This window comes from Paenibacillus sp. FSL F4-0125 (assembly GCF_038008565.1).
Taxonomy (GTDB): Bacteria; Bacillota; Bacilli; order Paenibacillales; family Paenibacillaceae; genus Paenibacillus_AQ.
In genome coordinates, this window is record NZ_JBBOZJ010000001.1 from 3,114,263 (window position 1) to 3,171,933 (window position 57,671).

At 40.6% G+C, this 57,671-nt stretch carries 60 protein-coding genes (2 of these 60 running past the window's edge); 50 read left to right on the forward strand and 10 right to left on the reverse strand.

Annotated features, from left to right (window positions below):
* The 4 genes in view from NST74_RS13630 to NST74_RS13645 are tightly spaced (at most 36 nt apart) and all read left to right on the forward strand, a layout consistent with a single transcriptional unit that may run on beyond the window.
* Positions 1 to 109 carry the 3' portion of a serine hydrolase domain-containing protein gene (locus NST74_RS13630; RefSeq protein ID WP_341112541.1) on the forward strand. It extends 935 nt beyond the left edge of the window, so the window shows 109 of its 1,044 coding nt (coding positions 936-1,044); the start codon falls outside the window, past its left edge; the stop codon is at positions 107 to 109.
* Positions 110 to 128: 19 nt separating this feature from the next.
* Complete coding sequence (locus NST74_RS13635; protein WP_341112542.1) at positions 129 to 866, forward strand: DUF5071 domain-containing protein; 738 nt, start codon at positions 129 to 131, stop codon at positions 864 to 866.
* A gap of 36 nt (positions 867 to 902) precedes the next feature.
* Positions 903 to 1,796, forward strand: coding sequence for a PhzF family phenazine biosynthesis isomerase (locus tag NST74_RS13640; protein ID WP_341112543.1), 894 nt, complete (start codon positions 903 to 905; stop codon positions 1,794 to 1,796).
* Positions 1,787 to 2,221 carry an NUDIX hydrolase gene (locus NST74_RS13645; protein ID WP_341112545.1) on the forward strand — a complete coding sequence of 145 codons (435 nt, stop codon included), beginning with the start codon at positions 1,787 to 1,789 and terminating at the stop codon, positions 2,219 to 2,221. The genes NST74_RS13640 and NST74_RS13645 overlap by 10 nt, the downstream gene beginning before the upstream one ends.
* A gap of 65 nt (positions 2,222 to 2,286) precedes the next feature.
* Here NST74_RS13645 and NST74_RS13650 read toward each other — a convergent pair whose 3' ends face one another.
* Both NST74_RS13650 and NST74_RS13655 read right to left on the reverse strand, forming a co-directional pair.
* Positions 2,287 to 3,522, reverse strand: coding sequence for an MFS transporter (locus NST74_RS13650; RefSeq protein WP_341112546.1), 1,236 nt, complete (start codon positions 3,520 to 3,522; stop codon positions 2,287 to 2,289).
* 156 nt (positions 3,523 to 3,678) lie between these two features.
* Positions 3,679 to 4,152 (reverse strand): MarR family transcriptional regulator, encoded by a 474-nt coding sequence (locus tag NST74_RS13655; RefSeq protein WP_341112547.1) that lies wholly within the window; start codon positions 4,150 to 4,152, stop codon positions 3,679 to 3,681.
* A gap of 367 nt (positions 4,153 to 4,519) precedes the next feature.
* Between NST74_RS13655 and NST74_RS13660 the strand changes: the two genes are divergently transcribed.
* From NST74_RS13660 to NST74_RS13680, 5 genes are all read left to right on the forward strand, one after another.
* Positions 4,520 to 5,488 carry an ABC transporter permease gene (locus NST74_RS13660; RefSeq protein WP_341112548.1) on the forward strand — a complete coding sequence of 323 codons (969 nt, stop codon included), beginning with the start codon at positions 4,520 to 4,522 and terminating at the stop codon, positions 5,486 to 5,488.
* 29 nt (positions 5,489 to 5,517) lie between these two features.
* Positions 5,518 to 6,414, forward strand: coding sequence for a carbohydrate ABC transporter permease (locus tag NST74_RS13665; RefSeq protein WP_042127373.1), 897 nt, complete (start codon positions 5,518 to 5,520; stop codon positions 6,412 to 6,414).
* A gap of 64 nt (positions 6,415 to 6,478) precedes the next feature.
* The gene (locus NST74_RS13670; protein WP_341112549.1) at positions 6,479 to 8,164 is read left to right on the forward strand and encodes an extracellular solute-binding protein; all 1,686 of its coding nucleotides are present in this window, start codon (positions 6,479 to 6,481) and stop codon (positions 8,162 to 8,164) included.
* 178 nt (positions 8,165 to 8,342) lie between these two features.
* Positions 8,343 to 9,929 carry a response regulator gene (locus NST74_RS13675; protein WP_341112551.1) on the forward strand — a complete coding sequence of 529 codons (1,587 nt, stop codon included), beginning with the start codon at positions 8,343 to 8,345 and terminating at the stop codon, positions 9,927 to 9,929.
* 64 nt (positions 9,930 to 9,993) lie between these two features.
* Positions 9,994 to 11,694 (forward strand): sensor histidine kinase, encoded by a 1,701-nt coding sequence (locus NST74_RS13680; protein ID WP_052414804.1) that lies wholly within the window; start codon positions 9,994 to 9,996, stop codon positions 11,692 to 11,694.
* 85 nt (positions 11,695 to 11,779) lie between these two features.
* On the opposite strand, the gene NST74_RS13685 is transcribed toward NST74_RS13680, so the two are convergent.
* Positions 11,780 to 11,986: a DUF1657 domain-containing protein gene (locus NST74_RS13685; RefSeq protein ID WP_036678243.1), complete on the reverse strand. Its 207-nt coding sequence runs from the start codon at positions 11,984 to 11,986 to the stop codon at positions 11,780 to 11,782.
* 208 nt (positions 11,987 to 12,194) lie between these two features.
* Here NST74_RS13685 and NST74_RS13690 point away from each other — a divergent pair, with 208 nt between their 5' ends.
* From NST74_RS13690 to NST74_RS13740, 11 genes are all read left to right on the forward strand, one after another.
* Positions 12,195 to 13,055: a DUF421 domain-containing protein gene (locus NST74_RS13690; protein ID WP_341112552.1), complete on the forward strand. Its 861-nt coding sequence runs from the start codon at positions 12,195 to 12,197 to the stop codon at positions 13,053 to 13,055.
* A gap of 160 nt (positions 13,056 to 13,215) precedes the next feature.
* Entirely contained in the window at positions 13,216 to 14,658 is a 1,443-nt protein-coding gene (locus NST74_RS13695; protein WP_341112553.1) for a spore germination protein, read from the forward strand.
* Positions 14,655 to 15,809 (forward strand): Ger(x)C family spore germination protein, encoded by a 1,155-nt coding sequence (locus NST74_RS13700; protein ID WP_341112555.1) that lies wholly within the window; start codon positions 14,655 to 14,657, stop codon positions 15,807 to 15,809. Before NST74_RS13695 ends, NST74_RS13700 begins: the two co-directional genes overlap by 4 nt.
* Before the next feature lie 29 nt (positions 15,810 to 15,838).
* A complete protein-coding gene (locus NST74_RS13705) occupies positions 15,839 to 16,927 on the forward strand; it encodes a GerAB/ArcD/ProY family transporter (protein ID WP_341112557.1) in 1,089 nt (362 codons plus the stop codon).
* 137 nt (positions 16,928 to 17,064) lie between these two features.
* Entirely contained in the window at positions 17,065 to 18,042 is a 978-nt protein-coding gene (locus NST74_RS13710) for an AAA family ATPase (RefSeq protein WP_341115889.1), read from the forward strand.
* A gap of 3 nt (positions 18,043 to 18,045) precedes the next feature.
* Entirely contained in the window at positions 18,046 to 19,134 is a 1,089-nt protein-coding gene (locus NST74_RS13715; RefSeq protein WP_341112559.1) for a DUF58 domain-containing protein, read from the forward strand.
* Entirely contained in the window at positions 19,131 to 20,465 is a 1,335-nt protein-coding gene (locus tag NST74_RS13720; RefSeq protein ID WP_341112561.1) for a hypothetical protein, read from the forward strand. Before NST74_RS13715 ends, NST74_RS13720 begins: the two co-directional genes overlap by 4 nt.
* Positions 20,466 to 20,601: 136 nt before the next feature.
* Positions 20,602 to 23,187 carry a hypothetical protein gene (locus tag NST74_RS13725; RefSeq protein ID WP_341112564.1) on the forward strand — a complete coding sequence of 862 codons (2,586 nt, stop codon included), beginning with the start codon at positions 20,602 to 20,604 and terminating at the stop codon, positions 23,185 to 23,187.
* Between the two features lie 39 nt (positions 23,188 to 23,226).
* Entirely contained in the window at positions 23,227 to 23,946 is a 720-nt protein-coding gene (locus NST74_RS13730; protein WP_042127391.1) for an ABC transporter ATP-binding protein, read from the forward strand.
* Positions 23,936 to 25,315, forward strand: coding sequence for an ABC transporter permease (locus NST74_RS13735; protein WP_341112568.1), 1,380 nt, complete (start codon positions 23,936 to 23,938; stop codon positions 25,313 to 25,315). Before NST74_RS13730 ends, NST74_RS13735 begins: the two co-directional genes overlap by 11 nt.
* A gap of 30 nt (positions 25,316 to 25,345) precedes the next feature.
* Positions 25,346 to 26,434 (forward strand): efflux RND transporter periplasmic adaptor subunit, encoded by a 1,089-nt coding sequence (locus NST74_RS13740; RefSeq protein ID WP_042127397.1) that lies wholly within the window; start codon positions 25,346 to 25,348, stop codon positions 26,432 to 26,434.
* A 20-nt stretch (positions 26,435 to 26,454) separates the two neighbouring features.
* On the opposite strand, the gene nagZ is transcribed toward NST74_RS13740, so the two are convergent.
* A complete protein-coding gene (nagZ, locus tag NST74_RS13745; RefSeq protein ID WP_341112571.1) occupies positions 26,455 to 27,525 on the reverse strand; it encodes a beta-N-acetylhexosaminidase in 1,071 nt (356 codons plus the stop codon).
* Positions 27,526 to 27,574: 49 nt separating this feature from the next.
* On the opposite strand from nagZ, the gene NST74_RS13750 reads away from it, so the two are divergent.
* A complete protein-coding gene (locus tag NST74_RS13750) occupies positions 27,575 to 27,775 on the forward strand; it encodes a hypothetical protein (RefSeq protein WP_341112572.1) in 201 nt (66 codons plus the stop codon).
* Positions 27,776 to 27,880: 105 nt separating this feature from the next.
* Entirely contained in the window at positions 27,881 to 28,384 is a 504-nt protein-coding gene (locus NST74_RS13755) for a ferritin (RefSeq protein WP_042127399.1), read from the forward strand.
* Between the two features lie 43 nt (positions 28,385 to 28,427).
* On the opposite strand, the gene NST74_RS13760 is transcribed toward NST74_RS13755, so the two are convergent.
* Positions 28,428 to 29,762 (reverse strand): PQQ-binding-like beta-propeller repeat protein, encoded by a 1,335-nt coding sequence (locus NST74_RS13760; RefSeq protein WP_341112573.1) that lies wholly within the window; start codon positions 29,760 to 29,762, stop codon positions 28,428 to 28,430.
* Between the two features lie 315 nt (positions 29,763 to 30,077).
* Between NST74_RS13760 and NST74_RS13765 the strand changes: the two genes are divergently transcribed.
* The 5 genes from NST74_RS13765 (at position 30,078) to NST74_RS13785 (ending at position 34,339) form a co-directional block, all read left to right on the forward strand.
* Positions 30,078 to 30,947: a cation diffusion facilitator family transporter gene (locus tag NST74_RS13765; RefSeq protein ID WP_341112574.1), complete on the forward strand. Its 870-nt coding sequence runs from the start codon at positions 30,078 to 30,080 to the stop codon at positions 30,945 to 30,947.
* 141 nt (positions 30,948 to 31,088) lie between these two features.
* Positions 31,089 to 31,499: a bacteriohemerythrin gene (locus NST74_RS13770; RefSeq protein ID WP_341112575.1), complete on the forward strand. Its 411-nt coding sequence runs from the start codon at positions 31,089 to 31,091 to the stop codon at positions 31,497 to 31,499.
* A 187-nt stretch (positions 31,500 to 31,686) separates the two neighbouring features.
* The gene (locus NST74_RS13775) at positions 31,687 to 32,880 is read left to right on the forward strand and encodes a metallophosphoesterase (protein ID WP_341112576.1); all 1,194 of its coding nucleotides are present in this window, start codon (positions 31,687 to 31,689) and stop codon (positions 32,878 to 32,880) included.
* A gap of 148 nt (positions 32,881 to 33,028) precedes the next feature.
* Complete coding sequence (locus tag NST74_RS13780) at positions 33,029 to 33,478, forward strand: MarR family winged helix-turn-helix transcriptional regulator (protein WP_341112577.1); 450 nt, start codon at positions 33,029 to 33,031, stop codon at positions 33,476 to 33,478.
* Between the two features lie 48 nt (positions 33,479 to 33,526).
* Positions 33,527 to 34,339 (forward strand): SDR family oxidoreductase, encoded by an 813-nt coding sequence (locus tag NST74_RS13785; protein ID WP_341112578.1) that lies wholly within the window; start codon positions 33,527 to 33,529, stop codon positions 34,337 to 34,339.
* A 22-nt stretch (positions 34,340 to 34,361) separates the two neighbouring features.
* Here NST74_RS13785 and NST74_RS13790 read toward each other — a convergent pair whose 3' ends face one another.
* Positions 34,362 to 34,835, reverse strand: a complete 474-nt coding sequence (locus NST74_RS13790; protein WP_341112580.1) for a ferritin-like domain-containing protein — start codon at positions 34,833 to 34,835, stop codon at positions 34,362 to 34,364.
* Positions 34,836 to 34,980: 145 nt separating this feature from the next.
* Here NST74_RS13790 and NST74_RS13795 point away from each other — a divergent pair, with 145 nt between their 5' ends.
* The 4 genes from NST74_RS13795 (at position 34,981) to NST74_RS13810 (ending at position 38,911) form a co-directional block, all read left to right on the forward strand.
* Positions 34,981 to 35,658 (forward strand): response regulator transcription factor, encoded by a 678-nt coding sequence (locus NST74_RS13795; RefSeq protein WP_341112581.1) that lies wholly within the window; start codon positions 34,981 to 34,983, stop codon positions 35,656 to 35,658.
* Entirely contained in the window at positions 35,655 to 37,031 is a 1,377-nt protein-coding gene (locus tag NST74_RS13800) for a sensor histidine kinase (protein ID WP_341112582.1), read from the forward strand. The genes NST74_RS13795 and NST74_RS13800 overlap by 4 nt, the downstream gene beginning before the upstream one ends.
* A 69-nt stretch (positions 37,032 to 37,100) precedes the next feature.
* Entirely contained in the window at positions 37,101 to 38,219 is a 1,119-nt protein-coding gene (locus tag NST74_RS13805) for an ABC transporter permease (RefSeq protein WP_341112584.1), read from the forward strand.
* Positions 38,216 to 38,911, forward strand: a complete 696-nt coding sequence (locus NST74_RS13810) for an ABC transporter ATP-binding protein (RefSeq protein WP_042127416.1) — start codon at positions 38,216 to 38,218, stop codon at positions 38,909 to 38,911. Before NST74_RS13805 ends, NST74_RS13810 begins: the two co-directional genes overlap by 4 nt.
* A 64-nt stretch (positions 38,912 to 38,975) precedes the next feature.
* Here the strand turns inward: NST74_RS13810 and NST74_RS13815 are convergent, their stop codons facing one another.
* From NST74_RS13815 to NST74_RS13830, 4 genes are all read right to left on the reverse strand, one after another.
* Positions 38,976 to 40,136: an asparaginase gene (locus NST74_RS13815; protein WP_341112586.1), complete on the reverse strand. Its 1,161-nt coding sequence runs from the start codon at positions 40,134 to 40,136 to the stop codon at positions 38,976 to 38,978.
* A gap of 353 nt (positions 40,137 to 40,489) precedes the next feature.
* The gene (locus NST74_RS13820; protein ID WP_445668190.1) at positions 40,490 to 41,380 is read right to left on the reverse strand and encodes a LysR family transcriptional regulator; all 891 of its coding nucleotides are present in this window, start codon (positions 41,378 to 41,380) and stop codon (positions 40,490 to 40,492) included.
* 29 nt (positions 41,381 to 41,409) lie between these two features.
* Complete coding sequence (locus NST74_RS13825) at positions 41,410 to 41,841, reverse strand: GNAT family N-acetyltransferase (protein ID WP_341112588.1); 432 nt, start codon at positions 41,839 to 41,841, stop codon at positions 41,410 to 41,412.
* 77 nt (positions 41,842 to 41,918) lie between these two features.
* Positions 41,919 to 42,755, reverse strand: coding sequence for a helix-turn-helix domain-containing protein (locus NST74_RS13830; RefSeq protein ID WP_341112590.1), 837 nt, complete (start codon positions 42,753 to 42,755; stop codon positions 41,919 to 41,921).
* 155 nt (positions 42,756 to 42,910) lie between these two features.
* On the opposite strand from NST74_RS13830, the gene NST74_RS13835 reads away from it, so the two are divergent.
* The 19 genes from NST74_RS13835 to NST74_RS13925 all read left to right on the forward strand — a co-directional run.
* Positions 42,911 to 44,074 carry a Gfo/Idh/MocA family protein gene (locus NST74_RS13835; protein ID WP_341112592.1) on the forward strand — a complete coding sequence of 388 codons (1,164 nt, stop codon included), beginning with the start codon at positions 42,911 to 42,913 and terminating at the stop codon, positions 44,072 to 44,074.
* Positions 44,075 to 44,098: 24 nt separating this feature from the next.
* Complete coding sequence (locus NST74_RS13840; RefSeq protein ID WP_341112594.1) at positions 44,099 to 44,860, forward strand: sugar phosphate isomerase/epimerase family protein; 762 nt, start codon at positions 44,099 to 44,101, stop codon at positions 44,858 to 44,860.
* 30 nt (positions 44,861 to 44,890) lie between these two features.
* The gene (locus NST74_RS13845; RefSeq protein ID WP_341112596.1) at positions 44,891 to 45,979 is read left to right on the forward strand and encodes a Gfo/Idh/MocA family protein; all 1,089 of its coding nucleotides are present in this window, start codon (positions 44,891 to 44,893) and stop codon (positions 45,977 to 45,979) included.
* 31 nt (positions 45,980 to 46,010) lie between these two features.
* Complete coding sequence (locus NST74_RS13850; protein ID WP_341112597.1) at positions 46,011 to 47,012, forward strand: Gfo/Idh/MocA family protein; 1,002 nt, start codon at positions 46,011 to 46,013, stop codon at positions 47,010 to 47,012.
* A 205-nt stretch (positions 47,013 to 47,217) separates the two neighbouring features.
* Complete coding sequence (locus NST74_RS13855; protein ID WP_341112599.1) at positions 47,218 to 47,478, forward strand: hypothetical protein; 261 nt, start codon at positions 47,218 to 47,220, stop codon at positions 47,476 to 47,478.
* Positions 47,479 to 47,724: 246 nt separating this feature from the next.
* On the forward strand, positions 47,725 to 49,221 hold the full coding sequence (locus NST74_RS13860; RefSeq protein ID WP_341112601.1) for a malate:quinone oxidoreductase: 1,497 nt from the start codon (positions 47,725 to 47,727) through the stop codon (positions 49,219 to 49,221).
* 119 nt (positions 49,222 to 49,340) lie between these two features.
* Positions 49,341 to 49,808, forward strand: a complete 468-nt coding sequence (locus tag NST74_RS13865) for a DUF2691 family protein (protein ID WP_341112603.1) — start codon at positions 49,341 to 49,343, stop codon at positions 49,806 to 49,808.
* A gap of 174 nt (positions 49,809 to 49,982) precedes the next feature.
* The gene (locus NST74_RS13870) at positions 49,983 to 50,639 is read left to right on the forward strand and encodes a CatB-related O-acetyltransferase (RefSeq protein WP_341112605.1); all 657 of its coding nucleotides are present in this window, start codon (positions 49,983 to 49,985) and stop codon (positions 50,637 to 50,639) included.
* Positions 50,640 to 50,794: 155 nt separating this feature from the next.
* Positions 50,795 to 51,031, forward strand: a complete 237-nt coding sequence (locus tag NST74_RS13875; protein WP_341112606.1) for a DUF3977 family protein — start codon at positions 50,795 to 50,797, stop codon at positions 51,029 to 51,031.
* Positions 51,032 to 51,071: 40 nt separating this feature from the next.
* Positions 51,072 to 51,734, forward strand: coding sequence for a uridine kinase family protein (locus NST74_RS13880; protein ID WP_341115890.1), 663 nt, complete (start codon positions 51,072 to 51,074; stop codon positions 51,732 to 51,734).
* Positions 51,735 to 52,042: 308 nt separating this feature from the next.
* Positions 52,043 to 52,453, forward strand: coding sequence for a GntR family transcriptional regulator (locus NST74_RS13885; RefSeq protein ID WP_341112607.1), 411 nt, complete (start codon positions 52,043 to 52,045; stop codon positions 52,451 to 52,453).
* Positions 52,450 to 53,136 carry an ATP-binding cassette domain-containing protein gene (locus tag NST74_RS13890; RefSeq protein ID WP_042127447.1) on the forward strand — a complete coding sequence of 229 codons (687 nt, stop codon included), beginning with the start codon at positions 52,450 to 52,452 and terminating at the stop codon, positions 53,134 to 53,136. The genes NST74_RS13885 and NST74_RS13890 overlap by 4 nt, the downstream gene beginning before the upstream one ends.
* The gene (locus tag NST74_RS13895; RefSeq protein WP_341112610.1) at positions 53,133 to 53,978 is read left to right on the forward strand and encodes a hypothetical protein; all 846 of its coding nucleotides are present in this window, start codon (positions 53,133 to 53,135) and stop codon (positions 53,976 to 53,978) included. Before NST74_RS13890 ends, NST74_RS13895 begins: the two co-directional genes overlap by 4 nt.
* A gap of 24 nt (positions 53,979 to 54,002) precedes the next feature.
* On the forward strand, positions 54,003 to 55,202 hold the full coding sequence (locus NST74_RS13900) for a hypothetical protein (protein ID WP_341112611.1): 1,200 nt from the start codon (positions 54,003 to 54,005) through the stop codon (positions 55,200 to 55,202).
* Between the two features lie 227 nt (positions 55,203 to 55,429).
* Positions 55,430 to 55,912, forward strand: a complete 483-nt coding sequence (locus NST74_RS13905) for a DUF2975 domain-containing protein (protein WP_341112612.1) — start codon at positions 55,430 to 55,432, stop codon at positions 55,910 to 55,912.
* 10 nt (positions 55,913 to 55,922) lie between these two features.
* Positions 55,923 to 56,138: a helix-turn-helix domain-containing protein gene (locus NST74_RS13910; protein ID WP_042127458.1), complete on the forward strand. Its 216-nt coding sequence runs from the start codon at positions 55,923 to 55,925 to the stop codon at positions 56,136 to 56,138.
* Between the two features lie 201 nt (positions 56,139 to 56,339).
* Positions 56,340 to 56,813: a DUF2975 domain-containing protein gene (locus NST74_RS13915; RefSeq protein WP_341112614.1), complete on the forward strand. Its 474-nt coding sequence runs from the start codon at positions 56,340 to 56,342 to the stop codon at positions 56,811 to 56,813.
* Positions 56,814 to 56,823: 10 nt separating this feature from the next.
* Positions 56,824 to 57,030, forward strand: a complete 207-nt coding sequence (locus NST74_RS13920; protein ID WP_341112615.1) for a helix-turn-helix domain-containing protein — start codon at positions 56,824 to 56,826, stop codon at positions 57,028 to 57,030.
* Positions 57,031 to 57,056: 26 nt separating this feature from the next.
* Positions 57,057 to 57,671, forward strand: partial view of a DUF817 domain-containing protein gene (locus NST74_RS13925; protein ID WP_341112618.1) — the 5' portion only. The gene runs 159 nt beyond the window's last position; only the first 615 of its 774 coding nucleotides appear in the window; it begins with the start codon at positions 57,057 to 57,059; the stop codon falls past the right edge of the window.

The following is a 57,671-nucleotide window of genomic DNA, read 5'->3' on the forward strand; positions in this document are numbered from 1 at the left end:
TTTTTATTATCCGATTAAAGATTTATTTATGGTGGGAGATTTGAACCAGATGGGTAATGCTGCACTACCTATAAGGCTATCGATGAAGCTTGCTATGACAACGAAATGATGATGAAAAGGCGGATACAATGGAAAGTATATCAAGTTTAATCAAAAAGTTATCATGGGGCACACCCGAAGAGGAAAAAGAAGATGCAATTAAGAAGCTACAATATATAGAGGAAGAGAATCTTCATTTGTTACTGCAGCCTATTTCAAAAGACTATTGGGATGGAGCGGCTGAAACAGTCGTGCGTTTGGGATATCCACGTGTGAAGAGTGTACTGACAGGTTTACTTGAATGGTTACAAGATACAAATTGGCCAGGTGCGGGGCAAATATCAGTTTTTTTACGTGAAGTAGGGGATCCGTTGATTCCATATGTTAAAAAAGTACTAAATCACCACAGCGATGATCAAGAATGGGTGTACAATATATTTGAAGAATTAATAAATCATTGGAATACGAAACAAGTGCTACAGATTCAAGAAGAATTAATTAAAATTTCACAGGAAAAAGCTAGTGATCTTACGGCATTAAGAATCCTATTAACTCATAATGTGTACTCAAAACAAGGAGTCTGTGAAATCATCCAGCGTAAAAAAGATGCCCTTGTATTTGAACTCAAGGAACTTCATGATACGCATCCTGAAATTGATTGTGAAGCACTTAATAAAGGATTCAGTGAAACAATCTTCAAACAACCAAATTTATCTAAAGAGTATCATGAAGACAATATGAACCGGTTTATTATATGTAATGCTATTTCAAACCTCGAAAATAATTTAAGTGAAATAGAGATTTTTACAGCAAAGTGTCTCACTTAATCAGTCTATATGTATTTAAAAAAAGGAGACTTACCAGTGAACAATGTCAAAGTCCTTCATTATGATGCTTTTTCGCCCTATCCGAACAAAGGAAATCCTGCGGGAGTAGTGTTAGATGCGGCTCATTTAAGTGAAAGTGACATGCAATCTATTGCTCACAAGGTCGGCTTTAACGAAACAGTTTTTGTAGTTTCATCAGATGTAGCTGATTTAAGGCTTAAGTATTTTACGCCAGGCCATGAGATCGATCTTTGTGGACATGCTACAATGGCATCTTTATTTGCTTTGAAAACAAAGGGGATTCTTGGAGAGGTTAGCTCGGTAAATATTGAAACAAATGTAGGAGTGCTACCCATTCGATTTAGCTTCGATAATAACAACCAATTAATGATAAAAATGAAGCAAGATCATCCGAAGTTTATTGAATTTAACGGTGATAGAGCCGAGCTTGTGCACGCCATAGGTTTAACCCTTGATGAGGTAGAAGAGGATCTGCCTATTGTGTATGGTTGTACAGGTGCTTGGACGCTATTAGTCCCTGTTAAGAATAAAGAAAGTTTTAATAAAATGAAACCGATAAACCGGTTGTTTCCAGATATTTTAACGCAGCTTCCAAAAGCATCGGTACACCCATTCGCAATTCTAAATGACAATCCGCACGTACTCATGCACGCTAGACATTTCTCATCGCCTTATTCGGGAACCGTTGAAGATCCAGTAACAGGTACAGCGTCAGGTGTGATGGGGGCCTATTATTTGAATTATATTGATACGCATCTGGATTCGATTCTATTTAATGTAGAACAAGGGCATGAGATTGGTAGAGCTGGAAAAGTGAGTGTTGACGTATATCGAAATGAATCCGGTGAAATGGATGTATTTATTTCTGGAACCGCAGTGTTTGTTAAGGAGTTTGACATATGGAGCTGATAAAACATACTCATCTTGGAGTATATGGTGTCTTAGTTATTAACCATAGAGTATTACTAATTAAGAAAGCAAGAGGCCCTCATACGGGGAAGTGGGACTTTCCGGGTGGATCTATTGAGTTTGGAGAGGAACCGTATGAGACTCTTAAGAGGGAGTTTTGGGAAGAGACAGGAATTACAAGTTTAAAAGGGGAACTTCAAGATTCTATTTCCTATACTTTAATTTATCCATACAGTGATACTCAGCTAGAAGAATTACACCATATAGGGATCATATATGAAGTGGAATTACTAGATTTGAATTATGAACTAAAGACTGATGGGGATGAACAAGACTCTCTAGGCGCCCAGTGGATAGACATTGAACAATTAAACACCCTAGAATTAACACCTTTCGTTAAAAAAATACTGTTGGGTTCTTATTAATAATAGGGTTTCAGAACTTGTCACTAAGTTCTGAAACCCTATTATTTGTTCTTAAGACCACCTGCTTACATATTTACAAGTGTCCCCTTATTCAATATTGATATAGCTGCTGCAATAAGGATCATACCCATAAAAGCGGGTGCGGCGTGACCAAGTGACACATAGATTTGTCCTCCAATGATAGGCCCAATCATTCTAGCTAAAGCCTGGATAGATTGGCTACCTCCCTGAATCCTTCCTTGTTCACTAGAATCGACAGACTTGGAGAGCATCCCATTGAAGGAAGGCCCAAAAATCGAATCACCAAAACCGAATATAAACATTCCAGCAATAAAAAGAGGATAGAATGAGAACAAAGCGGATGCTGCAATAAGACTGTAGCCTATAATCTCCGAAAACATTCCAAGAGTTGCTATCTGTTTATCACTAAGTTTCTTCAAAAGCTTTGGCATTATGAAACCTTGTGAAATGATGTCTTGAAGGCCCATTATTGAAAACATAAGTCCGATTAGTGCAGGCTTCCAACTGAAAGTATCCATAGTGAATTGTGAAAAAACTGCCTGCAAAGATCCGTTAGGTATCCAAAGGAAGAACGCTGAGACAAGTAGCCTATTTAAGTTTTTCATAGAAAGTAAGTTCGCAAGCTGTGAAAATGGATTCAGTCTTACAAAGGTAATCTCTTTCAGTCTATTCTTCTTATCAAGGCTCTCAGGCATAAAAAAGAATCCATAAACAACGTTCAATAAAGTTATTATTGCTCCAAAATACAAGGGTACAGAATAACCAAACTTAGCCAGTAATCCGCCTATAGTTGGGCCGATGACGGTGCCTACACCTACAACCGCACTCACCCATCCGAAGTATTTGGTTCTCTGTTCTGAAGGAATAATGTCTGCAAAATATGCGAAGATCGTGCTTATACTCCCGCCTGTTATACCTTCGATTATGCGTCCAGCAAAAAGTACCCATAGAGCACCTCCAATACCAAAAACGAAATACCCGATTGCGGAACCCAAGAGGCAAACTAAGAGCAATGGACGACGACCATATTTGTCGCTCAAAGCTCCAAGTATGGGGGCTGCAAAAAACACGCAGACTGCATAAACAGAGGTCAGCAGCGTAACAATTATAGCTTGTTCTCCCGGATTGCTTGTATAAGGCTGCACTAAGAATGGGACGACAGGCATTATGATACTGAAGCCGATTCCGCAAAGAAACACAGAAATAAGACCGAATATTAAAGCGTGTTTATCTATGGATTGTTCTGTGTTCTGTTTATTGTGTGATCTAAATAAGGACATATAAAATTGCTCCTCAAATGTTATAATTTTGATTCCTAGGAAACATGTTTATCTTAATGAAATTATGTTTCCTTGTCAACAAAATAATAACAATAAAAATGCAGCTCGTTCTCAATAGAGCCCGGCTGCCTGTAATTTCATATTCATTATTTATATTTATTCCGACTTAATATCTATCCCCATTTTCTTTATTTCTTTATCCAAATGCCTATTATACTTCTCGACGAAACTAAGCATACTTTCAAATTGTTCCTCGGTTATTTGCTCAAATACAGCTTTATCCCGCTCTTGAAACTCTTTGTGCAGATCCTCATGGATTTTATAAATTACTTTTCCTTGCTCAGTAAGCCTAAAATAGATTTCTTTCTTGTTATCCGACTTCTGGTAGCTTTCGATAAGGCCTTTTTCTATGAGCTTCTTAGTTAATTTACTGATGGCGCCGCGAGTCATATAAAAGGACTCCGCAAGTTTTGTCACGTTGGAATCTACATTTTTTTCAATGTATTCAATACAATGTACTTCGGAAGATGTATACCCCTTAAGACTTTCTTCCATCTTATCTTTATTAAGCCAAACGATTTTATTATATAGGTCCCTGACACCCATTAGGATCTGTTCTTCCTTGTTCATGACCTATCCTCCTACCCGTAAGTGCATTAGCAATATTATATTAAATTTTTGTTTCTGTTTCAACAATATTAAAGATGAGTAAACATTCTACTGATTGCAGGATTCAACGAATAATTCGATTGCTAAACGATGAAAAGCGCTGGTGATTTCCAATAAAAGTAATATTGGACGAGCCATTACAAGACAGTGTCAAAGTATCAATAATAGTTGTTTTGTCATATACCTTTGAAAGCGCTTAGATATTAAGATTGGTTCATAAGGTCGCAGATCAACGGAAGGAGAGTAGAGGAGAACCAAGGCTGCAAAAAGAGAGAAGGCCATGCAAGCTGATTTAATTATAAGAATCTAGGTTTAGGAGGACTTACATATGGCGAACGCAAGCGTCGCACCAGACAAGACATCAAGACCGAATCTGGGCAAGCATCGGACCAGCGGGATAAGACGCTTTTTTAAGCAAATAGATCTACAGCTTATGGTATTGCCAGCACTCGTTCTAGTTTTTATTTTTGCTTATATCCCCATGTACGGTATTCTAATCGCTTTTCAAGATTACAAGTTAGGTAATAGTTTTATTAGCAGTGATTGGGTTGGATTAAAGCATTTTATGTACTTCTTTAGTGCTCCTGAATTTGAAGTAGTTATGAAAAATACAATCATAATCAGCTTACTGAAGTTCTGTTTTGGATTTCCTGCACCGATTATTTTGGCGTTAATGCTGAACGAAGTTCGTAAAATGTTCTTTAAACGGGTTATTCAGACCGTTACATACTTGCCTCACTTTTTATCTTGGGTGGTTATCGGCTCAATGGTTACCTCGATGCTATCCGTAGATAATGGCAGTATAAATATGCTGCTTGAGAAATTGAGATTTATTGATGAACCGATTAACTTCCTATCTATGACCGAGTATTTCTGGGGCATTTTAGTTACAACCAATGTATGGAAGGAAATTGGTTTTGCCTCGATCGTTTACTTAGCTGCCATTGCTGGTATTGATCCGCACTTATACGAAGCTGCTTCGATGGATGGTGCGAGTCGCTTTAAACAGATATATTTGATTACGTTGCCTTCCATAATGCCAGTTGTGATCATCTTTATGATTCTGGCTATCGGTAATCTGGTGAATGCAGGATTTGAAGATATTTTGATCCTTGCTTCCAATCCGGCTCTACGAGAAGTATCAGATTCAGTTGATGTATATGTTGTACGTGTCGGTATAGATAACTTCAGGTACTCCTATGCGACTGCTATCGGATTGTTCAAGGCCGTTATCAGTGTGACATTACTTACCTTTGCAAATTTCATTGCCAGAAGAGCAGGAAACAGCTTGTGGTAATGAATTACTCAATATAGGGGGACTGAACTATGAAACGTACTAACATAGGAGACCGATTATTCATTGGATTCATATATGTATTCTTGACCTTACTGGCATTTTCCGCGTTTTATCCATTTTGGAATTCACTTGTGATTTCTTTTAACGAGGGAATGGATACTTCCAAAGGCGGAATTACTTTCTGGGTCCGCGAGTTCACGCTAGAGAATTATAAGATCGTATTTGAAGATTCTCGTTTAATGGGTGGATTCGTCATTGCTACATTAAGAACGGTAATTGGTACTGTAACAGCGATATTGGCGACTTCGATATTTGCTTATGGGATGTCAAAGCGTGAACTTATGGGTCGAAAATATTACATGATTATGTGTATCATTACTATGTATTTCGGTGGGGGACTCATTCCGTCATACATGCTAATCAGAAGTTTAGGCCTCTTCAACTCATTTTGGGTGTTTATTATTCCTGCACTTGTCAGCGTATGGAATATGATCATATTTCGGACCTTCTTTCAGGGTCTACCGCAAGGCTTAGAGGAGTCAGCAAAAATTGATGGCTGCGGATACTGGGGAACTTTTCTCCGAATCGTACTTCCCTTGTCAGGACCTGTCATCGCAACATTATCGTTGTTCACAGCAGTTAATCACTGGAATGAGTGGTTCGTAGCGAGTATTTACATTACGAAGGAAGAGCTAATGCCGATTCAGACCATCTTGAGACAGATATTGTTCTCTAATATTGCTTCAGAACAGCTGTCTAATGTAGATGCAAGTTCCATTGCTCATATTAACTCAGCCAAGAAAATAACGTCGAAGTCATTAACGATGGCTACGATCATGGTTGCAACCATTCCGATTGTATGTGTGTATCCATTCCTACAAAGATTCTTCGTTAAAGGGGTCTTAGTCGGATCATTGAAAGAGTAGAATGAGATGGGGTTTAGAGCGTATTGCTTTGAACATAGATTACAAATTGAAAGGGGAAAATACATTGAAGACTAAGAGAAAGATGCTTCTCGGAACGTTGTCTACCTTGCTACTATCGACTGTGGTGGCGGGTTGTGGTGGCAACAATTCAAGCGCTCCAGCTGCAACTGCTGAACCAGTGAAAGAAGGAGGAACAGCGGTTAACACAGCAACTGAAGCTCCAGCGGCTGATTTGTATGAGTTAGGGAAAGAACCGCTTGAAGTATCCTTCTACGGAAACTACGGCTGGTATCAAATGCCGAAATGGGGCAAGGATGCCGCTTCTAAATGGATTTTAGATAATTTGAAAATCAATGTCACTGGTATTAGCTCCGGTGGTAATAATGCTCAAAAACTGCAAACAATGATCGTGGGTAACGAGCTGCCGGATATTGTGTGGACTGAGAAAGGTGCTGACGTAGAACGTCTTCGTCAAGCAGATATGCTAGTTCCTTTGGATGAATACATTGATAAATATCCAAACTTTAAAAAATACTTAACAGCTGGACATTTGGAATTGCTTCGTTCTCCTGATGGAAAAATCTATCAGCTGCCGAATTATTATACAACACAGCCAAACGGAAATGCCGGTTATGCGATCAATAAGAAAATTTACAAAGAACTCGGTTCTCCTAAGCTAGAGACTACGGATGATTTGTATGCTTACTTAAATGCTGTTAAAGCGAAGTTCCCAGATGTTATTCCGTTTGAGACTGGCTTAGCGAAAGATGGTAACGGTATTGACCAGTTGTTCTCCTCGTTTAAAGAGAATAACCTTTCCTATACTAGAATATACGCTGTACCTGATGGCGACAAAATGGCTTCCATTTACAAAGATGAAGGGTTCCGTGAGTCCGTTGTCTTTGGTGCTAAATTAATGCGTGAGAAGCTTATGACACAGGATGCGAATACCCAAACAGAAGACCAAATTAGAGAGAAAGCGATGAATGGCAAGTTCGCAGTGATTGCGACATTCGATCCGATGAAGTTGCTCGCTACTGCTGATGAAGAAATGAAGAAGAAAAATCCGGAAGATGGTTACATGTTTATTAAACCAATCTACAAACCGGGCTTGGATCAAAGTAAGATTACTCCGGGAACTTACAATCAGCTAGGCTGGAACGTTGCTACAATTACTAAAAACGCTAAAAATCCAGAAGCTGTATTCGCTATGCTTGACTGGATGACAGGTCCAGAAGGTTCTATGGTTCTGAACTGGGGTCCTCCAGGACCAGACGCTTACTGGGATGGCTTTGAAGCAGATGGACTTACTCCTAAATTTAATAAAGATAAATATCTAAATGAGCCAGAAGCATTATCTGAAATTAGCGGTAAGGCTGGTGACTTGGTTTGGGTAGGAAACACAGTTTTCTTAGATAATACGAAGAAAATGATGTTGCAAACCCTTCCAGCTGATAAAATCGACTTTAGTAACCGTTGGCAGATGGAAGTAACGTGGGCTTCACAAGGTGACTTTACGGAGTTCCTAAATTGGGATCCGGCTCCCGACAGTGAAGAAGGTATTATCAGACAAAGTGTCAGAGATATCTGGTTAACTGCTAGAGCAAAATCAATGTATGCGAAGACTGATGCAGAAGCATTAGCCATTCTTGATAAAGCGCACGATGATTCCATGAAGGTTGGTTATGAGAAATTCCTTGATTATGTTACAAAAGTATGGACTGAAAACAAGAAAGCTTTAGGAAAATAATCATTAGGAATGCGAAGGTTTGCTACTAGGCAAGCCTTCGTTTTTACGTTCGATTCTGATGACTCCGTGTTTATGAGCTGATAGACAAATTAATGAATGGTATACTGGAAAAGAGTAATGGTAGAATTTACAGGATTTTCAGGGTTAGATTTAAGGCATTTCAAAGGGGGACTTGTTGATGTACAACGTATTATTAGTAGATGATGAGATGCTTGATTTAGAAGGTATGAGACAATTCATTCCTTGGGATGAGCTTGGTATGGAAGTTGTGGAGGCAGCAAATAACGCGTTTACCGCATGCGATATTTTAGATCAGCATGTGATTGATATTATCGTTAGTGATGTGAATATGCCGAATATGTCGGGTCTAGAGCTGGCCCGGATTGCCATAGAGAAGAAAAAGGATATACGCGTGATATTTGTAAGCGGTTACCAAGATTTTAGCTATGTGAAGCAAGCATTGTCACTAAAGGCGTATAGCTACGTCCTTAAGCCAATGGATGACAACGAACTCATTGCTGCACTTCAGAAAGTAAGGCAAGATTTAGACGATGAACGAAAACGTCGTGACGTCGAAGAAGCCTATCAGCATATGATTCCAATGGCCAAAAATGATTTGTTGATACGCTTGTTTGAAGGAGAATGGGAAGGGGATGAGAAGAGCCATGCTGGAATGTTGTCACTTGTAAAGTCATACGGTCTGGATCAGCTGAATTGGCCTGTTCGTGTAGCTGTCTTGGAGCTGGACTATTTCAACTGGCTTCAAGGACAGGATAATCTATCTAAACATCAAATGGCCAAGGACTTCCTTTATGAAGTAAATAGAATAGGTCAGAAGCATGGTATGCCACATTGCTACAAGGTATCGTCTTACCGGATTGCATTATTGATTAACGAACAGGAAATGGGAAATTTCACTGAGGATATTTTCGCCTCGATTCGTGCGAAGTTTCCAGTCACAATGACTGTGGGTGTTGGGAAACCAACATTTTCTATGGAACAGGTCCACATCTCCTATCGACAAGCTATGGAGGCTGTGGACGGAAAAATGTTCATTGGTAAAGGCAAACTTATTATGTATGAAACGGTTAGCAGCGAACCTGGGATGATTGACGCTCGTATGTTAGATACCCGCATGGATACGCTGTTTAAAGCAATGAAAGAGTATGAGTTAGTTCTTATTTATGATGAGATTGACAAACTGTTCCGTTCTGTAAGTAGTTTGAGATCCAAATTCACTATTCATAATCTGGCCATGTTTATCATATGGAAGCTGGATCAGCAATTAAAGGATGTTAACGAGGATTTATTTGAAATATTAGGGATGGAGATACATAGCTTAGATGTTCTACACCAATTCGATACGATCAGTGATATTCGCTCCTGGCTCGTACTTAAAACATTTGAAATCTCAGAGTATCTCCGTAGCAAATCTGATTCTGTGAACCATAAACTTATTAGAGAGATTATCCAAATGATGCAGGACAGAATGAGCGATAACTTTACGCTTAAAGATATTGCGCAGCAGTTCTCTTTCTCGCCTAACTATTTGGGCTATCTATTCAAAGAGGAAACTGGGAAAACGTTTAGTGAAGTACTCACACAGCTTCGAATGGATCAAGCCGGCAAGCTTTTAAAAGATCCAACATGTAAAATCTATGAAATCGCTAGCAAAGTAGGCTATCGTTATCTCCCATATTTCAGTAGACAGTTCAAAGAGGCTTATGGTATGACACCTATGGAGTATCGTAAGCGCGACAAGTGATGGGGGATGGTGTTCAGTGAAAAAGCGAAGTAGACATAAGTATGTGCCGATTGGCTATAAGTTAATGCTGACGTATATGTTTTTTATTATTATTCCTATTTCCCTAATCGGGTTCGTCTCGCACTCCATGTATAATGATTCATTGCGCGAGCATATCAATACGAATATTAAAGGAACGTTATTACAGATTCGTGACAACATTGATTATAAAATGGACGAGGTCACTCGAATATCGACACAATTATACAGTGATTTTGATTTCTATCGAAATCTTCGGAGTTATGAGGAAGGCTGGGAAAATTACGACCGGATGTCTAAGAAGGTATTGCCGAAGCTTGACGTAGCTATTCAATCTACAGGTGTGAAGATTGGGATGTCGCTATTCTTAAAAAATGAATCGATCCCTGAGATCTATTCGAATTCACTTGAGGGCTATCTTGATAATAGCAGCTTTTATCATCTCTACCACATGAAACGGATTGAAGGGAAATCCTGGTATTATGATTTTCCAGCTGAAAAATACGCTGAAACTATGAAATGGTGGCAGATCGAGAGCGATGTAGAGAATAATCGCATCTCGTTGCTCCGTAGACTAATTGATACATACGAACCTCTTAAGCCTAAAGAGATTGGATTCCTACGGATTAATGTAAGGATTCCAGATCTATTTGACAGTGTCAATTATACGAAGATTGGAAAAGGAAGTAATTTAATTATAAAGAACGAGTTTGGAAGAACAATGTATCAATCGGGTGAATTACCGGAGAACTATACCAATGAAGCCGAGCTGAATAAGGATTACCTGACGATTAAAGAAACCATTATGGTTGCTAACCAAGCCTGGCAATTAATCGCTCTTGTTCCGATTGCAATCCTAGAAAAGGATGCAATGAAGGTACGTTTGTTTATTATTTTAATGTGTCTCATATGTTGTGTGGTCTTTAGCTTCGTGGGCATATTTATCTCCCGTTATTTTTCAATTCGGATTAATAAGTTTGTATATGTGCTTAATGCCTATCGGGAAGGAGATCTTCACAAACGTATTAAATATCGAGGGAAGGATGAATTCTCTCAGATAGCAACCGCGTTAAATGATATGGGTGAAAATATTGATATGTTGATTAAAGAGGTATATCTGACGCAGCTCCAGAAGAAGGAAGCGGAGCTTGAGATTCTGCAATCGCAAATCAATCCCCATTTCTTGTATAATACTTTATCATCTATTGTTCAGTTAGCTAAATTTGGTCAAAATGAGAAGCTACAGAAGATGGTACTGGAATTAGCGAAGTTTTACCGCCTAACGCTTAATGAAGGTCGTACGATGATTCCGGTTCCAACGGAAATTGAGCAGGCGAATGCCTATTTAGAAATTCAGAAAATAAAATATGGTGACCGCTTAGAGGTCATGTTTGATTTTGATACAGAGATTTGGCCTTATGAGACCATTAAACTGATTCTACAACCCTTTATAGAGAACGTGCTCAAGCATGCTTGGTGTGGCGATCACATTCATATACGAATTGTTGGTCGGAAGGAAGGCGATCATATCCTGTTCCGCATCATTGACGATGGGATAGGCATCAGACAGGAACGTATCGATCAGATTTTTGATTCGAAGGGGCACACGAACACAGGTTACGGGGTCCGTAATGTGGATCAACGCATTAAACTGCAATATGGACCAGAGTATGGCGTGACAATTTTTAGTCGTGTTGGAATTGGCACTTCAGTTCAGATTCGGATTCCTGCCAAAAAAAGAAAGTAAGCGGTATTGCAGTTATGATATAGAGAAGGGGTCATTAAGCTAGTTATTGCTAGCTTAATGACCCCTTTGATTGTTCAAGTGAAAGTTAGAAACCTTTGTATTGAGGTTCTTCTGACTCTAATTCGGTTACCCGATTTTCAACCTGTGTAACGATTTGTTGCGTTTGCTCAGCTGCATTTGTGAATAAAGTTTTTGCACTTTCGTTTTGTGTTTCAAGTGCAAATTGCTCCAAGCTCGCTTGAGCGCCTTTTAAAGAAGATAAACATGTTTTAACTTGTGAGGCTACTGTCATTAGGTTTCTCTCCTCTGTTTTAAGTTTCTAGCATGACGTTTCCTATTGTCTTCAACCGTTACTTTAGTTATGCAGGAAAAAAATAGAAGCTTTACACGTTAACCGATTTCCATAAATAAGTAGTCTAATTTAGGATTGAATGGACCTTTTTTGACAAATAATGAGTGTTACTAAACAAGTGTTGATTTAAAAAAGGAGGGAAATTGTGATGCCGGAGTGGTTGGAGGTTGTAGTACGAACACTCTTTGCTGTGGTTGTGCTTTTCTTTTTAACTAAATTACTGGGGAAGAGACAAGTATCGCAGCTTTCGTTCTTCGAGTATATTACGGGGATAACCGTCGGCAGCTTAGCCGCCTATATTTCTTTGGATACGGATAAGTATTGGCATTTAGGACTCATTGCACTGATTGTATGGGTCGCTTGCTCTTTAGGAATTGAATGGCTTCAGATGAAGAGTAAAAAAGCAAGAGACTTCATTGACTTTAAGTCCACCGTTCTTATAAAGGACGGGAAAATACTCGAAGATCATATGAAAAAGGAACGTTTAACAACGGATGAATTATTGGAAGAGCTACGAAAAAAGGATGTATTCAATATATCTGAAGTGGAATTTGCGATTATGGAGTCTGATGGAGCGATTAATGTTCTGCTTAAGAAGGAGTATCTCCCTCTATCGGCGAAAGACCTGGGTGTGAAGGTTGCCCCACAAAAAGAGTCACAAGCCGTCATTATGGATGGAAAGGTATTAGATAAACCGTTAGATACCTTAAATCTGACACGCAGCTGGCTTGATGGAGCGCTAGAGAAAATGGGGCTAACCGTCGAGAATGTATTTCTCGCTCAAGTTGATTCTTATGGAGAGCTGACAGTTGATTTGTATGCCGACAACTTTAAAGTTCCACAGCCACAAGATAAACCACAATTATATGCTTTGCTAAAGAAATGTGAAGCAGATCTGGAAATGTTTAGTTTGTCGACAGACAATGAAAAAGCTAAAAAAATGTACGAACAATGCTCAGAGCAATTGCAAGCATCTTTGAAAGTGCTAAAGCCTTTAATCCAAAGTTGATGTGCTAACAAACCTCATACCTAAAAGCAAGAAAGAACCGGTTTTTCGCATCGGTTCTTTTTTTCGTATCCAGCTAAATGGAGTAAGAAGTATAAACCTCGTAAACCATTGGCAAACTAAGCCAGATTCGCTAAGTCACAACCCAGGGGGTATACAGCCTATGTCAGGAATTTTAGAAACCATTAAAGATCAACTGGAGGGATGCAGTGATGCAGTGTATCAGTCCATTTCTGTTCATGGGCATACCTGTCTTTTGATTTTTTTACCCTCCATTATCGATTCCAAGACACTTCATGATAGTATTGCTTTGCCGCTGAAAACAGAAGCAGAAGCGAAGCTGGAATGGCCGGATTTTTTAGAACGGTTAGATCAAGGTGTTGTTTTTCCTATCCCATATCTCAAGGCATTTGATTTACAGAAGATCGTAGATCTGATCGTTGCTGGAAAAGTAGTGCTTTGTATAGAGGATCTCCCTTATGTTTATTATTTTGAAATTACTCAATATCAAAAAAGATCAGTGACCGAATCACAAAATGAACTTGTTGTTATTGGTCCTCAAGAGGCATTCATTGAAGATATAGAAACGAATCTCTCTATGCTTCGACATAAAATTAAACATCCGGATCTAAAAACCGTTCATTATTCGATTGGGAAATATACAAAAACTGATGTGTATGTGGTCTATATTGAAGGACTTTGCAAAAAAGAAATTCTAGCTGAGATTAAACAAAAACTAGGCGAAATAGATATTGACGGGATACTAGGTATTAGTTATATATCAGAATACTTAAGAAATGGTAACCTCACACCATTCCCGGTATTTCAATATACAGAACGGCCTGATTCGGTGGCAGCATCTTTAATGGAAGGCCGGATTGGAATCATACAAGATGGCACACCTACGGCAATGCTTGCTCCGACATCATTTTTTACTATGCTGCAATCCTCTGAAGATTATTATCAAAGCTTTTATGCAGCAAGCTGGATTCGTTTAGTTCGATTTCTATTCTCAATCATTTCCATGATTCTTCCATCCCTTTATGTAGCAATTACAACCTTTCACCCGCAGATCATTCCACCAAACCTGTTAATTACGATTGCTTCAGCTAGAGAGAACATTCCTTTCTCAGCTCTTACTGAAGCGTTAATTATGGAGCTTACCTTTGAAGCGCTTAGAGAAGCTGGGACTAGAATTCCAAAGCCTGTAGGGCAGACGGTATCCATTATTGGAGGTATCGTTATTGGTCAGGCAGCGGTCCAAGCAGGAATTGTATCTGCTCCAATGGTTATTGTTGTTTCTATTACCGGAATCGCCACCTATATCATTCCTCATTATGAGCTGGGTCTGACTTTCCGGCTTCTTCGATTCCCGTTACTTGTTATGGGTGGAACAATGGGACTGCTCGGGGTATATATTACAGCTTTTTTGATTTATGGACATTTAGCTAATTTAAGGCCGTTAGGTGCTCCATATTTGCAACCCGTTGCCCCTCTTGTGTTACGAGACTGGAAGGATACATTAGCGCGCTTCCCCTCGAACTTTATGACGAAGCGCAGTAACCTCTTTACAGATAGAAATAAAAGGAGACAGAAAGAGAAATGAGAATCCTGAAGCTAGGAGTTATTGTAATCTTGCTCCTAAATATAACAGGTTGTTGGTCGTCGAAGGTAGAACTGGATGAACTAACTTTTGTATACGGAATGTTTATCGATGAGGGCAAAGAGCCAGGTACTGTTGAAGTTACGATTAACTCACCCTTGCCCAATCGTCTTAACGCAGCGGGACAGCCTTCAAGTGGCGGTGGAGGAGACGGTAATACTTATTCTACCGTTTCTAAGACAGCAGGGTCGATTGCAGATGCCATGCTGTTAATTCAAAAAGACTTAACACGTCAACTAAGTCTTTCTCAATTGAAAGTTATTGTCTTAGGGAAAACCTATGCTGAACAAGGAATCAGCGAATTATTCCTATGGATTGAAAGAGAGCCAAGTCTGCCTTTAGGTGCGTATGTTATGGCTAGCCCCACAAGTGCAAAAGAGATGAATACTTTAACACCTATTTACGAGCAATTGCCTTCGGATGTACTAAGGAACTTTGGATCAGAGAGGTATTTGTTTTCAACTACGATTAAAGATTGCCTGTTTGCAGAGGCATCAGGTGTAGGATTTGCAATAAACAATCTTTCATTTGGTAAAAAAGAAGAAACGTCGAAAGAGGGAAAGCCGGAGTACTGGGCCGGAATTCAAGGGGCAATGCTGTTTCATAGAGATAAAATGAAAGGAACACTTAAGCTTAAAGAGGGAAGGGCATTAGCTTGGGCGGCAGGCAGTCTTAAGCTGGCAGTTTACACCGTCGAATGGGATGAGGGGAAAAGTGCCGCAAGTGTTGTATTTGTAAGCACAAAAGCATCAAAGAAGCTAAAACATACAGATAATGGACCTGTGTTCACTGTGAATTTAAAAGGGAAAGCTAGTGTGATTTATTTAAGGGACCCAAAAAATAGGGATGCAGAGGAACTCGGTCAAATTATCATTGCGAAGCTTAAAGAAAAAGTCTCTGATAATCTTGCCGAAGCCATTCGTAATACTCAAAAATCAGGTGCTGATGTTTTGCAACTCGGCTTGTTATTGGAATGGAACGATCCAAAGCAATGGAAGCAGATTAGTAAGAGGTGGGAGAATTATTATGCCCATGAGGCTGATATTAAGGTGAAGACAGATTTTAGTATTGTAGATTTTGGAACGGCAAAATAGCAAAATAAAGAAATTTAGAGGGAGAAGTTATGCAAACATCAAAATGGCAGCTGTTCCGTTTTTTTATTATCTTCTTCAGCTCCCAAACCACTATATTTTTGATTCCGACTCTAATTGCTACTTCATCCTATCAAGGCTGGATTGCATTATTAGTGGGGTCTTTATTAGGGTTGATATTATTGTGGTTTACTTTCCACGTCGGTATGCTGCGACCTAATCAAGCATGGGTAAGCTTTGGAAAAGATATCTTAGGTAAATGGCCGCACAAGTTCATGCTTCTTTTGCTCTTAAGCTGGTGTGTTTACTATGCATCCTATGATATTGAGAACTTTGTACTGTTCTTTGGTTCAAATTATTTGAGAGGAACTCCGCCTCTGTTTATTCAGTGTGTCATTGGGTTAGTGATTATGTATACGGCCAGTTTAGGCTTTAAAACGATAGCTTATATGGCAGATGGACTTTTTCTTATTTTTTTCATAACAATGATCATTTTATTTAATTTATTTCTCCCGAATGCGGACTTCAATATGCTGCCAGCCTTTATTCATTATCACGATCCCGGGATTGCCTTGAAGGACTCTATTGTAGTCATGTCATGGTTTGGAGAATGGATCGTCCTCTTGTTTGTTGTGCCCGATCTGAAGCTTGAAGCGAAGATGCTGAAAAGATTAGTACTTACGGGGATATGTGTCTTAGTAACTGTCTTAATTGGTTGGGCGTTGACGATGATGAGTTTTGGTCCACATTTGGGTAAGGAACTGCAATATCCTTTCCTTGAATTGGTGCGTAGCGCCAAACAAGATAATCTGCTAGGTAATTCAGATCCGCTCTTAATTGGAATATGGTCGTCTTCTATGTTCATTCACAGCTCATTTCTTATCTACGTAGCCTCCAGATGTGTATCCAGCTTGCTGAATACCAAAGCTAAAAAGATATATATTCCCTTATTAACAACAGCTTCAATTACGATAGCTTTTTTGTATTCACGACACATAGGCAGTTATTATAAACACTATAATAGCTATGCTATTGTTATCATTTGGCTAATCGTTGAAAGCATCCCGGTCTATTACGCCATCACTGCTTTCTTTCGATTTCGGAAAAAAACTGCGAAGTGAATGAAATTTGGAAGGGATATCTAGGTTCTGTCTTTTAATGGACAGGGCCTTTTCTTCTGAATTATATATTGGATACACTTTCTGTTATGATGAAAGGACTAATTACATTAATTTCCCAGATTGGACGGTGTATTTACATGAATCTTCAAGAAGTCACTGAACTCATCAAATCTATTAGAACCAATCTAGCTAAAGTCATTGTAGGAAAAGAGGATGGAGTAGACCTGTTACTGACTGCATTGCTTGCGAATGGCCATGTTCTGCTCGAGGATGTTCCGGGTACAGGTAAAACTTTATTAGCAAAAGTCCTTGCTAAATCTCTGGATTGTTCATTTAAGCGTATTCAGTTTACGCCAGACTTGCTGCCTTCTGATTTAAGCGGGATTAATTTCTACAATCAAAAGACAGGTGAATTTCAGTTTAGACCTGGTCCGGTTTTTGCGAATATTTTGTTGGCTGATGAAATAAATCGTGCAACCCCGAGAACACAATCCAGTCTGCTGGAATGTATGGAGGAACGGCAAATTACGATCGATGGTGTGACTCATAGTCTAGAAGCCCCGTTTCTGGTAATTGCTACTCAGAATCCGATCGACAACCAAGGGACCTTTCCGTTACCTGAAGCTCAATTAGATAGATTTTTGATGCGGATTACTACGGGCTATCCGTCCTTTGACGAAGGAATTCATATTTTACAGCGCTTCCGTGAGAATAACCCGCTGGAAGAGACTTTTTCAGTGGCTACCGCTCAAGATATTCAAGCAGCACAGCGTTTAACCGCTTCCATTAGAATAAGCGATGATTTACTGGCTTATATTGTTCGAATTACAGAAGCTACACGGAAATCTACGGCAGTTAAACTAGGTGCGAGTCCCCGTGCTAGTGGGGCTTTGCTTAAATCGGCTCAAGGATATGCCCTTATTCAAGGGAGATCTTACGTAACGCCGGATGATATTAAGGCCGTAGCCGTTCCGGTACTTGCCCATCGTCTACTTCTTCATCGTGGATTGGGTTCAAAAGAAGGACAGGCAGCGGATATTGTGCTACAAGTGCTTCGTGAGGTAGAGGTGCCGACTGAACTCGTTACGTCCATTAGAGGCGGAAAGGTGGAGTGAGCTATGGCTTTGCCTTGGTTCATTTTCATTACTGTAGTTCTATTGTTCCTTCTTGCCGTTATCTATGAACGAAATGGTCTGAAAGCGCTTAGCTATACTCGTTATTTTTCAACAAAAGTTGCTTATGAAGGGGATCGCCTTGAGATGATCGAGGAGATCGTTAATGCAAAGCTTTTGCCATTACCATGGCTTCGGCTGGAATCTAGTATTTCCAGAGGTTTGGAATTTAGTAGTCAGGATAATCTCGGCATTAGCACGGGGGAAATCTATCAGAATCATATCAGCTTGTTCTATCTGAAATCATACCGTCATATTAAACGGCGTCATCAAGTAACTTGCGAGCGACGGGGGATATACCGTTTAGAGACGGTCACAATGACCACCGGAGATCCCTTTGGTTTAATTCGGAAAAACAAAACGTATCCACTTGAATTAGAGTTATTGGTCTATCCTAATCTGCTGAGCTTAGATGATCTACCACTGCCGATACATAGCTGGCTGGGTGAACTTCCGGTGAAAAGGTGGATCGTAGAAGATCCTTTCCTGACTGCAGGTATTCGCGAGTATAGCTCAGGAGATTCTATGGGACTTATAAACTGGAAGGCTACAGCACGCACAGGTACTATGCAGGTGCATAAGAAAGACTACACCGCAGATTCCAGACTCGTCATTTGCTTGAATATAGAGGACAGTCATTCCATGTGGAGAGCAGTAACGGATGTTGAACGTATAGAGCAAGGGATAAGGTATGCAGCCACTATCGCCGAATACGCCATGCGCCATGGAATTGAGACGGGGTTTATCTGTAACGGTAGACTGGACAACAGGGGCGAAAGAGATCCTGTAGAAGCAGAACCAATGGCTCAATTGGAAGACTTACTTGAGCTGTTAGCTAAGCTGGAGCTTGACAGAACTCTTCCTATGAGCCGATTGCTGGACCTGCAAGCCGAGAGTGGAATAAGTGATACTGACTTTCTGATCATTAGCTGTCATAGAGGAACAGAATTACAAGCGTCCGCTGACCTTCTATACCAGTTAGGCAACGGTGTGGAGTGGCTGGATATTCCGGAACAGGGGGGAGAGAGTGCATGAAGCTTACGTCATCTGGTTACGTATGGAGTACGATCAAACTCTGGATATTCTCTATTCTAGAATTATTATTAGTTCTACCTGTATGGATTCTGTTTCAGGTTTATGTACTGCCCAAGCAAATTGACCCTTTGTGGTTATCTGTCATGCCGCTAGTATCATTAGTGGGCATTCTGCTGCGGCGACAGTGTAGTGTCAGATGGAAACAGTTGCTGGCTGCATTAATCCTTGGGGCAACGACTGGTATTTTGTCATCAGGAAGTCTGTCTATCGAAAGTCTGCCTTTAGGTATCGCAGGTTTTATATGCGCATATCTAGGGATGACTGCTGACTCTCGTGATCAGACCAGTAGGAAGTATTGGCTGGGGATTATGATTTATTTTGTTGCGACCATTGTCTTTCATAGAATTCCTGATTTGGAGGCAAGCGTTACCCTTCTGACCTGGTGTGGCAGTTTATGTTTATTGCTCACTCTACTTATATCTAATAGCAGCTATTTACAATATAGTACGCTCTCAAATGAGGGCAAAGCTTTGCCAAAAGGATTACAAAGAAATAACCGTATTTATGTTATTGGTATAGGAATTGTTGCGGCCGTGTTAGCGGCAGGGGCCGGAAAAGCCATAGGGACACTGCTATGGAATATGGTGCGTTCGTTCTTCGGATGGATTAATACGCTATTCTCTGGGTCAAGTGAGCCGCTGCCACCGCCAGTAGAACAGCCGCAAGCGAGTCCAGAGCTGCCTTTTGTAGGAGAACAAAAACCAGGCCTGCTAGCTGCTATCTTAGATGTCGCCTTATATGTAGCTGGAACTGTGTTAGTAGGAGTGGCAATCTACTTTGCAGTTCGGTGGTTATATAGAAATGCCGGAGGGAAATTGAAGAGATTCATGGATGCCTTGCTATCCATGCTGCGCAGGGAGCATACGCCTAAAGACAATACCTCTTATCTTGATGAGGAGAAAAGTGTGTTTACATGGGAACAAACGCTTCAAGGACTGAAGGATTTCTGGAGTACCCGTCTTACGCCAAGACATCGAAAAGATCGCTGGGAGCAGATGCAGAGTGAACGGGAACGTGTTCGCTGGTTGTATAGGCGTTGGCTTCATATGAAGGACGATCAAGGTTATGTAGTTAAAAAATATCTTACACCGAAGGAAACGGAAAACGATATTTTAAAATGGACAGCTCTTAACCAGCCTAAACGTAAAGGCGATGAAAGTTCTGTTAACAAGTCGAATTCATTGATTAAAATATATGAAAAAGTTAGATACGGTGAGGAAAATCCTCCTGCTAATGATGTGGCTGCATTGAAGGATGAATTGAAATTATAGAATAGAGTATTCTTCAAAAATCATGCAAATAGAACAAATAGGTTACAATCAGTCCAAAAGTGTTACAACATGGATACAATTGGTTTTGCGCTTGCAACTATAATAATTCTAGCAAAATACTCGTGGAGGGAAGTAAATGAGAAAGCATAGCAGTACATATGTTGTTTTACTATTAAGTACCTTTGTCATCAGTCAATTGACTGGACATACCGCTTCAGCGGCATCCGCTAATGCTGTTAATACAAATCCAGCTGTGGCTGCGGCGGCCGTTACAGCAACTAGTAATCTAGGTTCCATTTCTTTAGGAGCAAATATTAAAGCCACACTTGAAGATGTCAATATTTGGTCACAAACAGGTGGGAATATTTTAACCTATACGCTGAATTATTCGAATGGCAGCAGTAAAAATGCAAACCTAATGTACTATTTTTCGAGAGTTACGACGCCAGGGGGAGCTGTCATTCCAGGTAACCCTCTGAGTGCTGACGCGCTTAAGAAGAAGATTGGTGCAAAAGAAAGCTTGCGCGTTACATATTACGTCAACATAGGCAAGACTAATTCGTTAAAAGGGATCAAGATTCCTATGTATGTGTGGGATTCCAAAACCAAAGGTTATTTAAAGCACGCAGGAAGCTTTACAGTGCCAGCTAATTATTCTCCAACCGCTGTAAATGGAAAAAATGTTAGCACTACAATGAATGATATTCCTGTCATCGCCAAAAGTGAGTCCTTAGAGCTCTATAAATATAATGGAAAGGTCTATGCCAAGGTGGGAATAAGCCTGACCAATAAAGGTAGCAAGGTACTCAGTGATCCAGGTTATGCGGCTTATTTGCTCTCTGCAGGTGGTAGTTCTTATGAATTAGCACTTGATCGTTCTCAGATTAGTTATAAGATCCAACCGCAGGAGAAGAAGACAATCTATTATCTTGCCGAGATACCTCCATATATGAAAACGGATAATATGAAGCTGCAATTTACACAAAAGGATGAGGCGCTGAAGCTTGAAATCGCTAAATCCTCGTACAAGCTACCGGCAGCTACAACACCTAATTTGGTGGTAGGCAAAGGTGTGACTAAGAAAATCACCATTAATAATAATCCGATAGAAACTCAGTTAAACAACGCAAACGTATACGCTGAGAATAATAAGGGAATCTGGACCTTCCAGCTACGAGTGAAAAATGTAGGGAAGACAGCCGTGACATTGCCTACTTATGAGCTTGCTGTCAAATCTTCAACAGGGACAACCTTTCCGATCAATGCGAAAGGATTGAGCGGATTAACCATAAAGCCTTTGGAAGAAAAAATCATTCCTCTTACCGCACAGGTTCCGCTTGAGGTAGAACAGAATTCACTGCAATTGCAAATGATAGAGGCTGTTTCAGCCCCAGCTAGTACAGATACTGGAAGTGCGGGGGAGGGAACAGGATCTGAAGGGAATAATGTAAGTACGGGCAATACTGCCAAGCTGACAGTACCCGTTGCCTACTATGCAATTTCCTATACATTACGACCTGAGATTCAAAAAGGCGTGGAGTATAGCGCATCGAATGAATATGGCTCTTTCACTTATAACTTGCTGTCATTACAGCGTTTTCCTTGGAAAGCTGATGATATCGTTGTTGCTAGAATAAATATCAAGAATCCCCAGTCGGTGGCATTGACGGTTCCAGAATTAAAAGGATCTGTCCAAGTAGACAATGATGATGTGTCTGATTCTACAGAACTCTTCATGGACAAGGAAACCTCGACAATTGCACCAGGAAAAAATGCTGAGATCTATGTATTTGCTAAAATCCCATACACGCAAGAGTTCGATAAATTAAAAGTGAACCTCTTTTCCACGGTCAAAGAAGAAAAGAGCTCGTTCTTGTCACTAAGCACGAACAGCACGATGAATGCTGTATCCACTATCGAACGTGGGGGAAGTTATACAATCACCGGTAAAGGCAAGAATGCCCAGGTACAAGAGAACAAAACGATCATTTATGAAGGTCTCAACTCTAATATCGTATATACAGAGCTACTGCTGAGCAGCGAAGAAAAAAGACAAAGCAAAATGGCTCGTCTTCAGGCGTACTTTAAAACGGCTGATGGTCAGCTATTTGAAGCCACAGCGAATCAACCGGATTCTTCAGCCACTCCGGGTGGTAAGCAATTAATTACGTACTGGGCAAAATTACCGAAGTCAGTTATACCTTCTGATGTGAGTATGTATCTGGGTCCGGGAATAACCGGGAATAAGCTGACTGAACCTGGTCAAGAAGCCACAGGATTTATAAATATTGCTTCCTTGACTCTGAATCCAGTTTCCACACCACCGGAGAATAACTTGACGAAGGTTGCGCTATATCCATACACGATGTCTGTCCTAAGTTCGGAAGGGCGAACACTGAAAGGAAGTAACACTTTAGACATCGTTATGAATTACAACCTGCTTCGTGACAGTACCTACGATATGGGAACCTTCACCCATAAACTGGTACTCAAAATGACAGATCCGTATGGCTTATCACAGGAACGAAGCTTGAACATCGGTACCGAACTTCTTGAAGGAAATAACAACTCGTATACTGCGACCTTTACGAATAATATGTACAAGAATTTGGAGGGTGGTTCGTACCGGATCACGCTGTATGATGAGTTTCAGGGAGAACGGATCGAGCTGGCTAATCAGGCATATAGCATAAAGATTGATAGACTAGTAACAGAAAAGTAAGCATTCATATCTATTAATGTACGCGAAGGAGCAGCTCCAATGTTGCGAGTGGAAAATGTAACGCATTCTTTTAAGAATGGTAATGAAACGACGGCAGTCCTTCATCAAATAGACTTTTCTGTGAAAAAGGGGGAAATGGTTGCTCTGTTGGGGAGCTCGGGTTCCGGTAAGTCAACCATGCTAAACCTGATGGCAGGTCTGATGAAGCCTACGGAAGGTCACATATACATTGCTGACCAAGATATCGTGAAAATGAGCGAGAATAAGCTATCCGAATTTCGAAGAAAGCATATCGGGTTTATCTTTCAAGCTTATGAACTGATTACTAGCTTGACTGTCCGTGAAAATGTGGAATTGCCGTTAGTCTTTCAATCCGTCTCTCCATCAATACGTAAGCAAAAAGCTCTAGCTTTGCTGGAAGGGGTCGGCATTCCGGATAAAGCCGACCTGTTCCCTTCTCAGTTGTCTGGTGGACAGCAGCAGCGGGTCAGTATTGCGCGTTCCTTGATTACGGAACCTTCTGTTATTTTCGCAGATGAACCGACTGGAAACCTGGACTCGAAGACAGAAGAGGAAATTATTAATATCCTGCTTAACCTGAATAAGAAGATGAAGACGACCTTCATAGTCGTAACACACGAGCTCAAAGTTGCGGAACAAATGCAACGGATTTTCACGCTTCAGGATGGATATATGATTACTGAGAAACAAACTTCTTCGGAGACAGAACTCGAAGGGGGTAAATTAATTGAGGATTAGTGATATTTCACGTTTGGCTTGGGAGCAGGTCAAACGACGGAAAGTTGTCACAGGTCTTTGTATGGCTGGTATATCGATTGGCTGTGCTGCTATTATTGTTGCTTTAAGTATAGGAGATTCCGCACAAAGCTATACGGAGCGGGAAATTAATCGGAATTTCAAAATGGATGAAATTACAGTGACTCCGAACAGCGGTATCCCTTCACAAGGGGGCGGCGAAGGGAGTGGAGCTTCTGCTTCTGATGCTAAGCTCGATCCCGGCAGGTTAACAGCTCAGAAGCTTGAAATTGTTCAAAGCCTGAAGCATGTTACAGCAGCTGCACCTTTTCAAGAGCTTGGCTACATACAAATGACTACTATCGATAATAAAATTACGGATGTACAGCTTATCGGAACGGATCTTCGGTTGCTAACGAAATACGACAAAACTTTTAAGCAAGGCGGTCCTTCTGATTTGATCGGAATGGCAGTGCTTAACTATGGAGCAACTGTAGGATTGATAGATGTCGAGACGCGGCAGCGTCTTTTTGAACAGCTAAATTCAGATCCGTACAATAATAAAATAATGGAACAGTACAATAGTTTAAGCATGCTTCCATCGGATATGTACAAGCAACAGGTTCAATTACAATCGTATGACCCTGCTTCGCAGACTGGACAGTCCCTAGTCAGTTCACCCATTCAAATTGTTGGGATATTGGATAGTGGGGGGAACCCTGATATGGCGATGTACGACAAGAAGATTTACGTGTCGCTAGAGACGGGTGAGCGTCTGGTTGAACAACTGAAACTAATGAACGGAACCGCTGGGCAGAAGGGTGTCTACAACTCAGCCATTGTAAAAGTTGACAGTACCGACAACATCGTGCAAGTGGAGAAGCTTATACAGAAGCTCACACTAAACACTAGCACGAATCTATATCAAAAAGAGGCGATGGCTTCCACCTTCAGTATGCTCAAGAAAGCAGCGCTTGGTATCGGTGTATTTATTCTTATTATTGCCTCGATCTCGATTATCGTTGCAATGACCATGTCCACCCATCAGCGTCGACGCCAGATTGGTATTATGAAAGTGCTAGGTGCTAATATGGGGCAGATCCGAAATATGTTCATTACAGAGGCGGCACTGCTTGGGATGCTCGGCGGCATGCTCGGCATTGTCTTTTCATACTTAATTGTATTCGGCATTAATAAGCTCATTGGTACTGCTGGAGGAATGGGGATGGGTGAACCCTTGGTTATCACTATACCTCTAATGACACTTCCAGTAGGAATTGCATTTGCAGTGATGACAGGAGTACTATCAGGGATTTATCCGGCGATCAGCGCGTCCAGAACGAATGCGCTCACGGCGATAAAACGGGATTAGCTATTTTCAAGTTGAAAGGAAGCAGAAGTGATGAAGAGGAGAATCAAGTGGATTGTATTGGTATTGATCATTATTGCAGCAGGTTATTTTGTATACAACAAGATGTATAAACCTGAGGCACAGCTAGAGCCTGTTGAACCGCCGCAAGCGATAACCTTTGAAGTGACAAAGGAAACAATGACGAATTCCGTTCAGGTTAAAGGGAACTCACACTATGAGCAGGAAACGCTTGTATATGCACCTTATGCTTCAAAGGTAACAAAGTGGAAGGTTGAGAACGGTGGGCAAGTAAAAAAGGGGGATTTACTGTTTACCCTTGATCAGGAACCTTTAAAGAATGAGATTGCTACACAGGAGGCGACCATCCGAAAAGCACAGCTGGAAGCGGAATTAAATGAATTTGTTAGTCAGCAGGACCAGGAGAATGCAGCTCTTGGTGCAACAGAAGCTGAACGTATAAAAGCTCTTGCAGCCCAAGAAACAGCACGGCTAGGGGATGAGCTTAACCAAGTAAATGCTGAAATACAGGCTCGTGAATTAAAAGAAAAGAAGGCAAAGCTCTCAACAGCCCTCTACCATGCTCCGGCATCTGGTGTTTTTCTATTCGATAGCGCCAGCGAAATTCCACAGACGGTGACAGACAATCAATACATCGGCAAAATTGTAGATATGAACAAGCTTGAATTCATAGCTCTTGTTGGGGAACAGGATGTATTCCGTATTAAGACGGGAATGAAAGTGGATGTTAAAATGACAGCTTTAAAAGATTTGAAGCTATCTGGAGAAGTTACTAAGGTATCTAAATTTGCTAAGACTGCATCGGGTCAAAACACTTCTGCTACATCAGTTCCACAATTTGAAGTGGTAATCTCATTACAGCCTGACGAGCACTTGATTGGTGGACTAAGCTTAAGTGGAGAAATTGAGACAGTCCGCAAAGAAAATGCCATCGTAGTATCCAGCATCGCTGTAATGCACGAAGGAGATCTTTCGTACGTGATGCTGGATAAAGGCAATGGGGAGTATGAACGAAGAGATATCGAAGTGGGCATGGAGACGGCGGACAAAACTGAGGCCATCTCCGGGTTGAACGTAGGCGATGTTGTAGTCCTTCAGTAAGGATTGAATTCGACCTAAGCCTATTTCTCAATCGTGAGCTTCCAAGATTTAATATCTTTGTTTAGCTCGGTAAGATCAGGAACCGGAACTGGCTCATCGGATAGATTATATTTAGCTTTCAATGCTAAAATCCGATAGACGCTCTCATCAATCCGTGTTTCCTGTATCTTACCTTTTTTTACATTGTCCAGAAGGGTTTCCAGTACTCGTTTCTCATTATCATAGCCGTGAGCGATAAGTAGAATGTCACTGCCTGCATTAATGGTATCTACCGCCGCTGCGGCAAGGTCATAATTCTTCATGATAGCACCCATAGTAAGATCATCTGTGATTACTAACCCTTGATAGTTCATTTCTCCACGTAGTAGCTCACCAATGATTTTACTTGATAAAGATGCAGGCTTATCAGGATCAAGATTCGGAAATAATATATGAGCGACCATTACGGCGTCCGTTCCCTCTTTAATCGCTGCTTGAAATGGGAGCCATTCTAATTTAGCCAGCTCTTCGGCAGTCTTATTCACAATCGGCAGATCAAGGTGAGAGTCGACAGAAGTGTCGCCATGGCCCGGAAAATGTTTAACAACCGGCACAACACCTTCACTCGCAATACCCTTCATTTCGGCGATCCCTAGTGTACTGACTAGTTCGGCGGAGTTGCCGAAGGAGCGATCTCCAATCACAGGATTATCTGGATTGCTATTGATATCAAGGACGGGAGCGAAGTTCATATTAAATCCGGCTGAATTCACTTCTCTTGCGAGAAGCTTGCCCATCATTTCGGCAGCGTTAGCATCATTAGAAGAACCAACCTTTGCATTAGAGGGGATGGAAGCATACTCTTTCGGCATTCTGTTGACTTTTCCACCCTCCTGATCGACACTCATGAATAATGGAGTAGGGTTACCGCTGTTACTCTCTTTCATCGAATTTACAAGGCTAACCATACTTTTTAAGTCTTGAATATTGTTCTTATAAAGAATGATTCCACCGACTTTGTCTTCGGAAATCATCTTTTTTGCTTGATCATCTAGAACGGTTCCATCAATACCAACAAGTAGCATTTGTCCGATTTTCTCTTCAAGGCTCATATTGGAAACCTGAAGAGCAATCGGATCACTTTCTGAGGAGGGAACAGGTGTGGTACTGATAACAGGTGATGGTGTGGATTCAGCAGTCGTCGAATTTGTAGCGATAGGTTGGGAACTGTTACTGCTATTGGAACAACTTGTTATTAGAAGCATAGATAACATAGCTGAAGCCATTAGAAGGTTACCGGAGATTTTAGGTCTTAAGAGGTTACGAGTGAAACTGGTCATTAGAAAAGTCGTCCCTTCGTAGCTTATTTAGATGTCAGAAGGATGAATCCTTGCTGACTTAGATACACGGTGATAAGATGAACTTAAATCTTTACATATTAAATTTGAATTATGAGGTGACGGTCAGATGAAAGATGGATTAGTAAACGCACTTAATGAACAGATGAATTTCGAGTTTTATTCCGCTCATGTTTATCTAGCAATGGCTGCTTATTGTTCCGGTGAAAGTCTGGATGGTTTCGCAAACTTTTTCTTGATTCAAGCAGAAGAAGAACGGTTCCATGCTATGAAAATCTATAAGTTCCTAAATGATCGCGATAATCGGGCGACACTTGAAGCACTCCCAGAGCCGAAGAACGAGTACTCCTCGATGCTTGATGCTTTTGAACATGCTTTTGCACATGAACAACAAAACACGAAACGGTTCTATCATTTGGCTGACTTGGCACTAGATGAGCGTGAACATGCAACGATCTATTTCTTGAAATGGTTTATTGATGAGCAAGTAGAAGAGGAAGCACTCTTTAGCAACATCATTAGCAAACTGAAACGAATAGATAAAGATAGCAACGCCTTCTATATGCTGGATGCTGAATTTGCAGCACGTACTTTTACAGCTCCTGCTGAATAAGTGGAGATGTGAAGCCAGAAGCCTGAGAAATCAGGCTTTTTTTTTATTTTATGGATGAAGGCAGTTTAATGGCAAACAGTTTATTATCTGTTCGGATCATCAGCATGCTTCCGGTTTTAAGCGAAGGAGCAAAGTTTCGAGAGCCGGTATTCACAGTGAAAATGGGCTTCAAAGTCAACATGTCATAAGCGTGAAATAGGCCATCGGATTGTCCGCTATAAACCACATTTCCGAAAAGATCCGTCTGAACTACAGGATTCTCACCCATATTAAGATCGACGAGTTGTCCTGTTCCTAGTTTAAGTGCGGATATCGTACCTTTATCATAATTTTGAAATAACATTCTTTGCTGATAGACTTGGTTCAACGGTATGTCCTTTTCTCTGATCATCGAGGCCCAGGTTTGAACCGGTTTGCCGTCTGCTGAATAATTCCAAAAATCATATTTCACAAACTTACTGCCCTGAAAGATATAGAAGTCGTTTCCATCCAAGAATGCAGTCCCATTTACGCCACCATAACTAAATACCCCATCTTTATTCTCGGTATCTGTCCATTTATATAAACGTTCTCCCTTTAATTCACCAGTCTTTACGTTGAACACGGATACTTTGACATTACGATTTACAGCATCATCATCCATCATTAACGTATTGGTAATAGAGTAGAGAAGCCCATCCTTTACTGCCAGTGGCCACCATTGACGGGTATGGTCCCATAGTTTTTTGCCTGTGAGACTGTCATAAGCGGCAAGTCCGGCAGTTGTTAAGGCACCCTGAGAGAGATAACTTCGAATAATAACCCCGTCGGTTTCCATAAGATTCGATAAGCCTGTAAAGATATTACTCTCCACCGCAGCCTTCCATTTGATCTTTCCGTTGACGGTATCAACGGCTGCAAGTTGACTCTCCTGTGTAACATAAATAGTGGTGCCTAAACGTTGTATACTAGTTGCTTTAGGTAATGCTACAGCTGCTGACCATGCTTTTTTGCCTGCCTCATTAACGGCATATAAGGAGCCGCTTTGGGTCAGTCCATAGATAAATCCATTACTGTATGTGAACAACGGGGCTAATGCATTTCCGAATTCCCACATTTTTTTACCTGTTGCAGCATTTAATGCGGCTAATTTTTCATTCCGCTGCAAAGCAAAGACCTTCCCATTCTCCGCTAGTGCTGTAACATTCTGCTCAGTGACTCTACCTTCTTTTAGGATGGCTAACGGTGCTGACCATACCGGTGCAAGAATAGGCGCTTTGATCTCATTGTAAAAGGGATTGCTTGTACTAATTACTGCTTGTTCCGCAGAAATGACGGATAATGTTCCATTGTTAGCTAATGGGGATGCAATACTAGCAACAGCTAAAACTTTAATCATGGTCTTGTGCAAAGACTGAATCATCGTTCCACGCCCCTCAAAATTAGTGTTTACTATAATTAGACATTTCAAATGGCAAAAAGTTACTATTCCAATAGAACAAGCATAAACGACTTCGGCAACTTATACTTTCTTATATTTTGGAAGTAAAGTTGAACAAAGGCAAACTATGTTACACTCCGCAAAACAGTTATGACTTAGCAACTCTATTTGACGGAGGGAACTATTACGCCTCTTAGCAACACTGTTTCTCTAGACCCACCCGAATCTTGGAGTGTAGTATAGAACAATACTATTCTTTGGGGGTTCTTTTTTTTGGAAAATTACAACGACATCAAACAAGGTGAAAAAGGAGCTTGGCTAAGCATAGTTGCTTATATCTTCTTATCCGCCATCAAATTGTTCATTGGTACGGTCGCGGGATCTCAAGCGCTGCTTGCGGACGGTCTGAACAACAGCACGGATATTATCGCTTCTATCGCCGTACTAATCGGCCTCAAGATCTCCAGAAGACCGCCGGATTCCAATCACAGCTACGGGCATTTCAGAGCGGAGACCGTGGCATCCTTAATTGCTTCATTCATTATGATTGTGGTAGGACTTCAAGTGTTGTACCAGGGTGTGAACAAATTTATCCAACCTGAACTGGAAAGTCCAGATCTTATGGCAGCATGGACGGCAGTCTTTTGTGCTGTAATCATGATGGGCGTGTATATGTATAACATTAGACTGGCCCGCTCCATTAATAGTAACGCTATGCGAGCCGTTGCACTAGATAATCGATCGGATGCTTTAGTTAGTATTGGCGCATTTGTCGGAATTGTGGCTTCTGGATTTGGGATACCATGGCTTGATCCGCTTACAGCGATTATTGTCGGCCTGATCATCTGCAAGACGGCATGGGATATCTTTAGTAAAGCTACACATGACTTAACGGACGGTTTTGATGCGGAAGAGCTTGAACTGATGAAAGAAACCGTTGCTGAAGTGGACGGCGTACAATCTATTAAAGATATCAAAGCCCGCATCCATGGGAATAACGTGCTAGTGGATACAACTATATTAGTAGACTCTGAGCTTAGTGTGGTGCAGAGCCATGATATTACGGAAGAAATTGAAGAACAATTGAAGGACCGACACCAAGTTTCGAATGTGCTTGTCCACATAGAACCGGTAATGAAGTAGAAGTAGATTCAGAAGTGTGACTTTCCTTGGATGAATATGGGATTTCCCCTGTGATGTTGTTAATAGATCTTTTGTGCAGAAAGGTGGAAAATTAGTTGTATTTATCGATATGTAAATTTCAGGAAATGGAATGGTGATTTCGTGATTGAGTGGAAGGATTCATATGATATCGGTGTAGAGAAAATAGACTGTCAGCACAGACAGTTGCTAGCGAAATTGAACGAATTTTTTGATGCTTGCAGTAAGCAGCAGGGGAAAGAAAAGATCGAAGAAACGCTGAAATTCTTGAAGGAATATACCATTGAGCATTTTAGCAATGAAGAACAATTGATGGAAGAGATCGATTTTCCTGAATTGGCGGAACATCGTCAGACGCATGCTGATTTTGTAAAAGCCGTTCTTGAATTGGAAGAAACCATTAGAACTAAGGGAGTTTCCGTTCTCTCGACAATTAAGCTTAACCGTACGTTGACCGATTGGCTTCTGAATCACATTAATAAATGCGATAAGCTAATTGGTGAGTGTATGGCCACACGGGATAGAGCGGTATAACTTAATCCCCCCAAAGAAAATGCCGACGGGCATTTTCTTTTTTTTTGACAGGGAATGTGGTGAGGAATTATGGTATGTTATTTGCTCCGTTTTCCGAAGACAGCACCGGAATTTATACTGGGTTAACGGTTTGTGTTATGATTTGAGATAAGACGTATAGAGTTAGTATAGTAAAGGGAGTGGAACGATGAAAACATTACGAATGTTAGCTTCAGGGTTTGCTATGCTGCTTATTCTGGGCCTTGTTAATTTTTACATTGGGCATCATGGATGGTTGCTGGTTCATGAATGGTTTTCAGGTGCTTCCTCAGCTTTGTTCTGGACAGTATTCCTGCTTGTGGCCTTTGCGTATGTCGTTGGAATGATACCATGGCCTACAATTGTGAAGCCGTTAGCTAGATTCTTTAAAGTGATTGGATCGTATTATCTAGCCTGTATGGAATTTGCTATTATCATGTTGCCGTTAGCTGATCTGTTGTATGTACTGCTGGGCTGGATGGGTGTTGATCGAACGCACTACATCTCAGAAGCGGGAGTTACGCTACTGATATTACTCATAGTTTTTCTTGTCTGGGGTTCGATTAATGCTTGGAGTACAGTAATCCGTACGCATCCCATTCCCATCGATAAATCCATAGGAACCAGTACACCATTAACCATCGCGGTTGCATCTGATCTGCATTTAGGAAACATCGTCGGTAATCGGCATCTCAAAAAAATGGTTGCACAAATGAACGCTATGAAGCCTGATGTGATTTTGCTGGCTGGGGATGTGCTTGATGACAGTATAGAGCCTTTTATTCGCAACGGTATGAGTGAACAGCTCAAGCAATTAAAAGCGCGTCATGGTGTCTACGCAGTGCTGGGCAATCACGAATATTACGGTGGTTCGATTAAAGAATATACCGATTTGATGAGTAGCATAGGCATTAAAGTCTTACAGGATGAGGTTGAAGAAGTAGCTGGAACGTATATTGTGGGTCGTAAAGATAAGACTGCCGAAACAATGGAAGCCGGTGGCAGAATGAGCGTAAGCTCTTTATTGAATGGTCTCGATCTTACACGTCCTGTAATCATGATGGATCATCAGCCTACCGGTTTTGATGTCGCTGCCCAGGAAGGGGTAGATATTTTGCTCTCCGGTCATACGCATCGTGGACAGATTGCGCCTAATCACTGGATCACCAAACGGTTATTCGAACTGGACTGGGGTTATCTTCGTAAAGATAACTTGCATGTGGTTGTTTCCTCTGGTTATGGGACATGGGGACCTCCAATTCGACTAGCCAGCCGTTCGGAGATCATTAAACTTGAAGTAGTGTTAGAAGGGACTAAACAATACAGTGAAGAAGCCGTGTCTACAAAGACGGTATTAATCTAACTGAGATCTTAAATGATATGAAGCTGTCTTAACCCGTGGAATTATTCTGCGAGATGAGGCAGCTTCTTTTTTTTGACAATTGAATGAGCGTGTTGTATTGTTTGTTTGTGATAGTTAAGCACTTAACTAAATTGGAGTTGGAAAATCTATGAATGAACATTTGCAACCGTTCGTTTTGAAGCAGCCGCTGCATACTCAGGCATTTTTCACTTTAGTTCATACTACTGCAAGCTTGGTTTCTGTCTCTGATAAATATTGGCAGTCTAAAGGATTAAATGGCGCAAGAATTCGTATCTTGGTGGAAATATCTAAACAGGGTGGAACAATTCTTCCTTCTACATTGGCACACAATATTGGTGTCACAAAAGCTAATATTAGTCTTTTACTGACCCCCCTAGAGAAAGATGGTTGGATCACCCGTTCGAATCATACTCAGGATGGTCGAAAAAGCGTTATTTCGATCACGGATGAAGGCCAGCGATTACTCCTAGAACATCTTCCTGGAAATCGTGAAGCGATCGCTGAACGTATGCAGGGACTGGATGAACAAGAGCTTCGACAACTCATCGTTTTATTAGAAAAGCTTAACAATAGCTAGCTATAATGTTGTAGTCTCGAATTCAAGGAACGGGAAGGGTGGAGTGTAATGTCAATTATGGTTACTGGGGCTACGGGGCAATTAGGGAGTTTGATTATGGAGAATCTTCTACAGCTTGTTCCGTCCAGTCAGATTATCGCATGTGTTCGTGATCTAGAGAAAGCAAAGGATCTTTTGGAAAAAGGGGTTGAGATTCGCTTTGGCGATTATGATCAGCCTGATTCCCTGGTGGAAGCTTTTTCAGGAGTTGTAAATTTGTTGTTCATCTCTAGTTCACATCCCGATGATAACGTCAGATTGATTCAACATTCTGAGGTCGTTAATGCTGCAATAAAGGCCGGGGTAAAGCATTTGCTGTATACAAGCTTTGCATTTCCACCTAAAGGACAAATTCCGGTGAATCATGTTCACCTACTTACAGAGCAGATGATTCTTAAATCAGAGATTGACTATACATTACTCCGCAACGCTTTGTATTTGGATTTTATAAATGTACTAGGTCTGAAAGAGGCGATCCAAAACGGTGAGCTAATCACCTATCCAGGGAACTGGTTATTTAATTCGGTGACACGAAGGGATCTCGCTTTAGCTACGGCAGTCGTGCTTACAACTACAGGGCACTGTAATCAGATTTATGAATTAGCCGCACCGCGTTCTTGGGATTTCAGTGAACTTGCGGAGGTATTATCTGAGCTATCGGGAACAAGAATTGTTCATCGGCAGGATTCAAACATTCAGCACTGGATTTATTCTTTTGTCGCGAAGATAGATACGGCTTCTACTTCAAATGATTTGGAGAGACTAATGGGTCGGCCAGTTACCTCTCTGAAGGAAAGCATAATCACTTTCCTTCAGATTTAAATAATGATCCTGACTAATTCTACTATATAGTGGTTCGATCTAAAGTAAGTAAATAATTATATTTACTGGCATGTTTTAATTCATCTAATATAATCCCATATACAGTATCTCGATATATTCCGACCGGCAGACCAAACCATATTTTGCGATACTTTTCGACTGCAGCCAGTTCACCTTGGAGTGCTTTTTCTAATCCTTCTTCATAGGAACTGATCCGTTGATATTGCTCACTGCTAATCCCAGTGATATCTTGCCCTGTAATTTCTTTGAACATCCCCCGGAACATGAAGTTGTGACCCCGTTCGTCATCTCGTATTGAGGTGATAATGGAAGCTTGCTCGGAGGTTGGGGCTAGTTTGATAATTTCATCATAGAAAAGCTCATCATTTCGTTCACCTTGCACAGCTTCTTTGATTAAATTTAATGCTTGTGGAAGAGAGGTTGCCCAAATAGGTTTGAAATCAGATCTATTCTGAGATAAAGGTGTCCAATACATATTTCTTTTTAACCTCCTGATTAGTTCGTTATTCTTAGAGTAGTATATGTGCGAAAGCCCAAAATGGTTTCTTTTGGGCCTTTAGTTGTTCTAACCCTTTAAAGTTGATACTATGGGTTCATCCGTAATTCAGGGAGTGTAAACGATGAAGAAAATTTTAGTAGCAGATGATGATAGCAATATTCGTACTTTATTAAAGCATGTATTGTCCAGGGAAGGTTATCAAGTCATGGAGGCCAGCGATGGCCGGGACGCGATACATAAACTGCAAGAAAGTATTGCGGATCTAGCCGTAGTGGATGTGATGATGCCACATGTGGATGGATTAGAGCTATGCCAGCATATAAGAGAAACATATGATATTCCAATCATTTTGCTGACAGCTAGGCAGCAGCTTAGTGATAAAGAGCAAGGCTATCTGCGGGGAACAGATGATTACGTAACGAAGCCGTTCGAACCTGAAGAATTGTTGTTTCGGATTAAAGCTTTATTTCGGCGGTATTCCATCGCTTCAGATGATCGGATTCGCTTGAATTCACTTGTGATCGATCGTAAAAATTATGAAATCACGGATGGCGACGAAGTTCTCCTGTTGCCGGTAAAGGAATTTGAACTGCTAGCGCAACTGGCACAATATCCAGGCAGACTATATTCACGCAGTGAGTTGATTGAATTAGTATGGGGAATGGATTATGAAGGTGATGAACGTACGGTGGATGTGCACATCAAGCGATTACGTCAGCGGTTTCTGGATTATCAGAATGACTTTGTGATTCGGACGGTAAGGGGAATCGGATATAAATTGGAGATGGTGAATTCGTGAAGTCCTTGTATGTGAGGATGTGTATTCTTTTTTGTTCGGCCATTGTTGTGAGCAGCCTTCTTGGTTTCTTGGTATCTAATATCTATTATCAAGCTCAGATTAAATCTCAGAACGATGCCAAGCTTACGGGGATGGCTATTGAAATCCAGCAGTTTGCGGAGACTCACCCGGATTCTATGGAGGATTATATGCAAAGTGTAGCCAAGCTGGGCTATAAAATCTATCTAACCGATGCAGAAGGTCAATCCCGATTCTACGGCAAGCCTTTTCGGAAAGAGGATCTAGATAAGCAACAGTTAGAACAAGTACTGAATGGACAAGTGTATCATGGTGTAGCAGAGTTTCCTGATAGTGCATTTATTACAGGTTTTTTTGATAACCAATTAAGCAATACGATAGGTGTGCCAATCGAAGTCAATAATGAGACCTTCGCGTTATTCATGCGTCCGGATGCAGAGGTTCAATTCGGTGAGCTGCGCGTATTTTTTGCTGTTATTATCGGGTTTACCATATTGTTCAGTCTGGGATTCGTAATGATCAGCGTATTACATGTGGTCAGACCTATTACACGTTTAACAACGGCAACTAAGCGGATTTCAAAAGGTAGATATGATATTAAACTAAATACTTGGCGCCGGGATGAGATTGGTCAGTTAGCCTCACACTTTATGATAATGAGCCGTGAGCTGGAACGGACCAATCGTGCGCGTCAAGAGTTTGTTGCGAATGTGTCGCATGAAATCGAATCGCCATTAACTTCTATTCAAGGGTTTGCCCAAACCCTTAAAGATCCTACATTACCAGAGGATGAACGGATAGAGTACCTCAATATTATTGATCAAGAAAGCCATCGTCTATCGATGCTTAGTAAACAGCTGCTAACGTTATCTTCCCTCGATTATGATCCGGATTCCTTGCAGAAGAAACCTATAGATTTGCGTGCTCAGCTTCGGCAGGTTGTACAAATCATGGAGTGGAGATTAACAGAGAAGCAATTGGCGGTTCGTTTAAGTCTTGCGGACATTCGCGTACATGGTGATTCCAATCTGTTGTATCAGGTGTGGATGAACCTCATTACTAATGCTATCAAATATACACCTGCTGAGGGATCTATTATGATTTCCGCAAAACTTGACGAAGGGAATTGTGTTGTAACCTTTTCGGATACTGGGGAAGGTATTCCTGCTGAGGAATTACCACTCATCTTTGACCGTTTTTATAAAGTTGACCGGGCACGTACACGAGAAACACATAGTAGCGGACTTGGACTTGCGATTACGCAAAAGATTGTAGAGACACATAACGGAACCATAGAAGTATCCAGTACAGTTGGCAAAGGCACGACCTTTACTGTTACTCTTCCTCTTTTGTAACTCGTTATTCATACTCCGTTCATTTTCATCTTCTAAACTGTGACTATACAGATTAGAAGGAGTGGTAATATGTTTCTAGCCTTAAGAGAAATGCGACATTCTAAAGCCAGATACCTGTTGATAATGGTAATCATGTTATTGGTTTCCTTTCTTGTACTTTTCGTAACGGGACTGGCCAGAGGATTAGCGTATGCTAATATCTCAGCAATAGAGAATATGCCGGCAAACTATTACGTGGTGCAGAAGGATGCGGATCAGACGTTTAGACGTTCTCAGTTAACAGATACGGAGCTGGGTAGTGTTCGAGCAGTAGTAGGAGATAATAATGCTTCATCACTCGCTCTACAGATGAGTACAGTGACTACAAACGATACGGATACTAAAGCAGACGTAACTTTTTTCGCAGTTGATATGAACGGTTTACTGGCTCCAAAAGTGATTGAAGGTGACAAGATTACGAATGATACGCAGGGAAGTGTCATCGTTGATCGTGACTTGGAACAGTCGGGCATTAAGATTGGTAGTATGATCCAAGATCAGGCGACTGGGAAGGAATTTAAAGTTACAGGATATGTTGAGAATAGCTCATACAGCCATACCCCAGTAGTCTATATTAACAATAAAGATTGGCAGGAAATGAGACAAGGCGTTAATCAAGGTAGTGGGGCTACATCAGGAGCGCCTTTTAATGTAATTGCGCTTAATGCAAACGCAGGGCAAGTGGATAAGATCTCTGCTAGTACGAAAAATGTGGAAGTGATTACGCAAAAAGAAGCGATCTCTAATATTCCGGGTTATTCATCAGAACAAGGTTCACTGCTTATGATGATTGCCTTCCTGTTCGTAATCGCTGGGTTTGTTCTGGCTGTATTTTTCTATGTCATTACCATTCAGAAAACAAGCCAGTTTGGTATTCTGAAAGCCATGGGTACAAAAATGTCTTACTTGGCATGGAGCGTTGTAGGGCAGGTCATGATATTGGCTATTGCAAGTCTAAGCATTAGCTTGCTGCTTACCTTTGGAATGAATCAGGTACTACCAGACACTATGCCATTCCAGCTGGAACCTTCTACGATTCTATTAACCAGCGGTTTGTTCGTTGGGATGTCTCTTTTAGGATCACTCATTTCTGTCGCTAAAGTGGCAAAAGTTGATGCATTAGAAGCAATTGGGAGGGCTGGAGCATGAGTACTACTAAATTATTGATGAAACAAGTGACCAAGACGTATGGAGACGGCGATACAACGGTATCTGTTCTGAACAATTTGAATCTTATAGTCAATGAAGGGGAATTCGTTGCCGTTCTTGGGCCTTCGGGAACAGGGAAGAGTACATTCCTTTCAGCAGCGGGAGCACTTCTTACGCCTACCAGTGGTGAGATTTTCATAGATGGAGAATCGCTTACTGACAAAAGTAAAAGCGAGCTGACTGAGCTTCGTTTAGAGAAGATAGGCTTTATGTTCCAAAGCGCACAGCTACTGCCTTATTTGAAAGTTGAGGAGCAACTTCTCTTTGTAGCTAAACAAGCGAAGATGAGTGCTAAAGAAGCTAAAGAACGGGCAGCAGATTTGATGAAGCGTCTGGATATCTGGAAACGTCGGAACCATTATCCTGAGCAGTTATCTGGCGGGGAGAAGCAGCGTGTAGCCATTGCAAGAGCATGGATGAATAAACCTGCGATCTTGTTTGCAGATGAACCGACAGCAAGTTTAGATTTCAAACGGGGCAGAGAAGTCGTGCGAATGATTGCTGACGAAGTTAAGAGTGAAGGCAAGGCTGCTGTAATGGTCACTCATGATGAACGGATGCTTGAATGGTGCGACCGCGTGCTGCATCTGGAAGATGGACATTTGGTTGAACATGAGTTAAGCAAAATTTAGTAGAAAAAAGATTCATGCCTTGTATGGCATGAATCTTTTTTTGCGTGTGAGTAATAGACTGTCCTTATTTGTCAGCTATGGTGACTTGGCCTGAGCCATATGTGTCAAACCAGCCTTTAATTGTGTTGAAATCGCTACTGAATGACAGTGCCAGTTCTAATAGAATTCGGGCATGTGCTGCGTTCAGGTTGTCTCCGGCAATAATGCCGTCACTTGATGTATAGTTAGAACCGGAACCCGTACGAGTGGTAGCTACGAAGATCACTCCGTTTTCCTTAATAGCCTTTGTACGAGCTTCTCCCATCGCTTTGGATACGCCACCGGCCCCTGTGCCTGAAGTAACGATACCTTTTGCTCCGTCTTGGACGAAACCTGTAATTGCTCCTGCACCCGCATCTTGGTAGGCATAAGCAATTTCAACCTTCGGCATATCGCTGCTCTTAATCTTAGTTAAATCGAATGGTGTTGCCCATTTATCAGCGGTCAATAGCGCTCTGGAGTTCGCACGATATATTCTAATATTATTTTCATCGATATATCCGAGGATACCTAGTTGCGGACTTTCAAAAGTGTCAGTACGATAGGCATTCGTCTTGGTAACCTCTCTAGCTGTATGAATCTCGTCATTTAACATGAGAACAGTACCGTAATATTTCGTTTTTCCACTAGCAGCTAGTTTAATAGCATTGAATAGATTAGCCTGAGCGTCACTTCCGATAACAGTCCATGGACGCATAGAACCAGTTACCACGACAGGTTTGGAGCTGCGAACAGTAAGATCAAGGAAATAAGCAATCTCCTCCATCGTATCTGTACCTGTAGTAACAACGATACCGTCTTGGGTCTCTAGTGCTTTATCTACTTTTAAGGAGAGATCATATAGTTGTTGCATGGTATACGAGCCAGAGCCTGCATTCCCAAATTGATAGCTAGTTACATCAGCGAACTTTTTAAGGTTAGGCAGCGCCTTGACCATATCCTCCATTAACAAAGTCCCGGCTTTATAATTCTGAAAGCTGGTCTCATCCACAGATTTACCGGCAATCGTACCACCGGTTGCTATGACTTGGACCTTTGGAAGCTTAACTGTTCCTTCAATCGTTTGGGTAACCTCTGCAGCGTAAGTGGTAGAAACGGGAAGCATTGTTGAAGCGGAGAAGAGTAGTGTGAAAGTGAGTCCTGCGGCAACAGTAGTTTTGGCGAGCTTTGATTGTAATCCATTCATAGATGTAGCCTCCCATTTGATTATGTACTTTCACCTACATGTTATTTTATATAACATGTAGGTGGTTCGTGATTGAATTATATCTATGAATATATCATTATGACAAGTTTAATTACATGTTGATAAAACGCTTAAATCTATTATATATAACGAATTTCTATCTATTTCTTATATATTCTATGAATTTTATTAATCGAATTTTGAAGTAAAATATATAAATTATGTTACATTTAATAACATTAAACTTGCGAGGTTAATGTACTAATGAATAACAAAATGCCGGACTATCTTTGTAAGATTGTCCGGCATTGCTAATCTATAAATTTGCTGCCGAAACTTTCTCGGCAGCCTGACTACATGTCTTTTCTAGAGACGAGTAGTTTTTGTATAAACACATTGGTAGCCATGGAGGAGGAACTTTCTTTATGGCGGATGATAGAGAATTGTCTTTCAAGATGGTGATGTTTGATGGGAAGTTCATAGATTTCACCACATGCTAATTCTTTACGCACAATCCATCTGGAGAGCATAGCGATTCCCAAACCGGAGGAGACCGCTTCTTTAACTCCTTGACTACTGTTGAAAACATATGATCTTTTGATAAATATCTCTTCTTCTTGAATGAAATGATCACTAAAAGCACGCGTTCCAGAGCCAGGCTCTCTCAGCACCCAAACCTGATTTTGCAGCATGCTTTGCTCGACAGTCCCCCGTTTTGACAAAGGGTGATCGGCAGGGGAGACGATAATCATCTCGTCCTTCATGTAAGGTGTGACGATCAGATCATTCTCATGGGCTTCTCCTTCGATAAAGCCTATGTCCAATTCATTAGATCTTACACCACTAATAATTTCTTCGGTATTACCGATTGTCACTTGAAGCTTAACTTGCGGGTACTGATTTGCAAATTCCGCAAGTCTTGAGGGTAATAGATATTCTCCAATTGTAAAGCTCGCTCCAATATGTATACTGCCAGTTACCTCATCCTGTAGCATTTGTATTTCCTGATGAGCTTCTTCAAAGTGGGCCAATATTTGCTTGGCGTGTTTATAAAGAATTGCACCTGCTTCGGTTAATCTCACTTGTTTCGGAGACCGATGCAGAAGCTTTGCGCCTAGTTCATTCTCAAGATTCCGGATATGTAGACTGACACCGGGTTGAGATAGATTTAGTAATTCTCCTGCTTTAGAGAAATGGCTTTGCTCAGCTACAGTAACGAAAACCCGTAATGTATCAACAATCATAAAAATCCCTTTCTGAAATCCCAAATGTATTAAAGTTTCTTATCAAATACGAACTGAGCCTTCTTTTGTGAGAATCCAATTCGTGTGTAGAAACGTACAGCATCTTCTCTAGTTTGGTTTGTGCGAACTCTTAATTTGTTCACTCCAATTTGTGCTGCCCAGTGTTCACAGGCTTCAACAAGTTGTTTACCGGTTCCTACTCCGCGATGTTCCTGATCGACCACTAAACCACCAATCTCAACAAAGGGTGGAGATTCAATTAACATTCGCACACTGGCATGAATCCATCCTATTAATTGCCTATCCGACTCTGCTACATAAATAACAAGATCTTTACGATTTCTGATATCTTGAAGTCTATCTGCTAGCTGTTCGATATTTAAAGGATATCCGAGCTCACTGGATAGTCTTGCAATCTCTTGCGTGTCGTCTATTGTTGCTGTTCTAATAAGTATGTTCATTCACCGCCTTAAAATGAAGTAAGTCATGCAGTTTCTTTATTATATTTCATCTTGTACAGAGGAACACCTCTAATAAGCTACTTTGTACTATTCCGATAAGCGGATGGGGTAAGACCCATTGTCTTTTTAAAATACTTAGAGAAATGAGCTAGTTCCATGCCGACTTGCTCCGCAATATCCGAAATGCTGAAATCTGTGTAAGAAAGCTGTCTTTTGGCATGCTCCATTCGTTTCAATTGAACATAGTGCATAGGAGTCACCCCCATGAATCTTTTGAAATAAGGAATGAAATAGTTCGGGTGGAGGTGGACAAGCTCTGCTAAGTCATCAATCTCTAAAGGCTTATTCAGATATTTATCGATGTAATGCAGCACATGAGCCAGCTTGCCTTGGTCACCGGTGTGTATGAATTGAGTCATAAAGTCTGTATCACTACTATCGCTGGATTCTAGACAAGTGGCTATGAGATTGAGCAAACACGCTTGCGTGCGCAGGATAGATAGAACGTCGTCCTTTTGAAATTGTTCGATCATCTCTATGAAGATTGCCCTTATAGAATCTGGATTAGGTGAATCGCAGATGTATAATTTTTTCTCAGCATGGAATAAGGGCCACTCCCCAATATCAGCATCAAAGTGGCAGTAATAACGGATATATGGATCATCAATAGAAGTTTCGGTAGTTTGTGTGCTCCCCGCAGGCATTATCATAAGCTGACCCGGTTTCGGATAATAGGTAATCCCGTTAATAATAACTTTTCCCACGCCCCCGTCTATAAAATACAGCCGATTAAAAGCGGGTGTTTCCAGCGTGCGGTTCCATCCGGGATATCTGTTACTCAGTTGGGCATGGGTCACAGTAACTTTGAGATTCTGCAGGAGACGTCCTGATAAATTACCTGGGTTGTTCATCATCTAACTCCTTTAACGCTCGTATATCCTCATTATAACGGTTCTATTTAACTAAAACATCTTACTTAAATACAAATAAACCTTAATTTCAATCATGTTCATGTCCATAAAATAAGTATATCCTCTAAGCATAACCACTAATAAGGAAGTGACCAGAGATGAGTACAGTTCGTTATGGAATTATTGGCATTGGAAATATGGGAACGGCACATGCGCAAAGTCTGCTGAGTGAAATTAAGGGGGCCGAACTTACTGCCGTATGTGATATAAGAGAAGAACGTTTGAAATGGGCTGAAGAGCAATTACCTGAGAACATAAGGAAGTATTCAACTCCGAAAGAATTATTCGAATCACGTATCATGGACGCAGTATTAATCTGTACTCCGCATTATGATCACCCTACACTTGCGATAGCGGCTTTTGAACATGGTTATCATGTATTGGTGGAGAAGCCTGCAGGTGTTTATACGAAAGCTGTTCAACAGATGAATGATGCTGCAGCGAAGTCTGGCCGCAAATTTGGAATGATGTACAATCAGCGTACTAATCCTTTGTATCAGAAGCTGAGAGATCTTATTCAGTCTGGTGAATTAGGTGAGATCCGCCGGACGAATTGGATCATTACCGACTGGTATCGATCGCAGAATTATTACAACTCCGGTGGCTGGCGGGCTACATGGGCGGGTGAAGGTGGCGGAGTATTACTTAATCAGGATCCGCATCAGTTAGATTTATGGCAGTGGACAACAGGTATGATGCCGAAGCGGATAAGAGCATTTTGCCACTTTGGAAAATATCGCAACATTGAGGTTGAAGATGATGTAACCGCTTATGTGGAATATGAGAATGGAGCTACGGGTTTGTTTATTACTACAACTGGAGAGGCACCGGGGACCAATCGTTTTGAAATCAATGGCGATAATGGAAAAATAGTAGTGGAAGACGGGAAGCTGACCTTTTGGCGTTTACGTACACCTGAGCCTCAGTTCAACGCAGAATTTACAGGAGGATTCGGTAGTCCAGAGTGTTGGAAATGTGAGATTCCAGTAGAAAATGGCGGAGGGGAGCAACATAAAGGGATTCTACGGAACTTTACGAATGCCATTTTACATGATGAGGTATTACTTGCTCCCGGGGAGGAAGGGATTAAGGGACTAACCCTTTCAAATGTCATGTATTTATCGGCTTGGACGGACAATTGGGTGGAGCTTCCGATAGATTCGGATTTATTCTATGAGAAACTAATGGAAAAAGTAAAAAATTCGACTTTCCAAAAGGAAATCTCAGAATCTAAAGCATTGAATGTTAAAGGAACTCATTAAATCGAAGGAGAGAGGTTAAATCCTATGAAACGTTCAACGATTGCGGCACAAATGTACACATTACGTGATTTTACTCAAACGGCGGAGGATTTAAGCACAACTTTTCAAAAGGTATCAGCAATGGGCTATGAGAGTATTCAGATTTCATCCATCGGACCGATTGATCCGAAGCTAGTTAAAAAGTATGCGGATGAAGCAGGGCTGGCCATATGTGCGACTCATGTGTCATGGGAGAGGTTAGTGAATGATCTGGTCGCTCTTGCCGCAGAGCATAAGTTGTGGAATTGCAAATACATTGGACTTGGAAGTTTACCGGAAGAATTTCGTACTGGAATTGAAAGCTACCGGAAATTTGCAAAATTGATATCTGAAATTGCAATAACACTCAAAGAACAACACGGTCTGCAATTTGTTTATCATAATCATGATTTTGAATTTGAACGTTTTGACGGTATTACTGGAATGGAAGTATTGCTCAATGAGACGGACCCTGCAGTTGGTTTCATTCTTGATCTATATTGGGTTCAGGCAGGCGGGGCAAGTCCAGTGGAATGGATACGTAAAGTTGAAGGCAGAATGCAGGTCGTGCATTTAAAGGATATGGCGATTATAGACAGACAGCAAGTCTTTGCTGAGATCGGTGAAGGAAATATGAACTACGGTGAGATTATTACAGCTTGCCGTGGAACAGGTGTTGAATGGTATGTAGTGGAGCAAGATGTTTGCCGTCGTGATCCTTTTGAGAGTCTGGAGATTAGTCTGCGCTATCTGCTTAATCTTTTATAATATCACTTAGAAGCTATTAGGAGGATTCTGATGAATAGAAAAGATGGAATGAACTATGCCCCCACGTATGAAGTTAAACCAATTGTAAAGCCAGGTGAATTCATCTTCGCTGCGATTGCACTAGATCACGGTCATATTTACGGAATGTGTAACGGGCTCGTTGAGGCAGGGGCAGAGTTGAAATGGGTATATGATCCGGATGATGAGAAAGTTAGAGCTTTCATAGCCAAATATCCTGGAGCTAGGGCTGCTGAGACTATGGATGAAATATTGGGGGATCCAGAGGTTCGCTTAATTGCGGCGGCAGCGGTTCCTTCAGAGAGAGGACCTTTAGGAAATAAGGTTATGGCTCATGGGAAGGATTATTTTACGGATAAGACCCCTTTTACAACACTTGAACAACTAGATGATGCTAGAGCTATGGTCGCAGCAACCAATAAAAAGTACATGGTTTACTATAGTGAACGTCTTCATGTTGAAAGCGCAATCTATGCGGGACAGTTGATCCGTCAGGGGGCGATTGGTCGTGTTCTTCAAGTCATTGGATTAGGACCGCATCGTTTAAATGCTTCTAGTCGCCCGGAATGGTTCTTCAAGCGGGATAAATATGGCGGAATCCTAAGTGATATCGGCAGCCATCAAATCGAACAATTTTTGTATTATGCAGATTGTCAGGATGCTTCGATTGTACACAGTAAGGTAGCTAATTATAATCATCCATCTTACCCTGAATTGGAGGACTTTGGTGATGCGACGCTTGTCGGAGACAATGGTGCAACCCAGTATTTTCGAGTAGATTGGTTTACACCTGATGGGCTCGGAACCTGGGGAGATGGACGTACAATGATCATGGGGACTGAAGGCTACATTGAATTGCGAAAATATACAGATGTCGGGCGTTCTAATACAACAGATCATGTGTACTGGGTGAACGGAGAAGGGGAGCATTATGAACATGTGGCTGGAAAAGTTGGTTTTCCGTTCTTTGGTGAGCTTATCCTCGATTGTTTGAACCGGACGGAGCAGTCGATGACACAGGCGCATGTTTTTAAGGCTGCTGAACTATGTCTGATGGCTCAAGCTCAAGCGATGAATCTAACCCCTGATCAACTAAAATAGCGAATGGAACGATTATAGGAGGGTGGAATAGATGACTACACTTGGAGCAGCGATTATTGGCTGCGGGGCGATTTATCCTCTCCATGCTAAAGCGATATCAGCTATAACAGATGTAAATCTCCTTACTGTTGTAGATATTGATGCTGATAAAGCTAAACTAGCGGGAATAGAATACGCCTGCCATGTCACTGATGATTATAGGGAAATACTCAATGATAATCGTATTGACGTTGTACATCTCTGTACACCTCATTATCTTCATGCAGAAATGGCTGTAGAGCTATTGCATGCAGGGAAGCATGTGTTAACTGAAAAACCAATCGCCGTTGACCTTCCTTCAGCCAAGCTTATGTTGGATGCAGCGGAAAAGAGTTCAGGCCAGCTTGGTGTGGTGTTCCAGAACCGTTATAATGATGCATCGATCTATATTAAGAAGACGATTGATTCTGGCGCTTTAGGAAAACTGCTTTGTATGAAGGGGATCGTAACCTGGCACCGAAATGAAAGTTATTACAGAGATAGTAACTGGAGAGGAAGATGGTCCACGGAAGGCGGAGGGGTTCTAATTAATCAGACCATTCATACCCTGGACTTACTCCAGTGGTTTGGGGGGGAGATAACCTCTGTGAAAGGCAGTATTACCACGGATGTGCTGGATGATGTCATTGAAGTAGAAGATACCGCACATGCTTGCATCGACTTCTCCACTAATGTTCGTGGGTTATTTTATGGTACGAATGCCTATCTTGAGAACTCTCCGGTCGAGTTGGAGCTAGTCTTTGAAAAGGGAACGCTTACCCTTCGTAGAGACTACTTGTATCTTTGGAAAGATGGGAAGGAAAGCTTGGTTTGTCAACCTATTTTCAGTCCTACCGAAGGTAAGTCGTATTGGGGGACTGGGCATAAAAGACTGATTGAGGACTTCTATGACCATATTTTTAGTGGACGAAAGTTTTGGCTTGATGGTTCTGAAGGGATAAAGGCACTGGAGCTTGTGAAGGCTATTTACAGCTCATCACAGAGGAATAAATAATCATTAATATAGTAAAGCTGTTCCAAAAGTAGATTTATCTACAAATGAGACAGCTTTTTCGCGTTTAGGGACTTCCCACATTTGGTTAAACACTAAGAAGACTACGACTTGCAGAGGGAGATGGATTTGATTAATTCTCCTTAGTGGAATAATCTAAAGTAAGTATAGGTTATTAACAGCAAGATATCTGGAGGGTGCATACAATATGGAGAAAATACTACAGAACATTAGAACGAACACCAAACTAATTTCCATTGTGCAGACCATTGTTTTTGTCTTTGTCATATTATACGTACTGATGTTTCTTTCTGGTGGATTATTCACCACCTTTTTTATTATGCTCATTGCTTGTTTTGTTAGTGTGATCGCTGCTTTACTCATGCTAATTCGAAAAAGCTTCTTATGGGCAATTGTTGATCTTGCTGCTGCGGGCAGTATGTTCATTTATTTTATTTATAATGCTTAACTGTTATTAATCCTTGCAAGAAGCGGGTTTATGGATGTAGCTTAAGTTCCTTAACCTGGAGGACTTATTTCTCTCTTTTTTGCAAGCTTTTAAATAATTTATTTTTTTCATATAATAGTAGATATTAAATTTATAAATAATTGTAATACACTCGGATAAGGGTATAATTGAGACAGAAAAGGTGTGACGCCTAAGAAGGAGCGCCCACATCCTTTCTGCAAAATTCAGGGGATAAGGATGGTAATAATGGGCAAAAGTGCAACTGAAACAGACGTCATTTTAATTGGTGCTGGAATCATGAGTGCGACTTTAGGAACACTTTTAAAAGAATTAATGCCGGATTGGAAGATTAAAGTGTTTGAAAAGCTCGAGAATGCAGGTGAGGAAAGCTCGAATGAATGGAATAATGCAGGAACTGGACATGCGGCGCTCTGCGAGCTTAACTACACTGTCGAAAAATCCGATGGAACCGTAGATATAAGTAAAGCTATCCAAATTAATGAACAGTTTCGGCTTTCATTGCAATTTTGGTCTTATTTAGTAAATCGTAAGCTGATACATAATCCGCAGGACTTTATCATGCCATTGCCCCATATGAGTTTGGTATTAGGTGAGAAAAATGTTGCTTTTTTGAAGAGAAGATTTGAAGCGCTGTCAAAAAATCCTTTGTTTCAGGGGATGGAATTCTCTGATGATTACAGTAAATTAATGGAATGGATACCACTTATTATTAAAGACCGTCCATCGAATGAACCTATAGCAGCAACAAAAATTGACACTGGCACGGATGTTAACTTTGGTGCTTTAACGCGCATTTTATTTGACCATTTAAAGAGTAAGAATGTTGACCTTCATTATAAACATAGTGTGGAAGGAATCAAACGTGCTAGCGATGGCTTGTGGGAGTTGAAAGTGAAAAACGACAGGGGAACCATCGAACACCATACTGCAAAATTTGTCTTTGTCGGTGGTGGGGGAGGAAGCCTGCATATCCTGCAAAAGTCCGGAATTCCTGAAGGGAGACATATTGGAGGATTCCCGATTAGCGGAATATTTATGGTGTGTAATAAACCAGAAGTTATCGAGCAGCATCATGCAAAAGTTTACGGGAAAGCTAAGGTTGGAGCGCCTCCGATGTCTGTCCCGCATCTGGACACCAGATTTATAGACAACAAAAAATCATTGCTTTTTGGACCGTTTGCCGGCTTTTCACCAAAATTTCTAAAAACCGGTTCAATGTTTGATTTGATAACTTCCGTAAAACCGGATAATCTTCTAACCATGCTGTCGGCAGGTGCAAAGAACATGTCCTTGACCAAATACCTGATCGAGCAAGTGTTGTTATCGAAAGAAAAGCGTATGGAAGAATTACGAGAGTTTATTCCGAATGCTAAAATCGAAGATTGGGATTTAGTCGTGGCAGGCCAACGCGTGCAGGTTATCAAAGATACAGATGACGGCAAAGGTATCCTTCAGTTTGGTACAGAGGTAATTAGCGCAGAAGACGGTTCGATTGCAGCATTACTAGGAGCTTCTCCAGGTGCTTCTACGGCTGTTCACGTGATGCTTGAAGTACTTAATAAATGTTTCCCTCAACATATAAAAGAGTGGGAACCGAAAATTAAAGAAATGATTCCTTCTTATGGCTTATCACTACTGGAAAATCCAGAGCTTTTGCAAGAAGTGCACACATTAACGGCAACTACATTGGGTCTAGGTGGAAAAGAGCGAGTGCATAGCTAAGCAATGATCAATCGCTCGAAAGTATGATAATTGACAGATATTTTCTTCAAGAAAGCCTATGGATTTCATTCATAGGTTTTTTGTTTAGGGAATTCGAAAAGAAAGAAGGGGGAGTGCACATGAAACGAGGCATCATTTTTAAGATTCCTAATGAATACGGGAAAATACTTGGAGATCTATTAAAGCCATTTAATATTGAATCATTCAATTGGTATATAGGTGGCGAGGAGTCTTATTTTATCCAAAACGATACATTAGGGGAGCTCATGTTCCATGAAGACATATATGGAATGGACGGCAGAGACCTGAAGGAACTGATGGAGAATAACGAATACTATATCATCTTTGCGAACTTCAAGGCTTTTCTACGAGAGAAGGATGTAATTGATGTTCAGACCTATGAGGAGTTCTTAAATAGTGATTGCCAGCTTGTACTTTTAGTCGTCGATTGTGAATATGCTACAGTTTATTGTAAAGACCAAGGGAAGCTTGAAGCACTGTGCCATAACGCAATTTCAAATGGATATGATGATGTTCAGTACATTACGAATGAGAATGACTTCAGAACAAGATTATCAGTATGGTAGAAAGAAACCGTAAGGTTGATTTGACGAACAAATCATACGTTTGTTACAATGGCCCCATCAATTAGGAAAAGGATGAGGACGATGGTTCGTCGTTTGAAACGGTTTAAGAATGTCGCTACTGTATCAAGCTTCTAAGTATAAATGCTATAAATTACTTAGAAGCGAGGGAAAAGAATGAAACAACAGTTGTTTAACCACTGGTCAGAAACGAAGTATTTAAAGGATATTGTCACCAACCCAATGATTGAGGTAGGGGATTACTCGTACTACTCTGGGTATTACGATAATCATCATTTTGAAGACGGGTGCGTCAGATATCTTTGGGGAGACGAAACGTCAAGAAAGTTATTTAACCCGATCGAAGATTTTGGGTGGCATTTAGATAAATTGATTATAGGAAATTATGTTTGTATTGCAAGTGGTGTAATTATTTTAATGGGAGGAAATCACAATCATCATCCTGAATGGATTACCGTGTATCCTTTTGTGGACCAGATTGAAACCTCTTACGAACCCAAAGGGGATACGATCATAGAAAGTGATGCTTGGATCGGGATGAATGCAATGATTATGCCAGGTGTGAAAATAGGAGAAGGTGCTATTGTTGCAGCAGGCTCGGTTGTTGTAAAGGACGTTCCACCATATACAATAGTAGGTGGCAATCCTGCTAAAGAGATTAGAAAAAGATTTACAGATCGTGAAATCGAAAAATTAAAGGAAATGCGTTGGTTTGATTGGAAACGTGAGAAAATTGAACAAGCTACGTCTATCTTTTCAAGTTCATCGATTGATCAATTATATGAGTTTTATCTAAGGGAAATAAATTCATAACACAATCAGAACAGGCTGCCGCAATTATTCGGCAGCCTGTTCTTTTACCAGTTAAGGCAGTTTAACAATAATTGTTATTTACCAGATTAATCCTAATTAGTATGATAATATGAATGGGCTCATCTAATCTCTTGGGAGGAAAGTGTGCTAGATATATGAAATATATTGAATTTGGTCTAGGCAATACATGGTTTATTAGAACCGAAACGGAGTTAGAGGATGGAAATGAATTTGAAGAAAAAGGAATTGTGAAACCGGTAAGGTTCCATTCTCTATATATCAGGATTTGGATTGGTAAAACTGTAGTAGTCCTAGACTTAAAACAAGGTTTTAAAATAAGTAAGAAAAGTTATAACGCGTTTAAGATTATTTTTGGTATAACAAGTCTCTAGAATAGAGGAGCATACATATAACGACAAGATGGAGGAAACTATGGATAAAATATTAAATGAAATAGCCAATTTGATAAGCATTGAGGAAAAAAGAGTTATTATTGGGATTTCGGGTCATGGTGCATCTGGAAAGACAACATTTGCTCATAATCTCTTAAAGCGTCTGGGTCATGAGAAAGTGAATTATATGAATACTGATCCCTATATTATCGGCTCACACCTTAGAAAGTACACTGTAATCGATTATGAATATAACAATGAACGTCATCGTAATAAAATGACAGCTTGTCATCCTTCTGCTCATAATATATCTGCTCTAGAGAGAGACATCCGAATGATGCGAGATGGTTTAGATTTTTATACAATAGACACCAATTATTTAAAGAGTACAAGGATAACTTCACAAAACAGAGTGAATATTGTAGAGGGCATGAGCATTGCTTTTGCAGACTCGAATTTGTTTGATCTGAAGGTTTACTTATATACGGATGGAGACACTGAATTGATGAGAAGGAGTACACGTGATGTCTTTGAAAGAGGAACAGACATCAAATATTTAAGGAAATCACATGAAGATCGTAGAATTCAATATGAGTTATTTATGCATCCTTTTCATCGAAACTTTGATATCATTATAAAAAATTCCAATGAAGGTTATATTCTTGAAAATGAATGTAGGAGGGAAAAGCCACCGACAAACTAGATGGGTATACATAACTATCTATTCAGGATTTAACTACATAAGAAATAACTATCGTTTTTAAAATTAGAAGCATGAGCTCGATAAAAAGATTTCCGAATAATGCAACCAAATAGATAAAGACGAATTTTCACTCCATTTCGAGTAAGAATTCGCCTTTTTTTACTGTAAAAAAACCATTATCCTTGCATGTATATGCCAAGTCTAAGCTCAAATCAGAACTATTGACACAAAAGTGTATTACAGGTATAGTACATAAATAAGATGTATGAACCACTTAGTACACACACTTAGTATATGGAGTTGGTTGTATGACAGAAGAACAAAAATCAGGTGTCAGCTTTAATATTCGAGAACCGGTATATATTCAAGTTGTCCGTTACTTTAAAGAACAGATTGCTACAGGGCAAATCGGAGCAGGAGACAAGATTCCTTCACGGCGTGAACTGGCATCAGTAATGAAGATTAATGCGAACACGGCACAGAAGGCATATAAGGAAATGGAGGAACAGGGTTTGATCGTAACAGAAGGAAATTCCCCAAGTCGAATTACACAGGATCAGCAAGTACTAAGCTCGATTCGTGCTGAATTAATCGAAAGTGCAGTAGATATATTCATCGGTTCCATTCGAAATATTCAAATTCCAGTTGAAGAACTGGTAGACATCATAAAGACAAAATATACATCAGAGCGATCTCCAGAGGGTGGTGACACAAGATGATCCAAGTGAATCAGATGGTGAAGAATTATGGATTCAAGAAGGTACTAAATGGCGTTAGCTTTACAGCAGCCAAGGGAGAGATCACCTGCCTGATCGGAATCAATGGTGCCGGAAAGTCAACGGTGCTGAAGTCCATCATGGGACTGACACCATACAAAGGTGAAGTCTTAATCGATAATGCATCACTAACACCTGCGATGTATGAGAAAATGACTTTTATTCCTGATTCGTTAACGATGCCCTCCAATATGCGAATTGCTGATTGCTTCAGCTTTATGGCTGACTTTTATCGGAATTGGAACGCTGAACGTGCAGAGGAATTGCTTAAGTTCTTCCAACTGAGCTCTTCGGATCGCGTATCCTCATTATCAAAGGGGATGGCTGCGAAGTTAAATTTGTTGCTCGGGCTTGCCTTGGATTGTGATTACATCCTAATGGACGAACCGTTCTCGGGGATTGATATGTTCAGTCGCGAGCAAATTACTGATGTATTCACGAGTGAATTGATAGAGGATCGTGGTGTGATTATTACAACTCATGAAATTAACGATATTGAGCATTTAATTGATAAAGCGGTCTTGCTACAGCACGGGAAGGTAGAACGTGAATTCTATTGTGAAGAAGTTCGCGAGCAGGAAGGTAAGTCCATTACGGACGTAATGAGAGAGGTGTACATAAAATGAGAGCTTTTGTGAAGCTATTGAATTTTGAAATGAACCGATTTGCCAAAATATATATTGGACTCATGTTGCTGACAGTCGCCTTGCAACTTGTAGCAGTCACCCTCGGTGCTAATCATTGGCTAGATTCTGCGAATGAAGCAATGAGAGTGAATCAATGGACCCTTGAGCAATATCACAATGTGACTGGAAATATTCAGCTAAACAGTATGATGTATGCTCGCTATAATGGACTTCTATATTTCGGACCCATATTTTTGAGCATCACAGTGTTGCTAATATATAGCTGCTTCATCTGGTACCGCGACTGGAGAGGTAAAAATACGATAGTATATCGCCTGCTGACGTTGCCATACAATCGGGCGAGTTTATATTTTGCCAAGCTGGTTACGATCTTGCTATTCGCATTTGGATTTGTCGCCTTGCAGATTATCCTTGTTCCACTGGAGCGTTTGATAGCACAGTCGATTCTTCCTGCTGAATTATATCGGAACATCTCGGTATTTGATTTTTTGAAGTATCCTACTGTGCTTAAAGTTCTGGTTCCGCCTTACTTTTCTGAGTTTGTACTATACTATGGACTGGGCATTATTGGCTTGATCGTCTTGTTCACTGTGATTCTAATCGAGCGGAGCTACAGACTGAACGGGATTGGCTTTATCGTACTATATTTAGCGGTTCTGGCTGGACTAGCCTCAATACCATTTCTTATGGGTTATAGCAGTTACGACAGCTACTTCTATTCAGGTGAAATCATAGGCGCTTGTCTCGGATTAATAGTGATCATTGTTGGAGGTTCGCTTTGGTACAGCTTGTATCTATTGCGTAAGAAAATATCGGTATAATTGAAGGGGTATGGAGGTTAAGGAATGAGAAAATATATGGTTACCGCCGTTCTTTTAGTGTTTACGGTTGTTACAATCGGGACGTATTATGTACAAGCTGCACAAGAGACACCACCTAATTATAAGCTGACGACGGTTAAAGGGGATGCTTCCCTCGTTGAAGGTATAGCGGTATACGGAAACTACGTGATTAAGGATAGTACTTTTGGCATCAAACGAGCTTATATCACGACAAATGGTACAGATTATCCAGATGAAAAGTCGGCGATTAGCCAAAGCTTAAATCGAAGACCAATGAAAACGCAATTGGATCAGTGGATTGAAGAGCATCGTCAGTTCATGCGCGGTAAGACAAACACATCTGGTTTCTATGAGAATGAGGAAATGCTTGCTTATGTTAAGGCGACAGTAGATACGAAGCGATCAAATGATTCATCAGCGAAGAAATATGCAAAGCTTAGTATTTCTGTACTCAACAAGCAGAAGAACAATACGCTTGAAATCACATCTGACATCAATGTAGATCATGATATTTCAGATATGTATGTACAAAATGTACAGCTTATTGATCAGCAGCTTGTTGCTATGGTGTTTATGAATCACAGTGCCAAAGGTTATGTTTCTGAACCGCAGATCCTCCGTGTCAATCTAGCCACAAAAGAGATTAAGAATGAGCCGCTCGCGTTACCAGGCGGTAAATCTGTAGCAGCAGACGGGGATACTCAATATGCATGGCTAGCCAATCAAAATCTGGAGCACACTGAGCAATGGATTTTAAGGATTAGTAGAGATAATCATAGAAAGGCATATCAAGTGGATGTTAAGACAGGACAAATCTCTCCACTCACATTCCAAGGGCATGAAATGTTATTGAATAATATTATGTACGCCTATGGACAGAAAATTTATTTCCTGCAAAAAGCTGTATCGAGTAAGGAAAATATAGGATTCACTGTTATTTCTTACGATCTCGTGAGTAATGAATATGAGACTACTCTGAAGAATACAAATATAGATTTAAGTGAAAACATTACCTATGCTTTTAAACAAGACCATCTCTATATTATGGGTTATAAGAATTTCAAAGGTAATCGTCTATATGTATTCAATTTGATAAGCGGTAACCTTGAGTACGAAGGAAAAGTAATATCAACAGAGGCCGCAAATCAGGCTGAAGATGAAGCTGAAATGGATTTGAATTTTATCGATCTCGGTCAGTTCTAGCATTATTTTTAGAATAAAAAAAGACATAAAGAGACATAAAGAGATATGAAAAGGTGACAAAGGCCGGGCTAATGACTTTTAATAGTCAATTAGTTCGGCCTTTTAGTCGTGAAATTTATAACAGTCATTAAACACTGTTTTTCACTATTTTTCGATTAAAATATATTGTAAAACGATAAACTTTATGTTAGATTCAATTTTGAAAATAACTTTGTGAGGTGTGCTTTATGAAACTTGGATCAACGCTTTTTTTAAGGATAGCTGTTGTTCTTATTGGACTTCCAGTTCTTGCGTTGTGTATAATTTTCGTGCCTGCGATTTCGAATTATGCAGCAGAATTATACCCTGATCAAACCTATATTAAATATCTCTTGTACATTGATTTATATGCATCGGCGATACCTTTTTACTTTGCATTGTATCAAGCGATCAAACTGTTAGGGTATATTGACAACAACAACGCTTTCTCAGAATTATCTGTAAAGGTATTAAAAAATATCAGGAACTGTGCAATTGCAATCAGTGGTATTTATGTTGTGGGATTGCCACTTTTCTATCTCGTCGCGGAGAGAGAGGATGCCCCGGGGTTTATTGTCATTGGGGTGGTTGTGATTTTTGCTTCCATGGTGATTGCAGTGTTTGCTGCGGTGCTCCAAAAGCTTTTGAAGGAAGCTATTGATATAAAATCAGAAAATGACTTAACAGTCTGAGGAGAAAACAATGGCGATTATTATTAATATTGACGTGATGCTGGCTAAAAGAAAAATGAGCGTGACCGAGCTTTCGGAGCGGGTTGGAATAACAATGGCTAACCTGTCTATATTGAAAAATGGAAAGGCGAAAGCGGTTCGATTATCAACATTAGAGGCGATCTGCAAAGCTTTAGATTGTCAGCCTGGCGATATTTTAGAATATAAAAGTGACGAGGAGACTTAAGAAATAAATGAATAGTAGAGGCGGGGCTCTATTCTCAATCTTTATGAGAAGGGGGCCTTTTTGATGTGCAATAATTAGAGGTGAAAAATAATAGGGGATATTAATGATAAATAATAATTGTAATACAATCAAAATATATTGAATAACGATAAATAATGTGATAAATTGAATCCAGATTATTAACTTTGTGAGGTGCAGCTTATGAAACGAGAAACACTCTTTTTAAAGATGGTTGTAATTCTTATTGGACTTCCGGTTCTTGCTTTGTGTATTTTTTGGTTGCCTACGATACCTAACAAGGCAGCTGGAGATTATCCGGTGTATTTGGTCTATCCCGTTCTTATAGGGGTGTATGTAACGGTGATAGCCTATTTTGTAGCTTTATATCAGGCATTAAGACTTCTAAGCTACATAGACAAGAACAAAGCGTTCTCAGAACTATCCATTAAGGCTTTAAAAAATATAATTTACTGTGCAATCATCATCAGTATTTTATATGCGGCGGGTATGCCACTTATTTTCGAAATGGCACAGGAAGCCGATGCACCAGGTCTAATCGTACTTGGACTTGTCATGACTTGTGCTCCAATTGTGATTGCCGTCTTTGCTGCTGTTCTTCAAAAGCTCTTGAAAAATGCCATAGAAATAAAATCAGAAAATGACCTAACCGTCTGAGGTGAAAATAATGGCGATTATAGTGAATATAGATGTGATGTTAGCTAAAAGGAAAATGAGCGTTACAGAGCTTACTGAAAGGGTTGGCATTACAATGGCCAATCTTTCTATATTGAAAAATGGAAAAGCAAAAGCGATCCGATTATCGACGTTTGATGCGATTTGTAAAGCTTTAGAATGTCAGCCTGGAGATATTTTAGAATACCAAAAAGAGTAGCATGACCTGGAAAGGAGAGAGCATCATTGAAATCAACAACGCAGCTTCTGCATTTTGGCTATCATCAGGCGATGAGTTGCATATTTCCTATTGCGATCTTTGGAACTTTAGCGCTCTCTAACGTAATAGATCTGCCTTACATTTACCGATATGATGCCATTCTTATTATATTGCTTACCGTTCAATATCTTATGTACCGTACTGGATTAGAGACGCTAGATGAAATAAAAGTCATTTGTGTATTTCACATTATTGGTTTGCTGCTGGAAATTTATAAGATAAGAATGGGGTCATGGTCATACCCTGAGCCCGGGCTAACTAAGGTGTTTGGAGTACCGCTCTATAGCGGGTTTATGTATGCAAGCGTCGCAAGCTATATGTGTCAAATTTGGCGTAGACTAAAGATGGATATGACGGGCTGGCCGGGACTTGCTGCTGCTGGATCGCTTGGAGTAGCTATCTATCTGAACTTTTTCACGCATCACTTCATTCCTGATTTTCGCTGGTGGCTAAAGGGGCTTGTACTCATTGTTTTTTGGAAAACTTGGATCATTTATCGGGTACGAAACACTACTTATCGGATGCCCTTGACACTGGCATTTTTCTTAGTAGGTTTTTTCATCTGGTTAGCTGAGAACATC

Coding starts and splice junctions, on each gene's coding strand:
- NST74_RS13715 (WP_341112559.1), top strand. CDS start 18,046: ATGGCTTTGCCTTGGTTCATTTTCATTACTGTAGTTCTATTGTTCCTT.
- NST74_RS13875 (WP_341112606.1), top strand. CDS start 50,795: ATGAAATATATTGAATTTGGTCTAGGCAATACATGGTTTATTAGAACC.
- NST74_RS13720 (WP_341112561.1), top strand. CDS start 19,131: ATGAAGCTTACGTCATCTGGTTACGTATGGAGTACGATCAAACTCTGG.
- NST74_RS13725 (WP_341112564.1), top strand. CDS start 20,602: ATGAGAAAGCATAGCAGTACATATGTTGTTTTACTATTAAGTACCTTT.
- NST74_RS13645 (WP_341112545.1), top strand. CDS start 1,787: ATGGAGCTGATAAAACATACTCATCTTGGAGTATATGGTGTCTTAGTT.
- NST74_RS13915 (WP_341112614.1), top strand. CDS start 56,340: ATGAAACGAGAAACACTCTTTTTAAAGATGGTTGTAATTCTTATTGGA.
- NST74_RS13665 (WP_042127373.1), top strand. CDS start 5,518: ATGAAACGTACTAACATAGGAGACCGATTATTCATTGGATTCATATAT.
- NST74_RS13780 (WP_341112577.1), top strand. CDS start 33,029: ATGAATGAACATTTGCAACCGTTCGTTTTGAAGCAGCCGCTGCATACT.
- NST74_RS13690 (WP_341112552.1), top strand. CDS start 12,195: ATGCCGGAGTGGTTGGAGGTTGTAGTACGAACACTCTTTGCTGTGGTT.
- NST74_RS13655 (WP_341112547.1), bottom strand. CDS start 4,152: ATGAACAAGGAAGAACAGATCCTAATGGGTGTCAGGGACCTATATAAT.
- NST74_RS13845 (WP_341112596.1), top strand. CDS start 44,891: ATGAATAGAAAAGATGGAATGAACTATGCCCCCACGTATGAAGTTAAA.
- NST74_RS13650 (WP_341112546.1), bottom strand. CDS start 3,522: ATGTCCTTATTTAGATCACACAATAAACAGAACACAGAACAATCCATA.
- NST74_RS13885 (WP_341112607.1), top strand. CDS start 52,043: ATGACAGAAGAACAAAAATCAGGTGTCAGCTTTAATATTCGAGAACCG.
- NST74_RS13880 (WP_341115890.1), top strand. CDS start 51,072: ATGGATAAAATATTAAATGAAATAGCCAATTTGATAAGCATTGAGGAA.
- NST74_RS13680 (WP_052414804.1), top strand. CDS start 9,994: ATGCTGACGTATATGTTTTTTATTATTATTCCTATTTCCCTAATCGGG.
- NST74_RS13830 (WP_341112590.1), bottom strand. CDS start 42,755: ATGATGAACAACCCAGGTAATTTATCAGGACGTCTCCTGCAGAATCTC.
- NST74_RS13775 (WP_341112576.1), top strand. CDS start 31,687: ATGAAAACATTACGAATGTTAGCTTCAGGGTTTGCTATGCTGCTTATT.
- NST74_RS13850 (WP_341112597.1), top strand. CDS start 46,011: ATGACTACACTTGGAGCAGCGATTATTGGCTGCGGGGCGATTTATCCT.
- NST74_RS13900 (WP_341112611.1), top strand. CDS start 54,003: ATGAGAAAATATATGGTTACCGCCGTTCTTTTAGTGTTTACGGTTGTT.
- NST74_RS13705 (WP_341112557.1), top strand. CDS start 15,839: ATGCAAACATCAAAATGGCAGCTGTTCCGTTTTTTTATTATCTTCTTC.
- NST74_RS13755 (WP_042127399.1), top strand. CDS start 27,881: ATGAAAGATGGATTAGTAAACGCACTTAATGAACAGATGAATTTCGAG.
- NST74_RS13820 (WP_445668190.1), bottom strand. CDS start 41,380: ATGATTGTTGATACATTACGGGTTTTCGTTACTGTAGCTGAGCAAAGC.
- NST74_RS13895 (WP_341112610.1), top strand. CDS start 53,133: ATGAGAGCTTTTGTGAAGCTATTGAATTTTGAAATGAACCGATTTGCC.
- NST74_RS13905 (WP_341112612.1), top strand. CDS start 55,430: ATGAAACTTGGATCAACGCTTTTTTTAAGGATAGCTGTTGTTCTTATT.
- NST74_RS13860 (WP_341112601.1), top strand. CDS start 47,725: ATGGGCAAAAGTGCAACTGAAACAGACGTCATTTTAATTGGTGCTGGA.
- NST74_RS13675 (WP_341112551.1), top strand. CDS start 8,343: ATGTACAACGTATTATTAGTAGATGATGAGATGCTTGATTTAGAAGGT.
- NST74_RS13795 (WP_341112581.1), top strand. CDS start 34,981: ATGAAGAAAATTTTAGTAGCAGATGATGATAGCAATATTCGTACTTTA.
- NST74_RS13870 (WP_341112605.1), top strand. CDS start 49,983: ATGAAACAACAGTTGTTTAACCACTGGTCAGAAACGAAGTATTTAAAG.
- NST74_RS13760 (WP_341112573.1), bottom strand. CDS start 29,762: ATGATTAAAGTTTTAGCTGTTGCTAGTATTGCATCCCCATTAGCTAAC.
- NST74_RS13815 (WP_341112586.1), bottom strand. CDS start 40,136: ATGAATGGATTACAATCAAAGCTCGCCAAAACTACTGTTGCCGCAGGA.
- NST74_RS13710 (WP_341115889.1), top strand. CDS start 17,065: ATGAATCTTCAAGAAGTCACTGAACTCATCAAATCTATTAGAACCAAT.
- NST74_RS13700 (WP_341112555.1), top strand. CDS start 14,655: ATGAGAATCCTGAAGCTAGGAGTTATTGTAATCTTGCTCCTAAATATA.
- NST74_RS13890 (WP_042127447.1), top strand. CDS start 52,450: ATGATCCAAGTGAATCAGATGGTGAAGAATTATGGATTCAAGAAGGTA.
- NST74_RS13805 (WP_341112584.1), top strand. CDS start 37,101: ATGTTTCTAGCCTTAAGAGAAATGCGACATTCTAAAGCCAGATACCTG.
- NST74_RS13695 (WP_341112553.1), top strand. CDS start 13,216: ATGTCAGGAATTTTAGAAACCATTAAAGATCAACTGGAGGGATGCAGT.
- NST74_RS13920 (WP_341112615.1), top strand. CDS start 56,824: ATGGCGATTATAGTGAATATAGATGTGATGTTAGCTAAAAGGAAAATG.
- NST74_RS13740 (WP_042127397.1), top strand. CDS start 25,346: ATGAAGAGGAGAATCAAGTGGATTGTATTGGTATTGATCATTATTGCA.
- NST74_RS13840 (WP_341112594.1), top strand. CDS start 44,099: ATGAAACGTTCAACGATTGCGGCACAAATGTACACATTACGTGATTTT.
- NST74_RS13865 (WP_341112603.1), top strand. CDS start 49,341: ATGAAACGAGGCATCATTTTTAAGATTCCTAATGAATACGGGAAAATA.
- NST74_RS13910 (WP_042127458.1), top strand. CDS start 55,923: ATGGCGATTATTATTAATATTGACGTGATGCTGGCTAAAAGAAAAATG.
- NST74_RS13855 (WP_341112599.1), top strand. CDS start 47,218: ATGGAGAAAATACTACAGAACATTAGAACGAACACCAAACTAATTTCC.
- nagZ (WP_341112571.1), bottom strand. CDS start 27,525: ATGAGCCTTGAAGAGAAAATCGGACAAATGCTACTTGTTGGTATTGAT.
- NST74_RS13790 (WP_341112580.1), bottom strand. CDS start 34,835: ATGTATTGGACACCTTTATCTCAGAATAGATCTGATTTCAAACCTATT.
- NST74_RS13685 (WP_036678243.1), bottom strand. CDS start 11,986: ATGACAGTAGCCTCACAAGTTAAAACATGTTTATCTTCTTTAAAAGGC.
- NST74_RS13810 (WP_042127416.1), top strand. CDS start 38,216: ATGAGTACTACTAAATTATTGATGAAACAAGTGACCAAGACGTATGGA.
- NST74_RS13785 (WP_341112578.1), top strand. CDS start 33,527: ATGTCAATTATGGTTACTGGGGCTACGGGGCAATTAGGGAGTTTGATT.
- NST74_RS13660 (WP_341112548.1), top strand. CDS start 4,520: ATGGCGAACGCAAGCGTCGCACCAGACAAGACATCAAGACCGAATCTG.
- NST74_RS13730 (WP_042127391.1), top strand. CDS start 23,227: ATGTTGCGAGTGGAAAATGTAACGCATTCTTTTAAGAATGGTAATGAA.
- NST74_RS13835 (WP_341112592.1), top strand. CDS start 42,911: ATGAGTACAGTTCGTTATGGAATTATTGGCATTGGAAATATGGGAACG.
- NST74_RS13635 (WP_341112542.1), top strand. CDS start 129: ATGGAAAGTATATCAAGTTTAATCAAAAAGTTATCATGGGGCACACCC.
- NST74_RS13825 (WP_341112588.1), bottom strand. CDS start 41,841: ATGAACATACTTATTAGAACAGCAACAATAGACGACACGCAAGAGATT.